Source organism: Spirulina sp. CS-785/01 (genome assembly GCF_028330525.1).
Taxonomy (GTDB): Bacteria; Cyanobacteriota; Cyanobacteriia; order Cyanobacteriales; family Spirulinaceae; genus JAQMSD01.
This window is the reverse complement of record NZ_JAQMSD010000207.1, coordinates 1-53,175: the sequence shown is the minus strand read 5'-3', so window position 1 is coordinate 53,175 and position 53,175 is coordinate 1. Positions and strand designations below refer to the sequence as shown.

Annotated in this window: 37 protein-coding genes, 2 pseudogenes and 1 CRISPR repeat array; of the genes and pseudogenes, 19 read left to right on the top strand and 20 right to left on the bottom strand. The window is 45.3% G+C overall.

Annotated elements, in window-relative coordinates; genetic code table 11:
* The 7 genes and pseudogenes from mads6 to PN462_RS13530 form a co-directional block, all read right to left on the bottom strand.
* Positions 1-1,970, bottom strand: a 1,970-nt coding sequence (mads6, locus tag PN462_RS13560; RefSeq protein ID WP_272128824.1) for a methylation-associated defense system protein kinase MAD6, incomplete at its 3' end; no start/stop codon positions are given.
* An 18-nt stretch (positions 1,971-1,988) separates the two neighbouring features.
* The gene (locus tag PN462_RS13555; RefSeq protein WP_272128823.1) at positions 1,989-6,875 is read right to left on the bottom strand and encodes a hypothetical protein; all 4,887 of its coding nucleotides are present in this window, start codon (positions 6,873-6,875) and stop codon (positions 1,989-1,991) included.
* Between the two features lie 64 nt (positions 6,876-6,939).
* Positions 6,940-8,106 (bottom strand): HNH endonuclease domain-containing protein, encoded by a 1,167-nt coding sequence (locus PN462_RS13550; RefSeq protein WP_272128821.1) that lies wholly within the window; start codon positions 8,104-8,106, stop codon positions 6,940-6,942.
* Between the two features lie 56 nt (positions 8,107-8,162).
* Positions 8,163-10,484, bottom strand: a complete 2,322-nt coding sequence (locus PN462_RS13545; protein WP_272128820.1) for a DNA sulfur modification protein DndB — start codon at positions 10,482-10,484, stop codon at positions 8,163-8,165.
* A gap of 43 nt (positions 10,485-10,527) precedes the next feature.
* A pseudogene (locus tag PN462_RS13540) lies at positions 10,528-11,332 on the bottom strand (phosphoadenosine phosphosulfate reductase family protein).
* A gap of 120 nt (positions 11,333-11,452) precedes the next feature.
* Entirely contained in the window at positions 11,453-13,162 is a 1,710-nt protein-coding gene (gene ureC / locus PN462_RS13535) for an urease subunit alpha (protein ID WP_272128817.1), read from the bottom strand.
* A 93-nt stretch (positions 13,163-13,255) separates the two neighbouring features.
* The gene (locus PN462_RS13530; RefSeq protein ID WP_272128815.1) at positions 13,256-14,950 is read right to left on the bottom strand and encodes a helicase HerA domain-containing protein; all 1,695 of its coding nucleotides are present in this window, start codon (positions 14,948-14,950) and stop codon (positions 13,256-13,258) included.
* A 15-nt stretch (positions 14,951-14,965) separates the two neighbouring features.
* Here PN462_RS13530 and PN462_RS13525 point away from each other — a divergent pair, with 15 nt between their 5' ends.
* Complete coding sequence (locus PN462_RS13525) at positions 14,966-15,298, top strand: hypothetical protein (protein WP_272128812.1); 333 nt, start codon at positions 14,966-14,968, stop codon at positions 15,296-15,298.
* A gap of 155 nt (positions 15,299-15,453) precedes the next feature.
* Positions 15,454-16,305, top strand: coding sequence for a sulfotransferase domain-containing protein (locus tag PN462_RS13520; protein WP_272128810.1), 852 nt, complete (start codon positions 15,454-15,456; stop codon positions 16,303-16,305).
* On the opposite strand, the gene PN462_RS13515 is transcribed toward PN462_RS13520, so the two are convergent.
* Positions 16,292-17,419, bottom strand: a complete 1,128-nt coding sequence (locus PN462_RS13515; protein ID WP_272128809.1) for a hypothetical protein — start codon at positions 17,417-17,419, stop codon at positions 16,292-16,294. The two genes, PN462_RS13520 and PN462_RS13515, sit on opposite strands and share 14 nt — an antisense overlap.
* 51 nt (positions 17,420-17,470) lie before the next feature.
* Positions 17,471-18,298: direct repeats of the CRISPR family, unit length 37 nt; unit sequence GTTTCAATCCCTCATAGGTATTTTACAGCGTTTAAAC.
* Between the two features lie 241 nt (positions 18,299-18,539).
* The gene (locus PN462_RS13510; protein ID WP_272128808.1) at positions 18,540-20,297 is read right to left on the bottom strand and encodes an ABC transporter ATP-binding protein; all 1,758 of its coding nucleotides are present in this window, start codon (positions 20,295-20,297) and stop codon (positions 18,540-18,542) included.
* Positions 20,298-20,539: 242 nt separating this feature from the next.
* Between PN462_RS13510 and leuC the strand changes: the two genes are divergently transcribed.
* From leuC to PN462_RS23565, 6 genes and pseudogenes are all read left to right on the top strand, one after another.
* Complete coding sequence (gene leuC / locus PN462_RS13505) at positions 20,540-21,946, top strand: 3-isopropylmalate dehydratase large subunit (protein WP_272128807.1); 1,407 nt, start codon at positions 20,540-20,542, stop codon at positions 21,944-21,946.
* Between the two features lie 94 nt (positions 21,947-22,040).
* Positions 22,041-22,385 (top strand): type II toxin-antitoxin system RelE/ParE family toxin, encoded by a 345-nt coding sequence (locus tag PN462_RS13500; protein WP_272128806.1) that lies wholly within the window; start codon positions 22,041-22,043, stop codon positions 22,383-22,385.
* Entirely contained in the window at positions 22,357-22,677 is a 321-nt protein-coding gene (locus PN462_RS13495) for a hypothetical protein (protein WP_272128805.1), read from the top strand. The genes PN462_RS13500 and PN462_RS13495 overlap by 29 nt, the downstream gene beginning before the upstream one ends.
* A gap of 77 nt (positions 22,678-22,754) precedes the next feature.
* Positions 22,755-23,114: a hypothetical protein gene (locus PN462_RS13490; RefSeq protein WP_272128804.1), complete on the top strand. Its 360-nt coding sequence runs from the start codon at positions 22,755-22,757 to the stop codon at positions 23,112-23,114.
* A gap of 608 nt (positions 23,115-23,722) precedes the next feature.
* The gene (locus tag PN462_RS13485) at positions 23,723-24,988 is read left to right on the top strand and encodes a hypothetical protein (RefSeq protein ID WP_272128803.1); all 1,266 of its coding nucleotides are present in this window, start codon (positions 23,723-23,725) and stop codon (positions 24,986-24,988) included.
* Between the two features lie 139 nt (positions 24,989-25,127).
* Positions 25,128-25,271, top strand: a pseudogene (locus tag PN462_RS23565) (DM13 domain-containing protein); the annotation flags it as partial.
* Positions 25,272-25,438: 167 nt separating this feature from the next.
* On the opposite strand, the gene PN462_RS13480 reads toward PN462_RS23565, so the two are convergent.
* From PN462_RS13480 to PN462_RS13470, 3 genes are all read right to left on the bottom strand, one after another.
* Positions 25,439-26,776: a TldD/PmbA family protein gene (locus PN462_RS13480; protein ID WP_272128802.1), complete on the bottom strand. Its 1,338-nt coding sequence runs from the start codon at positions 26,774-26,776 to the stop codon at positions 25,439-25,441.
* A 124-nt stretch (positions 26,777-26,900) separates the two neighbouring features.
* Positions 26,901-28,373 (bottom strand): TldD/PmbA family protein, encoded by a 1,473-nt coding sequence (locus PN462_RS13475; protein ID WP_272128801.1) that lies wholly within the window; start codon positions 28,371-28,373, stop codon positions 26,901-26,903.
* A gap of 398 nt (positions 28,374-28,771) precedes the next feature.
* Positions 28,772-29,722, bottom strand: coding sequence for a calcium/sodium antiporter (locus PN462_RS13470; RefSeq protein ID WP_272128800.1), 951 nt, complete (start codon positions 29,720-29,722; stop codon positions 28,772-28,774).
* Between the two features lie 151 nt (positions 29,723-29,873).
* On the opposite strand from PN462_RS13470, the gene PN462_RS13465 reads away from it, so the two are divergent.
* The gene (locus PN462_RS13465) at positions 29,874-30,023 is read left to right on the top strand and encodes a hypothetical protein (protein ID WP_272128799.1); all 150 of its coding nucleotides are present in this window, start codon (positions 29,874-29,876) and stop codon (positions 30,021-30,023) included.
* Here the strand turns inward: PN462_RS13465 and PN462_RS13460 are convergent.
* Positions 30,020-31,126, bottom strand: a complete 1,107-nt coding sequence (locus PN462_RS13460) for a histidine kinase dimerization/phospho-acceptor domain-containing protein (RefSeq protein ID WP_272128798.1) — start codon at positions 31,124-31,126, stop codon at positions 30,020-30,022. The two genes, PN462_RS13465 and PN462_RS13460, sit on opposite strands and share 4 nt — an antisense overlap.
* A 374-nt stretch (positions 31,127-31,500) precedes the next feature.
* Between PN462_RS13460 and PN462_RS13455 the strand changes: the two genes are divergently transcribed.
* Together PN462_RS13455 and PN462_RS13450 are read left to right on the top strand one after the other, a co-directional pair.
* Positions 31,501-32,697 carry a hybrid sensor histidine kinase/response regulator gene (locus PN462_RS13455; protein WP_272128797.1) on the top strand — a complete coding sequence of 399 codons (1,197 nt, stop codon included), beginning with the start codon at positions 31,501-31,503 and terminating at the stop codon, positions 32,695-32,697.
* Positions 32,664-34,397 carry a putative bifunctional diguanylate cyclase/phosphodiesterase gene (locus tag PN462_RS13450; protein ID WP_272128796.1) on the top strand — a complete coding sequence of 578 codons (1,734 nt, stop codon included), beginning with the start codon at positions 32,664-32,666 and terminating at the stop codon, positions 34,395-34,397. The genes PN462_RS13455 and PN462_RS13450 overlap by 34 nt, the downstream gene beginning before the upstream one ends.
* 359 nt (positions 34,398-34,756) lie before the next feature.
* Here PN462_RS13450 and PN462_RS13445 read toward each other — a convergent pair whose 3' ends face one another.
* Positions 34,757-35,023, bottom strand: a complete 267-nt coding sequence (locus tag PN462_RS13445) for a Txe/YoeB family addiction module toxin (protein WP_272128795.1) — start codon at positions 35,021-35,023, stop codon at positions 34,757-34,759.
* Positions 35,020-35,244, bottom strand: a complete 225-nt coding sequence (locus tag PN462_RS13440) for a hypothetical protein (RefSeq protein ID WP_272128794.1) — start codon at positions 35,242-35,244, stop codon at positions 35,020-35,022. The genes PN462_RS13445 and PN462_RS13440 overlap by 4 nt, the downstream gene beginning before the upstream one ends.
* A gap of 322 nt (positions 35,245-35,566) precedes the next feature.
* Here PN462_RS13440 and PN462_RS13435 point away from each other — a divergent pair, with 322 nt between their 5' ends.
* From PN462_RS13435 to PN462_RS13410, 6 genes are all read left to right on the top strand, one after another.
* A complete protein-coding gene (locus PN462_RS13435; RefSeq protein ID WP_272128793.1) occupies positions 35,567-35,770 on the top strand; it encodes a hypothetical protein in 204 nt (67 codons plus the stop codon).
* 39 nt (positions 35,771-35,809) lie between these two features.
* Positions 35,810-36,040 (top strand): DUF433 domain-containing protein, encoded by a 231-nt coding sequence (locus PN462_RS13430; protein ID WP_272128792.1) that lies wholly within the window; start codon positions 35,810-35,812, stop codon positions 36,038-36,040.
* Between the two features lie 16 nt (positions 36,041-36,056).
* On the top strand, positions 36,057-36,407 hold the full coding sequence (locus tag PN462_RS13425; protein WP_272128791.1) for a DUF5615 family PIN-like protein: 351 nt from the start codon (positions 36,057-36,059) through the stop codon (positions 36,405-36,407).
* Positions 36,408-36,826: 419 nt separating this feature from the next.
* Positions 36,827-39,880: a CHAT domain-containing protein gene (locus tag PN462_RS13420; protein WP_272128790.1), complete on the top strand. Its 3,054-nt coding sequence runs from the start codon at positions 36,827-36,829 to the stop codon at positions 39,878-39,880.
* A gap of 288 nt (positions 39,881-40,168) precedes the next feature.
* Positions 40,169-40,546 carry a hypothetical protein gene (locus PN462_RS13415; RefSeq protein ID WP_272128789.1) on the top strand — a complete coding sequence of 126 codons (378 nt, stop codon included), beginning with the start codon at positions 40,169-40,171 and terminating at the stop codon, positions 40,544-40,546.
* On the top strand, positions 40,546-41,982 hold the full coding sequence (locus PN462_RS13410; protein ID WP_272128788.1) for a hypothetical protein: 1,437 nt from the start codon (positions 40,546-40,548) through the stop codon (positions 41,980-41,982). The genes PN462_RS13415 and PN462_RS13410 overlap by 1 nt, the downstream gene beginning before the upstream one ends.
* Positions 41,983-42,368: 386 nt before the next feature.
* Here the strand turns inward: PN462_RS13410 and PN462_RS13405 are convergent, their stop codons facing one another.
* Positions 42,369-43,772 carry a tetratricopeptide repeat protein gene (locus PN462_RS13405; RefSeq protein WP_272128787.1) on the bottom strand — a complete coding sequence of 468 codons (1,404 nt, stop codon included), beginning with the start codon at positions 43,770-43,772 and terminating at the stop codon, positions 42,369-42,371.
* A gap of 39 nt (positions 43,773-43,811) precedes the next feature.
* Positions 43,812-44,936, bottom strand: a complete 1,125-nt coding sequence (queA, locus tag PN462_RS13400; RefSeq protein ID WP_272128786.1) for a tRNA preQ1(34) S-adenosylmethionine ribosyltransferase-isomerase QueA — start codon at positions 44,934-44,936, stop codon at positions 43,812-43,814.
* A 185-nt stretch (positions 44,937-45,121) separates the two neighbouring features.
* On the opposite strand from queA, the gene PN462_RS13395 reads away from it, so the two are divergent.
* Positions 45,122-45,511: a hypothetical protein gene (locus PN462_RS13395; protein ID WP_272128785.1), complete on the top strand. Its 390-nt coding sequence runs from the start codon at positions 45,122-45,124 to the stop codon at positions 45,509-45,511.
* A gap of 145 nt (positions 45,512-45,656) precedes the next feature.
* Here PN462_RS13395 and PN462_RS13390 read toward each other — a convergent pair whose 3' ends face one another.
* Entirely contained in the window at positions 45,657-47,138 is a 1,482-nt protein-coding gene (locus tag PN462_RS13390; protein ID WP_272128784.1) for a septal ring lytic transglycosylase RlpA family protein, read from the bottom strand.
* Between the two features lie 201 nt (positions 47,139-47,339).
* On the opposite strand from PN462_RS13390, the gene PN462_RS13385 reads away from it, so the two are divergent.
* A complete protein-coding gene (locus tag PN462_RS13385; RefSeq protein ID WP_272128783.1) occupies positions 47,340-48,224 on the top strand; it encodes a PhzF family phenazine biosynthesis protein in 885 nt (294 codons plus the stop codon).
* Between the two features lie 261 nt (positions 48,225-48,485).
* Here the strand turns inward: PN462_RS13385 and PN462_RS13380 are convergent, their stop codons facing one another.
* The gene (locus PN462_RS13380) at positions 48,486-51,905 is read right to left on the bottom strand and encodes a PAS domain S-box protein (RefSeq protein ID WP_272128782.1); all 3,420 of its coding nucleotides are present in this window, start codon (positions 51,903-51,905) and stop codon (positions 48,486-48,488) included.
* Positions 51,906-52,265: 360 nt separating this feature from the next.
* The gene (locus tag PN462_RS13375; protein ID WP_272128781.1) at positions 52,266-53,060 is read right to left on the bottom strand and encodes a glutathione S-transferase; all 795 of its coding nucleotides are present in this window, start codon (positions 53,058-53,060) and stop codon (positions 52,266-52,268) included.
* Positions 53,061-53,175 lie beyond the last annotated feature (115 nt).

Here is a 53,175-nt window from a genome sequence, read left to right as displayed (position 1 = left end):
CGGGTGGGGGTGGGGGTTAATTGATAGTCAGGGGGGAGATAACGTCTTGTTCCCGCAGAGACTCCTTCTTGACTTTCTTCAGAGATGGCAATGTTAAAGTCAATGAGACGGATGCCGTCTTTTGTCCAGAGGAGATTGGAGGGTTTGATATCTTGGTGATAGATGCTGTTTTGGTGGAGGTGATCGATCGCGCTTACCGTTTGTTGGGCAATTTTGAGGCTTTGTTCGATGGTAAATTTTTGCTTGGCCAGCAGGGTTGCGAGGTCTTCTCCTTCGATGTATTTAAAGGTGATAAAGGGTGTGCCGTCTTTTAATTCTCCAGCCCAAGAAACTGGGACGATGTAGGGATGGTGGGCAATTTGTTTGAGTGTCTGATATTCTTGTCGTAAGCGGTCATAGACGGAATACCGATCGCGCGTGACCAGTTTCAAGACTACGGTTTCTTTCCCCCACTCATCATCCACTTTATAGGCAACGGCGAAATTACCGGGTTTCCCTAGTCGATGTTGGATGGTGTAGCGACCATCAAGGCAGGTTTTGGGGGGAAGGTCGGTTAAATCATCGAGAGGGAGGTGGGGATTTACCTCTGGGGGGGGTTGGGGAGTACGGAGGGCGGACAGTTGTTGTAAGGCCGTCTCAGCATGGGTGAAACGGTGTTGGGGTTCAAACGCACAAAGGGTTTGCAACCATTCATCGAGGCCGGGAGGGAGGTCTGGGTTGAGGTGGGAGGGAGGTTGGGGAAATTGGGCGGCGCGATCGCAAATTTCCTCAGCATTGGCAAAAGCCTGTTTTCCGGTAAGAAGTTCATAGAAAATTAACCCGGCCGCAAAGAGATCGGAGGCAATACTGGCTTTTTGGGGATCACGATAACATTCGATGGCTTGATAGGCGGCATCTTCGTTGAGGTCTTCTATAATGTCATTGGCGATGGTGGTGGTGCGATCGCGGACTCGCGCATAATCAAACCCAGTAATTCGGATTTGCTGGTCTGCGTCGATGAGAAGGGTGTCTGGGGTGAGATGGCGATGGATGACCTGATTTTGGTGGATGTGGTCTAGGCCTGTTAAAATTTGCTCGATCCAGTCTAATTTTTGCGTGAGGGTGAGGTGATCTTGTTGAATGGACTGCCGGAGGGTATGACTGGCAATATCATCGGTGGCAATCACTACACAGTCTCCATCTTCGCCTTCTAAGAGATCACGAAGGGGTAAAATATGCTGATGGAGGGGCAGTTTGTACACTGTCTCAAACGCATTATGAATGAGTTTCTTTTCTTCTGCCCGGGCTGTGGCATCTTGGTAGATATCAATGGGATAGACCCGTAAACGGGTGGTGAGGTTTTTTAAGGAGAGGTGGTTAGCCCGATAATCAATATAGCGATCGCTTTCCCCTAGTTTCTCGCTGACTTGCCATTTCCCGTAACGGGGGAGGGGGTTTTTCGGCCTTGCTGTTCCCCGGATGACTTGTTCTACTGTCGAGAGATAAGGGCTAATATCTTGTAAACGATAATCGGGGATGAAGTCTGTACTTTGAAAATACTGGAGTCCTTGGCGATCGCAAGGAATAACCACCTCGTCATCTTTGCCACTAGGGTCAATTAATTCTACATCATCGGACATTAACAAAACCGCCGGTTGAATGTGGACTTTGCCTAACTGAGAGTTCGTGTAATTACTATTACGAATGAGGCTATTTAACACTCTACAATGTTGTCTGAGTTTGGCTACGGGGGAATAATAGGGTTGGCGATTTTCAGGATACCACTTCGAGCCAAATACCTCGATTGTCCCATGTATGCCTTTAATATCTACCACAAAGACGCATTGGGGGGCAATGATAACGAGATCGATTTCTGAGATAATCTGATTCCCTCGTAATTCGAGATTGTGAAAAATGGTGTAAGTATTGGGAAGATGACCGCGTAAATAGGCGATCGCATCTCGTTCTACCTCATTCACAGGCGGACCCATTCTAATAATTCTTGCCATTTACGCCTCCGGATTATGGTCTAAATAGTTTCCTAATTTTTTGTAAACTTTTTGACGCTGTAAGCGCGGAAGTTTTTTAAAGGAGGTAATAATTTGGTTTTCTAGGTGTTTTTCTTGTTCATCTTTACAGTATTTTTTGATATGGGTTAAAGAGTTTCGGTGCGTCTCAGACAGAAACTCTAAATATTGCGGTTTTTCTCGCTCCAACTGCTCTAAAATATCATGGGCTGACTCTAATTTATTACGCTCAGAAATGGCCGGGGGGGTGACTTCGCAAGCGACTCGTTTTCCTAAGTCTTTTACCCACTGTTTCGCCGCTTCTTGTTTTTTGAGATATAAGGCATTACGTTGATTTTCTACTGTTGTCACCAGAGTCTCATATTGGTATTGTAAAGCGGGGCTTAACTCCTGTTTTTCCTGCCAATGGTTTAATTGATTTAAGAGGTTTTGATAGTCTGAAATGGTCTGTTGGGGAAGGGCAGTAAATTGGAATAATTCCACCAATAAACCTAAGTCAGATTTAATCGTATTATAGCGATTTTCTGCGGTTGTGCTATTAGCATAAAAATGAAATTTCTGCAAGAAAAATTCATAATTTTTTCGGGCTTCTGTGAGGTGATTAGTTGAGGTGACAAATTCCTCAAATCGGGCTAATTCATCATAATATTTTTGGATTTTCTTTTGGAGTTGTGTCAAAACTTGCTGAATTTCTGCTTCAACAGGTTGGAGGAAATGAAGTTGAGTTTTTAAAGTATTAATCTCCTCTATCCCTACTTTACAGGCTGCAATAGTATGATAATGAGATGACTGAATTGAGCGAATTTGCTGCATTATTTGAGCATCTTTTTTTTCCTTTTGCCTCGTAACTTGTTGTTGTTCTAATTGCTGGTATTGGATGTCCAAATTTTGCAGAGCCTTGTGCAAAATATCTCGACTCTCGGCAAATTCTTCATAATTTTGGAGCAGTTCAATACTATTGGTCAGTTTTTGCTTAAACACTTCATAATCGTCTAAACGAGTTAAAGAACGTTGTCCTAACTGGGCAAATTTCTCCGCCATCACGGTGCGGCCTTGGGTTTTGAGTTTGTCCAGTTCGTCTAATTTAGGGGCATATTGTTGGGCAAGTGTTGGGGTTTCGGTAATGGATAACTGACTTTGCACTAATTCTTGATAGACTTGGAAAGATTCTTTCAGTCTGGCAAAGGGTAAATCTCGGATGCGTTGCAGTTTTTGTTGGATGCTGGCCAGTTCCCCTCGAATTGATTTTTCGGTATTATCTTGTTGTTCAACTTTGAGCAATTCTTGCTCAAGGTGGTGTTGGAGGGTTTTGATCCGTTGCTGACTGTCTGCTTCAGTGAAATAACGCTCTTTATGGGTAATTTCTTTAATTAAATCGAGGATTTGATTTTTGGAGGTGACAGAGGCCGCCTGTTCTTCCCAAGTGGCCAACATTTGACAGAGTTCTTCATAACGGCGGGTTAGGTCTTGTAGGATGTTCTCAATGTCGCTTTTGGCCGAGTCAGGCAGCGATCGCGCCCTAGCTTCTATGTCTGTCCGGGTTTGCGTGTAATCCCCTTGCGTGGCGTGTTCGTCTAGATTGCGGTAGAGTGACTGAATCTGGCCTTTGACTTGGCTGCGATCAGCCACTTGCAGCGCGTTGTTAAGCTGTTCGATGAGATGGGGAGGACAGGGAGAAAGTTGCCCCAGTTGCTTAATTTTCGCCTCCGTTTCTTGTTTATAGGTGGTGCAGTCGTTGGGAGTGGCGAGGGTTTCGGCTTTTTGTGCGTGGGTGCTGATACAGTCAGCAAGACGGGTTCGCAGGGTTTCTAAGGCTTTATCGTGGCGATCGCGCTGTTGGTGAGTAGGAGTCACCGTCAGGACATCCGACCGTAAATTCAGTGTCGGCGGGGGTTGTAACAGTTTGGTATAAAGAGGTAACAAGCTGTCTAAGGCCACCACCGGAGGTAATTTTTCTGTCTCGTCCACAGGCTTAAACCAAGACTGCACCGGTTTCATCTTCTCTTTCACCTGTTTTTCCGTCTCCTTCACCTCCTTGACATCCGTGGGATCGGGTTCATTGGAATTTAAAAAGGTCTGCGCTTTCCCTAAATACTCTTGGGCTTGATCATAATTTATGGGAGAGGAAGGCAATTCTGGGGGAGCGAGGCGTTGTTGGCGAATCAGTTTGGCTTGAGGATGTTTCACCCACTGATGAACAAAATCTCTGGGTTTTTGCCAAATGCTTTCTACACTCGCCCATTCTCTAAGAGATTGAGTGTACAGTGGCACTGACTTGTTTTTTTTGGGAATGCCAACCGGCCCATATAGCATAATTTCTTTGCGATGATAGGCCATCCAAGCAGTTAACAGTACGACAAACAGATATTCGCTACACCCAAAGGGAGGGGCTGAGAGAGTCTCCCAGAGTGCCTGCAAACGGATAGTCTTTTTAGACTCTCCCTGTAAGTCGGTTAACTCCGAGATTTTCTCCCAAGCAACCCGCACATTCTCATCCGTAGGGACTTGTAACAGATATTTTTGAGAGGTGGGCTTGAGTAAATCCCAACGACGGGTGAAAATTTGGTCAATAACAGTTTTATAGGACTTTTCAGAAAAAGGGGTTGAAAGATAGCCTTGCTTGAGAAACTCGATCGCCAGATAACGGACAATTTTCGTCCCCGTTGGGTGATTGGAGCGCATTTTGTCCTGAGACTCGATGGATAAAACCCCCGGATACCGTTTCTCTAGTAAGGCACTGACAACAGATTGGGGGTCGTTAGGGTTAGAAGCGTTGACCATGCTGTGATAGGTGCAATTGGCGAACAAATCCCCCAATTGTTTATCGAGTTGTTCTTCCCAACGTTGTTTGAGTTGGGTATAGGCAGCACCATAGAGGCGTTTTTCGGCGGAGTCCCGTTGGTTGAGGATGTCTAGTTTTAACAGTAAACTGGCTAAGTCTCCGGTTGCATCGGCGGGAATGGCAATGGCGATCTGGTCTTGAATGCTTGATGAGTTGAGGTGCTGGTCAAGGGTGCGCCGTAATTCCTGTAGGTCTTCTTGGTTTTCGGCTAAGGCATAGGCAACAATTCCCCGTTCTGGAGTTGACCCCGCTAGGTCTTTTTTCTTTAAGGTTTGTAAGAGGTTGCTAATGGTATAAACTTTGTTTTCAAATTGCCAATCGGCTTCAATTTGTTGATAGGTTCTTACAAAGTCTTTGGCGGCAATGACTTTATTTTGTAAGTATTTATGAATGTTTTGGTTACAATGGACAATAAAGTTTGGGAAGGGATCATAATTCGGATTTTTGCGATAGCGTTCTTTAACTTCTTCTTCAATTTCTTCTTGGATACGACCGGGATTAATACCTTCAAAAAATTGATAGATTCGGGTTTCAGGTCGGTAATAAATAACCTCTCTTTTTTGTTCTAAAATTCTTAGGGCTGCTTTGATTTTTGAAGATTTTAAACCCGTTAAAGTTTTGATAATATCTTCATGGGGTTCTCGGTCGGTCTTAGCAATTTTATCTCCGGTAGCGTAGTAGAGAAAGAGGGCTTTTAAAACCGGCACTTCATCCGGGTTTTCAGAATTAACTGCTAGGTTGTAGGCTTTGCGATAGGCTTCATAGACGGAGGCATTAGAGAAGTTATCCACGAAGCTATCAACGAGATCAATGGGATAAATATAGTTGAGTTTTCCCGCTTCTTCAATGGGATGTTGTTCGATGAATTTTTTGGTGTAACCCTTGATGAATTGAATGGCGGTTCGGTCTTGGGTAAATTCGAGATTACAGAGTAAATAAGCCGTTAAGGGATGGAGAGGAAAAACGCCTTTTCCTAGGTGGCGATAAAACTTCTCGAATTTCCACCCTTTTTGCTCTTTATAAAGTTTAACCCGCTTCTCGTAAGCGGTGCGGGCTTCTTCGCGGAGGGTGTTTTGCCATTTTTTATAAAAGTTCTGCCAAATCTGCGTTGTTTCGTCTTCCTCTTGGACTAGGAGGTTATCGACGACTAACTCTAGGCTAGAAATGGGGTTGTAGGTGCTATCTTGGGGGGCGAAACGACTGGCCACTTTTTTGTAATTTTCCGTGACATGGGCTGAAATGCCGACGGCTTTTAAAGGAGGGATTTGAGTTAAACTCAGGAGGGTGATTTTGCCCTTGTAGCGTTCGCAAATGTTGGTAATGTGTTGAGGGGCCTTGTGTCCGGCGGCCATTTGATCCGTTGCCCAAGAGGTAAGATAGTAGTTTAACTCGTCAAAAAGGATAAGAATGCCCTGAAATCGTTGGTTTTCCCCTTGACAGAGATTTTCGATTAGGTCTTTGAGAATGACATCAATCTCAATTTCGCTGGTAAAATCGGGGGTGACTTCCGTGAGGTGGCGGACGAGTTCTTTCACTCGCGGAATGACTTGTAGGTTACGATCGCGCAATAATTGAATCAAAGACCGCAAGTCCCCATCCGGGTTGCCAATACTCTCTAAATAGGAGTCTGCGGCCACTCGCTGCTGTTCCCCTAAATTTTCCAAATACCGCAGGGGTTCATAACACAGATGTTGGGCCAAGGTGTCCTCCACTCCCTCCGCTTCTAGGGCATTCAAGAGGACTTCTAGGAACTGTTTACGGAGATCACCCGCCTTATCCCCACTTAGACATAACACCAAATGAGGCCGCTGTTGATTGCGTTTATACGCCTTAAAGCGTTCCGCCACTGCCTTAGATGTCCCCGCAGCTACCTCAATTTGCTGGAGAATTCCCTGTACTTCTTGACTCTCTAAGGCGTTTTGAAAGAAATTGGCCACCACGACAGCAAAGTGAGATTTGCCCTTACCGTAATCTTGGATAATTAGGTGAATATTGGCATTATTCCGGCTTTCGTAACTGCATCGCACAGCGTCGAGAATGCCAACCGTAGAATGTTCCGGCTTTTGTTCGTCGTAGTTAAAAATAAACCCTTTAATATGTCCAATTAGTAGAAAAACCTTGTTTTTCTGCTAAATTTATTAAAGGTTGCATTGTAATTTGATAAGCATTTCTAAGTTTTTGATAATCAAGTAAGCCATCAAGATCAATGTTTAAGTCATTTAAATAAGAATCAACTTGATTTAAAAATTTGCGCCGACTAAATTCTTGATAATACGTTGTTAAGCCAATATATTGGAGATGTACAAATTTCTCAAAATATTGATCAGAAGGTAAATTATTAGATTTAGAGGAATTTATCTCTTTACGCACTGGGATTAAATTCCATAATTGATCGTGGGCTACAAATGACCACGGGATATAATGATCAAGAGAAATATTTTTTATATCTAATTCTTCTCCAGAATAAATACATAAAGTTTTTGATTGTTTCTGTAATACTGTTTTCCAGTATTGCGTTTGTTGCTGTAATGCACCTCGTCTTTGAGGTATAAAAATTTTATTAACTAAATTAGGAATATTAGGATTTTTATTTTGCATATAATTGAGCCATTCCCATGAAGCCCAACCTCTAACAATTGCATAATTATCTTTTAAGTATTTAGCCCAATCAGAATTAATTTGAAGGACATTACACTGATTATACTGAACTGAATTAAAACAATATAATGGCCTCCTGTCTTTAAAATATTTTCGTGCAATTAGAGGCATAGCAATATCAAGTTTATTACCTTTTCCTCTATCTACATTTTCGATCTTTAATTCTTGCTCTAGGAATGGACAAAGTAATCTATAAGGAACGTATCTAGTTAAAAACTTTACAATATCATCTAAAGATTGTTTCTCAATTGTATTCCTTAAAAGCTTTTTATCTGTATCGGTAAATTTTAAAACTGGCTCACTCAATTCTAAGTTTAATGAGTCTAACTTCTCAGTCAATTTATCCTGTGTCCCAAAAGAAAGTTTAAAATAATTGTGAGGATACCAAGCATTAGCAATCATTTCTACAACAATCTGTTGAAAGCTAATTGACAAATTGATATCAAAATCATTTCTTTTGAGAATATCAATAAGGAAAAAAAAGAAAAGATATTTGTAAGAATTTGTGGTATCTGCAAACAATCTAGAAAGTGCCGAAACATCGACAATTTCTGAACTAGGTAACGCTGAAAAATTAAATGAGCTTGAACTATTATTCATAAATTTTTCTTAGATCGATAGTTTTTACAAAAGTCTCATGAAACCCCAATTGTAATTTAGGCATCGTCCCAACTCTCTCCCGTACTATCCCCGAAGAGGCGATTAATGAGCTTATCTGGTTGGCTGAGAAACTCCCCTAAACTCGCTTGAATATTCTCCCGACATTGCTGTTGGACCGTTGCTCTTTTTTCCTCTTGTTTGGCGTTAACCGCTTCTGTAATTTCGGTATCCAGTTTTCCGGCCCCTTGTAACTTCGCCTGTAACACCTGCACCTCCTGTTTAAAATCAGCAGACTCTAACGCCTTCTGTTGGGCCGCTTCAATGTAATTTTTACGCAGAGTGAGCAGATGGCCAATTAAATTAGGCAGAACCTCCCGATATCGTTGGGCAATAGCAAGATCAGAGGCTTGCTCTAACTGCTCTTGTACAGTGCGATAAGTATGCTTACAATGCACCATCTCCAACACCGCATAGCGGAAAAAGACCCATTGCTTCTCATTCAACTCTGCAACACTCTGCATCAACAGTCCCCGCAACCCCAACGCCTTCCGGTTAAAAACATTAGCCCGCGACTCTTTCACCAGTCCCGTATAACTGCGATGTTCTTTAGCAGAACTAGACGAAAAATAAGCATTGAGCGCATCAATAAACAAATTGGCCACAAACTGCACCATCCCTAACCGTTGTTCATAGGGCGTTTCATCATAAACCATCAGTTCCACCACCGAATGCACCGCCATAAGATAACCCAGTTGGAAGGCTTGGGTCGAAACCGTATCATAGACGCTGTTGGCTTGGTGGAGGAGTTTAGACCAGTCTTCGTGATTGTCGGGATTCTCAAAAAATCGCTCTGGGTCAATATAAAATAAACGGGCCGCCCGACTTTTTTTCAGGTCTTCTCGGTGTCTGTGCCATGCGGACTCAATGCCTTTCGCATCCTTGAGTTGATTATTGGTATAATCACTAATCGCTGTTCCTTCCTCTTGGGCGGCTTTTTTCCGTTTTTTCAACCGTTCTAAATGAGACTCAAACACCGTCCGCACCCCACTCCCCTCAAATAAGAGGCTAAAACATTTTTGTTGGGTGGGGTTGGCCATCATGTCCGGGTCTTGTAAACGGGTGCGTAATGCCCGCATTTCCGCGTTGTGGACGGCAAAGGGGCGGAAACGGTCAAAGAGGGGAAAAAGAACTGCATCGGTCATCTGTGCCAAGAGATGCACCGCGTCTTGGATGTCTTGGGGAGAGTGGGTTTTTCCTGAGCGACGGGCTAAACTGGGCCAGTCCTCTAAGGCAGTTCCCCGCAGCAGTGTCACCGGACGTTTGGAGTTTTGAATGCGGCGGCCATCGGTGATATCTCCCCCTTTTTCTCGATTAAATTCAAAGGCATCTCGCACCCCAAAAACGGCAGCACAGTGCATTTTGTGGAGGGCGACGGCGGAGGTATATTCCAGTTGGCCGACAACGACTTCTTGTTTACTGGCATCATTATCCCCAAAAGCAAAGGAATAAATGCGAGCTAGGGAGGCTTTATCTTCCCCCCGGTCTTTCAGTTTGGAGAGGGTTTCCCGCATCATGCGGGCGGCCAAGTCTTCATCATCGAGTAAGAGTTCTCTGGACTGGCTGACCGATTTTGCACTCTTATTCACCACTAGGAAAATTTCCCGACAGACACTTTTTAAATCAATGCCTTGGTCTTGGACGGTTTGATTGGTTTCGTGTAAATCGGGGAAAAATACTACACAAATGGGCAGTTCGATATGTTTAATTTGGTCTTCTTGGAGTTTTAAATGTTGATAAAAGGTGGCGTAACGATTGCCTTTCCACGTTTGATTGATTTGTCTATGTAGGGCTAAAATTGCCATTGCTCGGTGTTGACCATCAACAATCATAAAGGCGGCTTGGTGACGGTTATATTTAATCACACCCAAGGGGCTAACTTCACCCTCAACAATAGCTTTTTCAAACTCGAATAAATTGCCAAAATTAAGTTTAGTTTTTCCTTCTTGTGTGGGGGTGGGATAATAGGGCTGAATGCCAGTTTTTTCGTGTTTTTTGGGAACTAGAACCGCTAAAATAGGCGGAAAAAAGCGGGCTGAGTCTCCCGATTCTCCTAACAAATAGGGGATTAAGTCATGGGCAACCCGTGAGTCGTCTAAGTCCCGTTGGAGGAGTTCATCAAAGGTGAGTTCTTCTACGTTAAAAACTTCTCGCCACGGAATCATTTGCGAAGCAAAAGTATTCTCCCAATTTCCGGCTGACCCCGGTTTCATTTTTGTTAAGAGAAATTGGGCGCGAATTTTATTCTCTTTACTGCCAATGGAAAATTCTCCATACGTTCCATAAATCGGGTCTTTTTGTACACCAAAACTAAATGACATGGTTTTTTTGGCAGGTAATGGGTAATTATTAATGATTAATTATTCAAAGGTGACAAATTAAACAAGGGAGGTCTTCGTCTTCTTCGTCTAAAACATCCGCTAGGGCTTCCGATAGGGGTTTGTTGGGTTGCTTGCTTTGTTCTCTGGCCATGGCTTTCTCATGGTTGGCGATAATTTCCTCTTTTCGGGCTAAATAATTCGGTTTAGGTTTCTCCCTGAGTCCAGGTGTAAGTCCGTCCGTCTGCGTGTTCTTGTTCGTAGGCCACCGCTTTGGCGAACAAGTCTGGGTGTTCTTCGGCCAGTTTCACCCATTCATACTTGCGTTGAAAAAAGCAAAAATAACAACCGGAACGACTCCGCCAGCGATAATAGTCGGGATAACCAATGCCGCTATCTTCGAGGAGTCGGACAATATCGGCTTTCACTAAACCCCGGTCTCGGAAGGGATAGACGGGTTTGATATTGGGTTTTGTCGAAATATAGCCATCGCGGTTTTCATCGGCCCGGATGGCGACGTAACTAATGGCTTCATCGTCTCCAACAAACGCCTCAAGGGGTTTAATTTTCATTTGTCGAGTACACCAGCGACTTTGAGGGGAGGGGAGATAACCGCCATATAAAGCCAGCCAGTGATCAAAACCTTGATTCGCGCTTAAATAGTGAATTTTAATCCCTAACCGCGCTTGGATGCGTTCCAAAAACTCGTAGGTTTCTGGGAGTTCTTTGTGTGTATCACAAAAAAAATACTCCATCTGAGGAATTTCTTGATGGAGAAGTACCGCCAAGGCGGCGGAGTCCTTTCCCCCGGAAATGCCTAAAATATGCCGCACGTTTGTCTGACAAGCCATGACTATCACTTGTGTGAGTCCTTTTCTATTCAATCGGAAGAAGTTACATCAACACAAGGACATAAATCACAAGGATGGCGTGATCTAGGGGACAATGACGATCTTGCCCCCTTGGAGAGATTAAAACAAGAAATAACGTTGGGCCATGGGTAAAACTGTGGCGGGTTCACAGGTTAAAAGTTCCCCATTGGCGCGAACTTCGTAGGTTTCGGGATCAACTTCAATTTCCGGCAGCAAGTCATTTAACATCATGTCCTGTTTCCGAAGATTGCGAGTATTGGAAACCGCGACGCTCATTTTCTGGAGGCCGAGTTTCATGGGGACTCCGGTATTCATAGCTGCTTTGGAGAGAAAGGTGATGGAGAGGGGGGCAACGGCCCCGCCAAAGGCCCCAAACATGGGCCGCATCTGGATGGGTTGGGGGGTGGGAATGCTGGCGTTAGCGTCCCCCATCTGGGCCCAGGCAATGGCCCCACCTTTGATGACGATTTCCGGTTTCACGCCAAAAAAGGCAGGTTTCCAGAGGCACAAGTCCGCCAACTTCCCTTCTTCTACGGACCCCACATGATCGGCCATACCGTGGGCGATCGCAGGATTAATAGTATATTTAGCAATATACCGTTTCGCCCGTAAATTATCATTGCGATCGGAGTCCTCCGGCAAGGGGCCAAACTGGGTTTTCATCTTGTGGGCCGTCTGCCAAGTCCGCAAGATCACTTCCCCTACCCGGCCCATGGCCTGGGAGTCTGAGGCAATCATACTAAACGCCCCCCGGTCATGTAAGATATCTTCGGCTGCAATGGTTTCCCGCCGAATGCGCGACTCGGCAAAGGCCACATCTTCGGGGATATTCTTATCTAAATGGTGGCACACCATCAGCATATCCAGATGTTCTTCGAGGGTGTTGGTGGTATAGGGCCGGGTGGGGTTGGTGGAGGAGGGCAAAACATTGGCCTGGCCACAAACCTTAATAATATCCGGCGCGTGACCTCCGCCGGCCCCTTCGGTGTGGTAGGTGTGAATGGTGCGGTCTTTAAAGGCGGCAATGGTATCCTCAACAAAGCCGGCCTCGTTGAGGGTATCTGTATGGATAGCCACCTGAATATCCGCTTCTTCTGCCACACTGAGACAGGTATCAATGGCCGCTGGAGTGGTCCCCCAGTCTTCATGGAGTTTTAACCCTATGGCCCCGGCCACCACTTGTTCGGCGAGTCCTTCCGGTTGACTGCTGTTTCCCTTGCCTAAAAAGCCGAAATTGAGGGGAAATGCCTCCACTGCTTGCAGCATCCGGGCAATATTCCAGGCCCCAGGGGTGCAGGTGGTGGCATTGGTCCCGGTGGTGGGGCCGGTCCCTCCCCCTAACATGGTGGTGACTCCCGAAGCAATGGCGGTTTCTATTTGTTGGGGGCAGATGAAGTGAATATGGGCATCTATTCCCCCGGCAGTGAGGATCATGCCTTCCCCGGCAATGGCTTCGGTGGCGGGGCCGATAATGATATCTACGTTGTTTTGTATGTAGGGATTGCCCGCTTTGCCAATTTGCTGAATTTTGCCGTCTTTGATGCCAATATCGGCTTTGACGATGCCCCACCAGTCGAGTATAAGGGCGTTGGTGATCACCACATCCACGGCCCCTTTTGCCCGGATAATGGGGGATTGTCCCATCCCATCCCGAATCACTTTACCGCCGCCAAATTTCACTTCATCTCCGTAGTTGGTGAAGTCCTGCTCGACTTCTATAATGAGATCAGTATCGGCTAATCGGATGCGATCGCCCGTTGTCGGCCCATAGGTCTCAGCATAGGCCCGTCGGTCCATTCGATAACTCATAACATCTCCTTACTGGTTTGGAGCAATTTTAAGGGGTAATGGGGGATGGGCATTGCTGACCAGTTAAGATAACCTGTCTTTTGTCAAAAAAACCTAAAACCCTAAATCCGCCTTCGCTGCTTCGGCGGCCAGTAATAACTGCTCATCAGACTGTTCTCGCCAGTCCACGGCCCCCACTTCGCTGTAAAATTGGGAATCATAGGCGCGAGTCTGTACCACAACAGGCATGGGGACCGCATGACCGAGGATTAAGGCTTGTTGCTTGGAGTCTAATTTCGCTAAAACCGACCGTAACCCCTGTCCCCCAGACACTCCCGTAAAAATGGCATCAATGTCTTTTTCATCATTGAGTAAACAGGTGATGCGGGTCCCCACCTGAGACATCACTTCATTATCAATGCCAGAAGGCCGTTGATCGACAATTAAGAGGGTGACAAAATATTTGCGCATTTCTCGCGCAATGGTGCCAAAAATTGTTTGATTGACAATGGCAGAATCTAGAAAACGGTGTGCTTCTTCAATGGTAATCACCAGTTGGGTGGGTCGGTCCGCCGGGTTTTTCGACCGGAGGAATTTATCGGCTTTCTGGACATAACTGCTGTGAATGCGTCGGGTGATCATGTTGGTGGCCAGCATATAGGAGAGTAAGCTGGAATGTGAGCCAAATTCAATGACCACGTGCTTTCCCGCATCGAGGGATTGGAGGACTTGATCAATGTAGTTGTGGGGACAGGCCGAGCGGATATATTTTAGGTCATCTAGGCGCATGAGTTTACGCTGTAAGGCCATGATTGACCCCATGTGACCTTGTTTGGTTTCACAGAATTCTTTGATTTCTTCATTGGTCATGTTGAGGAGTTGGGTGATCCATGACCGACCAAATTCTGCGGCGAGTATGTTGGCGTTATCAATGCTTGCGTCGGAGAGTCCTAGGTTATACCGGACTAAGCGGAGGTCTTCGATTTCGATTTGGTCGTAACTGAGAAAGAGTTCCTGTGCGTCTTTGATGCCGCGTCGTTTGGTGGCTTCGGGGTCTAGGGTGTAGATTTCCACTTGACCCGGAAAGAGTTGTCGCAGTCCTTTGACGGTGTTGACTCCTTGGCCTTCTTGGATGGCTTCCCAGCCATATTCCGAGTGCATATCGAACATGAGGTTAACGGCGGCTTTTTTGCGGATAATGCCGGAGAGGAGGAGACGGGTTAGGAAGGATTTTCCTGTGCCGGATTTGCCGAAAATGCCGTTACTGCGTTCGACGAAGCGGTCAAGGTTGAGGCAAACGGGAACATCCATGTCGAGGGGTTGGCCGACGTTGAAGTTTTTCCGTTGGGGGTCGTCTTCCGACCCAAAAACGATGCGAAAGTCCCGTTCGTTGGCATCATAGACTTGGCTGAAGTGACTGGGGATGGTTTTGACGGGGAGGAGTTGGTCTTCGCTGTTGCTGTTGGGTTCAAAGGACGCTAGGGAGGAGTTGCTTTGGGGGGTGGGTTGTTGGTCGGGGGTGAACATGAGCATGGGGGCTAGTTCGATTGTCCCGTAAGTGCCGCCTCCGGCCAAGACTTCCCGGAGAAAGTCGTCGTTGGGGTGGGGGGGGTTGGTGAGGATGCGGGGACTGGATGTGCCGAGGGTGACATCGGTGAGGAGACAGAAAAAGCGCGATCGCATCCCTTGGATAACCAGAAATTTCCCGACGCGCATATCTTCAACAGATACATCGGCATGAAGACGGACTTCAATTCCTTGACTGAGTGAACCTTGAATAACTGAACCGAGGGGGTGGTCTAAACTCATAAATGCTGCGTTTCTATGGCATCTGTTCTTAACAGTACATCAGTTTTTGGCAATTTGCTGCAAGATCAGGAACTGTTGGCACAAATTCGCTTTGTTAATGTCTATTCCACCTGCTTTGCCACCCGGACGCAACCTCCTAGGGATCATGGGTTACATAGTGTTAATTTGGTCTATGGGGTGAGTTTAACCGATGCGGAACGGAAACAAGTGGTTTTGACGGCTTCGGAATATGAGGATTGGGGTTGGTTTAGTTTGGAGGCATTATGGGATAAACTTGATTTGAGTTATTCTTTGGATGTTGCTTTATTGACCATGGCACAAGAGGCGTTTTCTGAGGCAAGATTTTAAATCATTTTAAATCAAGAATTGAATCAGGAATTGATGCTCAATGAGCAACCGCCAAGGTAAAGGTATGAAGATTTATCGCTGATCCTGTTTTGATCAGTATCGTTTAATCTGATGAAACCATCTACTAAAATCTCAGAAAAACAGGTCAATTAATTATGAAAACATCGCCACTGGGTCCGCTTATCAAGTTTCGTGCTGCCACGCTATATCGAGCTATGACAACTCTGTTCAGAGTAACTCCGGATTTTATCATTATTGGAGTGACTAAAGGGGGGACTACATCACTTTTAAAATATCTCGAAAAACATCCTCAAATTAAGGTATCTTGGCAAAAAGAAATACATTTTTTTGGGAGTTATAATTTTGACAAGGGTGTGAATTGGTATAAAAAATATTTTCCTCTTAGTTTATCACAAAGAAATCAATTTTTTCAAACGGGAGAAGCCAGTCCAGAATATTTTTGTAAATCCACTGTAGTTCCTGCTCAAATAAAAGAGGTTTTCCCTGATATTAAATTGATTTTACTCTTACGTAATCCCATTGATAGAGCTTATTCTCATTATCTTCATCGCTATAGAATTGGTGCAGAACGATCTGAGAATTTTGCTCAGTTAGTGTTAGAGGAAAAATCTCGACTGATTCATCAATTTCTCGATTGTAATTGGGGTGAAAATTTTGATGTTTCTTCTTTGCCGAGTCCGGGGTGTTTTCATTTGGGGACTGGACTATATTTCCTTCATTTGAGGAAATGGGTTCAATATTTTTCCCTTGATCAAATGCTGATTTTAAAGAGTGAAGATTTTTTTAGTTATCCCAACGATTCCCTGCATCGAGTGACGCAATTTCTGCAACTCCCAGATTTGCCTGATTCAAGTTGGAAAGTTTATAATGCAAGTCCAGAAAACCCAGAACTAGATTCTCAAGTAAGAGAGGACTTGAACGAATTTTTTGACCCTTATAATCAAAGGTTGTACGACTATCTGGGAACTGATTTCAATTGGCACTAACTTCTGCATATTGTAACAAGGCAGTCAAGGCGTGTTGTACATAATCAATCCGGACTTCACTCACCCGACGATTAAATTTTCTAGCTGTTGGGGTATCTCGTTTTAATTTTGCGATCGCCCGAGGAAATGCTCCTGCAAATGCTCCGGTTTTTACTTGACTCCGCAATAAAAATTCAATCCCCGCAGTGATAGAGGTTTCAAGACGCGAATGCCAGTCTCCTTCTTGGGGTAAAAAGGTTATAGCGGCCAATAATCCTTCTAAGCGAGTTGCGGTGGGGGTGACACGACCATTTTTAGTAAATCCTCCAGTATAATCAGGCCGTTGAGGACTCACCACCTGTGTCTGGAGAATAGCTTCACAAATCTGCATTGCGTGAGTCATCAGTAAGTTTTGGGCAGCGCGATCGAGGATATTAAGGGAAAATAGCTTTTGAGTAGCTAATAAGGCCCAGTGATCGATGGGGATATCGGTTGCTTGTTCACGACTCCGCGCCAAAAATTCCAGGGTTTTGTAGGCTGTATTCAACCACACTTCTGCGTTATCCCGTTCATAAAGCATCAATAACCCTAAAGCTGCTTCCCCTGGATAAAATAAGGATTGCCAATCCTCCATCCGTCCGCCTCGTGAGGGAATATATTTGGAGTAGAAACCCCCATCGGCCTTTTGCATGGACACCAAAAAGCGACCTAATCCTTGTAATTCAGCGAGGGGGGTAAAATTGGGGGTAATGGTTTCGAGACTCAAGAGGGCCACCAAACCTAACCCAGTCCCTCCGAGTTTCGCTTGTCGGGGTTTATTACTGCCATTAATTTTGGGATCAGACCAAACAGCTAAGAGAGACTCCTCTCCAGGTAATGGTGCGATGGACTGGTTGCGTAAATAGTTCCCGGCTCGTTCTAGGGCGGTTTTTAATGCAGCGTCGGGGTGTTTCTGGTATGCTGAGGCGAGTGCGTAAATTGCTCCAGCGTGTCGTAGGATGTTGTATTTTGCTTTAACTTTGATGGTGGTATCTAGATTAAGGCGATACTCAAATTGTCCATCTGCTTTGATTTGACGGCTGAGATAATCTGAGGCTTGCGCGATCGCACGTTGAACTGTTTCGAGTGCTATCATGCCAATATCCAGTAACTGGGAAGGGGGATGGTGTGGAGGGTTGGGGGGTGCGTTTCAATCCCTCATAGGTATTTTACAACGTTTAAACCATATTGCGGTGTTGCTAGGGGATGCTTACGATTAGTTTCAATCCCTCATAGGTATTTTACAGCGTTTAAACTTGATTTTCCAAAATAGCCCGGAGTAGCTTCTCTGGGTTTCAATCCCTCATAGGTATTTTACAGCGTTTAAACAGCTTTCCCCAATCTACTGCATTCACCCTAGGCAAGTTTCAATCCCTCATAGGTATTTTACAGCGTTTAAACCAGAGGGGATAAAAAGGCACGTTTTTCCATAAGCAGTTTCAATCCCTCATAGGTATTTTACAGCGTTTAAACCTCTGCCAATAACAGGACTAATTCCGCAACCTGCGTTTCAATCCCTCATAGGTATTTTACAGCGTTTAAACTAGCGATAGACCGAGTTGAGGTCGATTTATATTTAGTTTCAATCCCTCATAGGTATTTTACAGCGTTTAAACGCGATAGACCGAGTTGAGGTCGATTTATATTTAGTTTCAATCCCTCATAGGTATTTTACAGCGTTTAAACTAGTTAACTTCTCAGCCACTCTGGCAATACGGAATGTTTCAATCCCTCATAGGTATTTTACAGCGTTTAAACCATATTCCTGATAGCCACGCTTGTTTGCTTTGCCTGAGTTTCAATCCCTCATAGGTATTTTACAGCGTTTAAACAGCATCCTCAGCTTTGATCCTGCCCTTTCCTCCCAGTTTCAATCCCTCATAGGTATTTTACAGCGTTTAAACGGGTAAGCTCTAATCCCCATAGTAGCACCGCTCAGTTTCAATCCCTCATAGGTATTTTACAGCGTTTAAACTGCGGTCATCCGAACCCCAGACCCTATTAACTTTTCAAGGTACAACTGCGCCCCTCTTTTTTATGACGCTGAAAACAATATAACATCACCTTTCCAAAAAAACAAGGAAACGCTAAAACCCTCACCCAGAGCCAATCGCCCCACTCCCAAAAACGCAACTCCCCTCAAACCTTACCCTTCCCTAGCTTACAGCCAAATTTCACCAGCCCTGCAAAAAAACACCCTCACCGAGGCGCATTTTTTATTCTCCCTCATGCTGACTGGCAAACTGTTGGGCATAAAACCGCGCATAACGGCCATTTTCCGCCAATAACTCCTGATGCGTTCCCGACTCTACAATACGCCCTTGCTCCAAGACAAACAAGCGATTGGCTTTACGAACCGTAGCTAAACGGTGGGCGATGACAAAAACCGTGCGATCGCGCATAATTCGTTCTAGGGCCTCCTGCACCAACGCCTCCGATTCCGAATCCAAAGCAGAGGTCGCCTCATCTAAAATAAGAATACGGGGATTCAGTAACACCGCACGAGCAATAGCAATGCGTTGCCGTTGTCCCCCCGAAAGCGTCATCCCCCGTTCCCCCACATAGGTATGATAGCCTTGGGAAAACTGACTAATAAACTGATGGGCATTGGCTACCTTTGCCGCCGCCTCAATGGCGGTATAATCTAACTCAGGCTGGCCAAAGGCAATATTTTCCGCAATAGTCCCCGAAAATAAAGTAGTCTCTTGGGGGACAATGCCAATTTGCTGACGTAAACTCCTTAACGTCACCCCCTGAATATCCATGCCATCAATATAAATCTTGCCCCTCTCTGGATCATAAAACCGGGGGATTAAATTCACCAACGTTGTTTTCCCGGCCCCGGAATGGCCCACTAATGCGATCATTTCCCCAGGATGGACTAAAAACTCTAAATCCTGTAACACAGGTTCACCAGGAGTATAACTAAAACTCACCTGCTGAAACTCCACCTTACCCGTAATCGGAGGGAGAGAGACAGCATCAGGATGATCAACTACCGTAGGCTGTATCGAGAGTAATTCAAACACGCGATCGACCGACGCTTCCCCCTGCTTAAACTCATTATAATTATTCGAGGTAATATTAATCGGGTCGATCAACATCCCCACCGCCGCAATATAGCCAATAAACTGACTTGCCGTTAAATTCCCCTGACCAATTTGCCACGCCCCCAAAAAGAAAACTAAAGTAAAACTGAGGGCATATAAAAACCCCACCACAACCATCTGTAACACCTTAACCCGTTCCGCCGTATAACGAGCATGGCGATTATCCTCTGCCTCTACACTAAACCGTTTTAGCGTATAATCCTCCGCCGCAAACGCCTGTACCAAACGAATGCCCCCAAACACCTCAATGAGTAACGCAGACAGGTTAGAGATGCGGGTTTGACTGCGATGGGAAAACCGCAACAATTGTGCGCCAAATTTTTCAATTAAAAAGGCCATCAGGGGGGCCACCGTCAACGCAACCACCGTTAACTGCCAATTGCGATAAAACATCCAACCCAAGACTACAACAAGCTGTAACACACAGGGGACAAACTGATGAAATAATTGATTAATCACTTCACCAATGCGATCGATATCCTCCGTGAGACGATAGGATAAATCCCCCGTTTTCGTTGTTTCAAAATAATTCAAACTGAGACGTTGTAGATGGGAAAACACCCGCTTACGGAGATCAAGGGTAATTTGTAACGCCGCCTGCGCCATTAAGGTATCCTGACGATATAACGCCACACTCCGCACAAAAAACACAAAAATCGCCAACCCGGCAACCTCAGAACTTCCCCGAATACTCCCCTCCCCCACCGCAGCGGCCATTTGTTCGGCCAACAAAATGAGAATCGGCCAACTGGCCGTAAAGACAAGAGTATAAATTAACCCCAAAATCACCGTTTTCCCTTGGGAGAGGACATCAGGGATTAATTGTAAATAATTGGTCTGAGTTTTGAGCGTTTGAATATTCAAGGGTAATTGATTCAGAGGTTGAGTCAGTCGTCAGACTTCAAGAATAACTTAAAACCGTTTAAATTATTCTTATCTCCCGACACTTCCCCATCTCCGTGATTGTTCCTTTGTGTCCTTTGTGTCTTTGTGGTTCAATCGTTCACCATCAACTCCTCCATCTGCTCAACTAGCGGACAGGAACACCATTCCCCCCAAAAACGGTATAATTTTATGATCTAGCTAGAGATTCTTGTCGGTGTTATATGAGCAAAGGTACATTATTTGATAAAGTTTGGGACTTGCACGCTGTAGGGACATTACCCTCCGGTCAAACCCAGTTATTTATCGGTTTACATTTAATTCACGAAGTCACCAGTCCCCAAGCATTTGCCATGTTACGGGAACGGGGATTAAAAGTGTTATATCCCCAGCGTACTGTCGCCACAGTGGATCATATTGTTCCCACAGAAAACCAAGCGCGACCCTTTTCAGATATCCTTGCAGAAGAGATGATGCAGGAGTTGGAAAAGAATTGCAAGGAGAATGGCATTCGCTTCTATAATGTGGGGTCAGGGAATCAGGGCATTGTCCATGTGATTGCCCCAGAACAGGGGTTAACCCAACCGGGAATGACGGTGGCCTGTGGAGACTCTCACACTTCCACTCATGGGGCATTTGGGGCCATTGCGTTTGGTATTGGCACATCGCAAGTTCGGGATGTTCTCGCGTCTCAGACTTTGGCTTTATCCAAGTTAAAAGTCCGCCGTATTGAGGTGAATGGGGACTTAAACCCCGGTGTTTATGCCAAAGATGTCATCCTGCATATTATCCGCCAATTGGGCGTTAAAGGGGGCGTAGGCTACGCTTATGAGTACGCTGGGACGACCTTTGAGAAAATGTCCATGGAAGAACGGATGACGGTCTGTAATATGTCTATTGAAGGGGGGGCCCGATGCGGTTATGTGAACCCGGATCAAGTGACGTTTGACTACCTGAAAGGGCGAGATTTTGTCCCGAAAGGAGAAGAGTGGGAGAAGGCTGTGTCCTGGTGGCAAAGTATTGCTTCGGATGGGGATGCGGAATACGATGATGTGGTGAAGATTGATGCGGCGGATATTGCCCCGACGGTGACTTGGGGAATTACTCCTGGACAAGGGATTGGGGTGGATGAGTCGATCCCGGTTGCGGATAGTTTACCAGAGAGCGATCGCGCCCTCGCCCAAGAAGCCTACAAATATATGCAGCTTCAACCCGGAAATGCCATTGCGGGGACTAAAGTTGATGTCTGTTTTATTGGTAGTTGTACCAACGGACGCATCAGCGACTTACGAGAAGCGGCCAAAGTCGCCAAAGGCCATAAAGTCGCCAATGGGGTGAAAGCCTTTGTTGTACCGGGTTCAGAACGGGTGAAAGTCCAAGCAGAAGCCGAAGGACTGGATAAAATTTTCTTGGAAGCGGGCTTTGAATGGCGTGGGGCCGGGTGTTCCATGTGTTTAGCCATGAACCCCGACAAGTTGCAGGGGGATCAAATTAGTGCTTCTTCCTCCAATCGTAACTTTAAAGGTCGCCAAGGGTCTGCCAGTGGACGCACCTTGTTGATGAGTCCGGCCATGGTTGCGGCAGCGGCCTTAAACGGCCAAGTCAGCGATGTCCGACAAATTCTCCATTAACGGGAGTTTCTAGAAAGAGGTACAGTTTCTTGAAAGTTTGTAGTAAAAGACTGACAGAGGTGCTGTACCTCTTTTTGATTACATCGTTGTTATCATGGAAGCACAACCCAGAGAAATCCAATATTACGTCACAGCAGCAGGGCAGTCTCCCTACATTGAATGGATTGAATCTCTGCGCGATCGTAAAGCTCGTTCTAAAATAGATAAACGACTGAAACGAGTAGAATTAGGGAACTTAGGAGATCATAAATTTATTGGTGAAGGAGTGTTTGAATTAAGGATTAATTATGGGCCAGGATATCGAGTTTACTTTGGACAAATTAACAATATAATTATTCTCTTACTCTGTGGAGGTGACAAAAGTAGTCAAGCACAGGATATTCTAAAAGCAAAGCAATTTTGGAGAGAATATGTCAACCGTCAAACTACCAACAACTGAGAGCTATCGTGATTATTTTCTCACTGCATTACAAGAGCGCGATCGAGCCACTGGATACTTAGAAGAACTGTTAGATTTAGAAGGCGAAGAACCCCTCGATATTGAATTATTAAAAGCAGGACTCCAAGATATTCTAGACTCCCAACAGCGCAATAGTACACTTTCTGAAACAGCAAAACAGCAATTTGCAATACTAAAACAACTCTTATCTGAGTCAGGAGGAGCAGAAATTACTGCTTTATTACGCTTACTGGATGCGTTGGGGTTAAAGGTGAGTATTCAAGACCATTGAGCATTGAATGCACTTCTCCGGAATTTTACGGATAGGGGTGTAGAAAGAATTAGTTACAACATACATCGAGGTGAGTGATGAAACCTGCTGTTTTACTATCTCTAGGTTTATGTGTCGGGTTAGGGACTATCGGGTTAAGTAACGTTGCCCGTGCAGATATCTACGATGCGACGGTGATCTGTACAGTGCGAGGACTGCAACAAGGCCAACTGGCCTTGCGTCCTGAACCCAACGGCCAACCCTTTGCCGGATTGGATAATGGCAATGTTGTCCGCGCTTATAGTGGTTCAATTGGAGCAGATGGGAAGATTTGGGAATATGTCCGGGTGTTAGATGGCCCCAATAACCAAGTGACGGGACGAGAAGGGTATGTGAATGGGAATTATCTGTCTTGTCGGTGGTATGACCAGAACGGTAATTTAATTCGAGAAGATTAGTGAAGGTTTGTTGTAGGGTGAACCTTTTTTCCCTGACCAGTAAACCCAGATTAAGAAACTAGGATAATGATAAAATTGAGGGAGCGAGGTTATCTCGCTCCTTTACTTTGTTTGAGAGTGGATAATTCCCAAACATAATTCGTTTGCTTCTTGCTTTTTCAAATCACCCATGAAAGCCATTACAGCCACAGATAAAATTGATCAATCGGGTCAAAACTTCCTCAGTGGTGTAAGTGGAGCGATCGCAATTTTTTGATAGGGTGCGATCGCTAGAATATGTCTTCTGACGGGGTGACAAGGAAGCTACAATGCTTGTTGAATGGCGGTTTTAGCTTTTAACCCCCTTTGGTAAAATAGCCATTTATTGGGACTGAGTGCCATCAATTAAGTATGGACTAATATAGCTATGGTATAATTTAGGTAACATTTTTTTTTGGCGGTCTGGGTTTTTACTCACGGCCGATTTTTTTTATATCATACTTTCTCCCTCTTGCCCACTACGCCTGACTTTCGCTCCTGTTGTCACCCCGTCAGACTAAAAACCCATTACTCCAGATGCTAAAATATACTCCAGATGCTATGATAGATTGGGGATTTTTTGGATGTCTGTGATGTATTCAGCACAATTAAAGACTATCAAGCAACAAGTGGAGTTTACACTAAAATATTGGCAGCAACAGCAAGCCTCTATATTAGAACATCAAGTTGTTAATCAAAAAGTTGAACGTATTTACCAGAATCTTTACTCTATTAATGATAATGCTGCAAAGCAAATTGCAGATTGGTTAAAGCAGAAAATTGAGCAAGCTCCCAAAGATTCATTAGCTCAAGGCACTGTCTATTTTAAAAGAAACATTACAACTATTTTTGAGCAGTTATGGGATCAACTGAATCAGTTAATTTATATTCCTGATTTTTCTCCGTATTCCTACCAAAATACTGCCAATCAAGGTAATAGTTCGTATTTTAGTAAGAATAGCACCAATCACTACTCTAAAAATAATACTGATTACTACTACACGAATCATACTAACCGCCACTCTACAAATAATACAGTAAGCTCTGCCGGATTTGCTGCTAATAACTTTCATCCTCCTAAATCCAAACCGTTTTCTCAAATTGATCCAAAACTGCAAAATATAATTAAATCAAGAGGGGGAGGTTGTTCTGCATCAGAAGCAGCTAAACGCTATGAAAAAATTCCTGTAAATGTGCGACAACAAGGAGACCAAGCAGTGCGAGAATATTTAGATGCTCGCCATTGGAGTCATCGTATATCAAAAGCGAATGGCGGTAATAATTCACCTATTAATGGAGATTGGGAATTAGCTGGAACAAATTGGAGTCGCGGCTCTAAAAATATGAACTTGAAAGAAATTTTAGATGTTAGCGTAGTCCAGAAAGTTCAGCAAAATTTTAAATATTATCGCCCGGTTATTATTCAAAACTCATTAAAAGCAGGAGGGATGGCTTTTTTATGTGAAGCTGGATTTAGTGGGTTAGAGAATTTTGTTGCAGTTCAGAGAGGCGAAAAAACTCTTGAACAAGGAGTTCAAGATACTGTAACCCAATCTATCGGAGCAGGAGTTATTGCATCGGTAATTATGGGAGGAATGTCTGTAATAGCAATTACTCCTGTTGTCAGCCCCTTGGCTATTGGGGCAGCTACTATAGCTGCTCCTCCTTTAACGATTGTTGCAACTGCTAGTTATGCAAAACGGTTACTGAATCTTTTCTCAAACACTCCCAATTTAGACGGCATGGAAAAACTCCAGTTGTTAATGGAGTCTTATGGACTCGATGAAACAGAAATGGCTTTCCGAGATTTAGAAGCGGATCATGAATTAGAGCAATTAAAACTGCAAATGTTATAAGAAGGACTCTAAATTGTAGAAGGAAGAGAGAGTCTTCAGTACATGATATGCCAAACTGTTAGTAATAATATCCAAAAATTAGTCTCTATGCTAGTTCCAGCATCTTAGTTATGCAAAGCACTAAAATGGAAAACTAGCGAATTATGTCACTTTAGCTCCCTTACAAGGGTTTGAAGGCTCACAGCGTTACGCGCTACCTGCTGATTTAGATTTAAGCAATTATCAATCGGTGGCTATTTGGTGTCGTCAGTTTAATGTCACGTTTGGATACGCTGCTTTGTGACTTCCTCCCTCGTTGAAAACGAGAGCTTCCCGCTCACGATGTTAAAGGAGGGGTGTAGGACACATCCCTTCGCTGTTTTAAAGCGTTTTTTTGAGCCAACCAGAGAGTAGAGTGGGAAATGCCCACCCTACAAGGGTTACAGAAGTTAACCTCAAGATTTCAGCAGACTACTCTCCCGTCACTGATAAATTATCCACCCAGATGCGGGGACAAACTCCACCTGGCGTTAATTCCAGTTCCTTTTCTACGAAAATGATTGACTTGAGTAAATCGCGGAAATCTCCTGCAATCGTGGCAGAATCAACGCTGATGCGTTCCCCCTTGTTTACTAACCAACCATCAAAAGGTAACGAAAAAGACCCCTGTAAGGCACTCACTCCCGCATGGAGTGCGCTGAGATCGTCGATAAAGACCACATTCTCGGCATCCTCTAGGGTATAGTCTTCTTGGGCAGGTTGGGCGGCGGAAACGTGGTAAAAATGGGGGCTGACGGTGACTTTCGCGCCGATGTTCGCGTGTCCCGTGGGTTTCATGTTTAGGCGTTTGGCTGTTCCGGTACTGTGGAGAAAGCCGCTTAATACTCCTTCGGTAATTAATGGGGTACGTTGGGTGGGTGTTCCTTCTCCGTCGAAGGTTTCTGCACCGACGTTTTCGGGGTGTAGGGCATCATCATACACCGATAAGAGGGGAGAGGCGATTTGTGTCCCTAACGAGTCTGGGGTGGATAGACTCTGTTTGTCTAAGATACTTTGGGCATTAAACAGGTTAGAAAATGCCCCCAAGAGGCTTAAAAATGCCTCTCCGGAAAAGACCACTCGATATTTCCCAGAGGGAATTTTCTGATAATTTAAATGGCTGATGGTTTTCTCAGTTGCTTCTTTGACGCACCCATTCACATCGAGGGTTTTCAGACCGTGACTCATGCGGAAACTACCTGCACTGCGGGGTTTTTTGCCCTCCTGCTCGGTTTTGGTATATAGGTATAGGGCGGCATAGGTGCGAGCTTCTTCTCGTAATGCTCCCTCACTGTTGAGGTAGAAACGGTCAATATCTTGTTGGGAGAGGCCATTATAGGGGACACTGGCGATCGCGCGATGCGCCTCTAAAATTTCCTTCTCAGCCCCCACCAAACGCTCAATTAAATCCGGCACTCCCACCGGATCAAATCGCTCAAAACTCACCTCTGGCAAAGGTTTCGTCGCCTCTGGACTAAAATCTGGCGCGTATTCAGTCACCCCAAAGGTACTGGCCTCCTTGGCCGTGGACAACGCCAACTCAATCCCCTTGGGATCAACATCCGTCGTCGTTGTCACCCCCACCTTCTGGTCATCATTCCACACCCGCACAATCACCGTGGAGCGATTGGCCGCCTTAACCTGTTTCGGGTCGCCCCGGTCAACCTGTACGCTAGTGGAATCCGCCGAAGACCCGTAAATATCATACTTGCGAATCCCTAACTTTTGGGCAATCTCTGAAGTGTAATTGGCTAATTCTTTAACTTGCATCGTTTTACAGTAAACAGTAAACAGTGAACAGTGAACAGTAGGGACAGTGAACAGTAGAAACAGTAAACAGTAAACTTCAACACTGATTAATTACTGATTACTGATGACTGTTCACTGCAACAGACTAGCGTCCGCCAACAGTAATGGAATCAACCTTGATGTGGGGTTGTCCCACGGTGACATAAATACTGCCACTAATTGACCCACAGAAACCAGGAGCGAGGCTTAAATCCTGAGAACACATGGAGAGTTTATTCATAATCTCTTTGGCTTCCCCAATTAGGATAGCCCCTTTTAAGGGTTTCGTGACTTTCCCATTCTCAATTAAATAGGCTTCATCCACCCCAAAATTAAACTCTCCCGTCGGGCCAACACTCCCGCCACCCATTTTCTTACAATAAATGCCCTTCTCAATGGAATTGAAAATATCTTCCACACTGCAATCCCCTGGCGCAATGTAGGTATTCCGCATCCGAGACGCGGCAGCGTAGGCGTAACTTTGGCGACGACCGCTTCCGGTGCGGGGGTGTCCGGTCCGCATGGACCCCGCGCGATCGGAAATAAAGTTTTTCAGGACTCCATTTTCAATTAACAGGGTGCGTTGGGTGGGCATTCCCTCATCATCCATATCAATGGTCCCAAAGGCATCCTCAGACCGTCCCTCGTCCCAAGCGGTGAGGTTTTCGTGGGCAATTTTCTCGCCTTTTTTGTCAATAAAGGGGGTGGTTTGCCGTTCAATTTGGGTGGTTTCGAGGAGGTGGCCGCAGGCTTCGTGGAAAATCACGCCGCCAAAGTGGTTGGCCATGACGATGGGATAAGTGCCGGACTCTACATAGTCGGCATAGAGCATATTCCCGGCAGCTTCAGAGACATTATTGGTGGCGTGGTCGTAGTTCCAATTCCGCAGGAAGTCGGGATCACTGGTGTTTCCGTCGCGTAACCCGTTGGAGGTGCGGTGTTCTCCGTCGGCACAGAGGAGGTTACAACCCACGGACTGGGTGAGGCGAATATCTCTGGCAAATGTGCCATCGCTGGCGGCCACTAAGACTTCTTGCCAGTCGCGGAAATATACGGCCCGACGGGATTGGATGTGTGATCCTTTTTTCTGGAGTTGGTCACTGGTAGCAAGGAGAATGTCGCCCATTTCTTGAATTGAGCTACATTCGTCTAACCAAGCATCTTTGCCTTTAGCGATGGCGTAATCCCGCAATAATTCTAGATAAATTTCGGGGACATAGGCATTGGGGGAGGGGAGAGAGAGTCCCATAATGGAGAGGGCTTTCTCTAAGGCGGCTTTTAAGCCATTGAAGGAGAGGTCGTTGGTGCTAACGTAGCAGTCCGCTTTCCCTAAGAAAACCCGTACACCGGCCCCGGTGGAGAGTTTTGGGGAGATGCTGGTGATCAGGTCTTCTTCGGCTAGACAGCTTATATAATTGACTCGTTCGAGGAAAAATTCCACAAAATCTGCTCCGGCGGCCCGGCCCAGACCGAGTAATGTAGAGAGGGGGGCTTCCCATGTCATGTCAAAGCGTTCGGTGGTCGCGCTGTAGTCCAGTGTGGGTAATTCTTTCGTTAGGAGAAGGGTGCTAGCTGCCATAATGTTTGTTTTGCTGTTTTTTTAAATTTGCCCTGATTCTCAGTGTAACAAAAGGTTTGGGAATGGAGTAAGCAGTAAGCAGTAACCAGTCAGCAGTAACCAGTGTCTGAAGTTGGGAGAGTGGGGAGATTGGGAAGTTTATCGTGTATAGTTGATAGTTAGGGAGTTACACAAAGTACCAAGAACCAACAACGAATAACCAACAACAAATAACCCTACAGCGTTTTCAAATGAAACATAAAACCCGATCAGGGGTTGCACTGAAAACCAAAAAGTCCTGTGTGCCTAATTTTCTGTTCCCTGCTCCCTATTCCCTGTTCCCAATGCCTTACAAGTCAGTTTACAACTCTAATGAAAATGCTAGATCAGCAATTTAACAGTTTTCCAGCAAATTTTAATTAAAAGGATTCAAATATTTTGCCAATAAACCAGGCGTAGAAAATCAAAAATAACCCGCCCTCCCAACGGGTCATTTTTTTATCTTGAGTGGCAAAAAATAGTAATAATGTTCCGCCTAACATGACAAATAATTCTCGTTCTGTAATGGCTTCTGAAATCATAAATCCTCCAAAGAAACGAGGAATTCCCATTACCATGAAGGAGTTAAAAATATTTGATCCTAAAACATTTCCGATCGCAATTTCAGGGCGACCTTTACGAGCGGCAGAAATGGTTACGGCTAATTCGGGTAACGATGTGCCAATGGCTACAAAACTGATCGCAATTAATTCTTGGGCAACGCCGAGCATTTCGGAGAGTCGAATGACGGAGAAAATTGTAAATCTTGCCCCTAGAAAAATACCTACTCCTGCAATCAATAAAATGATAAATTCTCGGCTCAAAAGTTTCGAGGATTTTTCGCTGACTTCTGTATCTACGGTTAATTCTTCTCGACTATTTCTGGCGGTATAGATGATATAAAGAATGTAAGCAGCAATTAATAATAAGGCTTCATATACACGATAATGGCCATCTTGGACAATTAAGCTGAGGAGAAAGGCCGAGCCGACAAATAAGGGTAAATCAACGCTTACTAAGTCATAACTAATGGTCAAAGTTTTTTTACAAATCACTGAGGCAATGCCTACAATTAGGAAGATATTGGCGATGTTTGACCCCACCACTGTGCCTAAAATAATTTCTGACGAGCCTTCCCAGATGGCAAATAAAGAAGAAATTAATTCGGGTAGTGATGTACCAATAGAAACGATTGTCACCCCAATGATAAAAGGACTAAATCCTAGGATAATTCCAATTTTTTCGGCGGCTTCGGTAAAAAAGTCCGAAGATTTGATTAAAACTGCCAAACTAATCACAAAGATGGCAAAAACGGTAACAATTTCCCACATTTTTGAGTTTGTCCCACTCTGAAAGAAGACTGACTCAGGGCAGAGTCAATGAGTTTGATCCTATCAGGCATTTTCCCGAATTTGGGGAAATGTGCATAAAAGTTCGTACTTTTGCTAGAGGAGTGAGTAGAGTGACAAGAATTGAGCAACCATGAGTATTAAATTTGAGCTAGAGGATGAGCTAGAAATCTCTGTCCAGAAAAAGAAGCCTGATCCTAAGCCAACTCCCGATCCTCTACCGAAGGTGGTTTTACTGGGGTTGTTGACTATGGGAATTGTGATTCTCTTGGGCCGGGGTTAACGGGGGGTGATGGCACTGTGGGTGAGTTGGAGAATTTGGTCAAATTGGAAGTTGTTGGCCAGTTGGGTGAGGTGTTGCCCGATCGCGCTATACTCCTCTGGAATCTGCCCCACTAACTGTACAATCTGCTCATCACTCCCTTGGGCCGCAGCATAATGCAATTGTTTCATCCAAGCCAGGGACATCCCTATCTCATCGAGAGACTCAACGGACCCCACGCTGACGTTTTGAGCAGAGGAGGACAGGGGATTTCCGGTTTGTCCCAACTCCCCGTCTAGGGTGGGCGACGGAGGAGTCCAGAAGAAAGACTGAAAAGGCAACTCTTGAGTAAACCGAGAGATCTGTTCCCGATCGCCCCGTGATTGTCGTAAGATGCCGTTAATCAAGCTCAATAACTGTTCCCCATGTTGATGAATGGTGTGTAAGGAGTCTTGCGTCTGAGGGGATAAACTCCGATCGCGGTTGAGGAGTTGCGTAAACCCTAACATGGCATTGAGGGGGGTGCGCAATTCGTGACTCATCTGGGCAAAAAACGCATCTTTGGCTTGTTTCGCTTGGGTTTCCGACTGTCGCAACTGCTGTTCTACCTGTTTATAGGTGGTAATCTCGTTAAAGGTACAAACCACTTGGGTGACTTCTCCGGCTGCATTTAATAAGGGGTCGGCATTCACCTGCAACCACCGTTGTTGCCTTCCCGTTTGCAGATGAATCACCCGATTGCGGACGGGTTGCCGTTGCGCGATCGCCACTTGAAACGGCAACTCCTCCCCAGACAACACCGTCCCATCTTCTTGTAACCATTGGAGATGAATCCCCCAGTCTCCCCTCTGTTGAGGATGCTCCGGCAACGCCAAAAGCTCACAGGCCGCCGGATTACTCACCAAAATCATCCCTTGAGCATCCAGCAATAACGTCCCCACTTGCATCCCTTGAATCAGAGTTTGAAAATACAATTCCTGTTCACTCCTTGGACCGTCTTCTTCCGTCTGTTTCCCCCAAGGCAACCGCCAATTCAAGGGAGTCCCATTGGACAGAGGATAACTGACCACAACAGCTAGACCAAGACAGATAACAACTAAACCGAGAGGATCAAGACTAACCATGATGTTAAATTTGCTTACTTAAACTAACTTAAAAAAAGAACTAAATAACTAAACCTTGAAAATGGCTCAACTGGCTCAAAGAGACAAACCCCCAGAGCCAAAGCAACTAAGATCAGTGTAAGCAGTGATCCTAAAAATCCTGTGCCAAATAGGCGAATTTTTAGTGAATCTTTATAAACCGGGCCACAAACCGCTAAATAACATATCCTCCCCCAGAGAGAATCCCAAAATTCACTGAATTTCTCCCCTCCCAAAGTCAAGATAATGTAAATATTCATCTTTTCTGCTTGGCATAACTCAGTGGGAGTGGCTAAATTAAACTAGGATAGAGAAGGGGATTAAACCTTGCCATTTACACACTCTCTTGGGTCTGTATGGATACCGTAAAACCGCCATTGGTTTTGATTGTGGACGATAACCCTACAAATCTGAAAGTTCTCTCCCAAACCCTGATGAGAGAAGGGTTTGACCTTGCCATTGCCACCGATGGAGAAGAAGCCCTCGAACAAATCCAAGAAGAACTCCCCGACTTAATCTTACTCGATGTGATGATGCAGGGATTAGACGGGTTTAGCACCTGTTCTCGCCTCAAAGCCAACCCCGACACTCAGCATATTCCCGTTATTTTCATGACAGCCCTATCGGAAACCGTCGATAAAGTTAAAGGACTCTCCCTCGGTGCAGTGGACTACATCACCAAACCCTTTGAAGAAGCCGACGTTTTAGCGCGAGTGCGGGTCCATCTGCGTCTGCAACAGGCCCAACAGCAAATTATTGCCCAAGAAAAACTGGCCTCCCTCGGCACACTCACTGCCGGAGTGGCCCACGAATTGCGCAACCCCCTCAATTTTGTCACCAATTATGCCGAAACCGCCCTCCTCAGTTTAGAACAATTGACCCAAGAGCCTCAGAACTTGGCCTCCACCGCACCCGAACATCTACAAAAAACCCTCAACACCATTCAAGCAGACATAGAAGCCATTCAACAACATGGACAACGGGCCGAAAAAATTATCCAAAGCATGATGCAACTGGCCCGTAGTGATGGCCAAGAGACGTTTCAACCCACTGATATTAATGGGTTACTCGAACAAAGTGTACAACTGGCCTATCATAGCTTTCGGGCTAATGAGACGGGCTTTACCTTAACCCTTCAGCGAGACTATCAGGAGGTGGGGTGTATTGACGCAATTTCAGGTGATCTTAACCGAGCCTTTATCAACATCATTCATAATGCTTGTTATGCTCTCCAACAAAAACAACAATCCCTGGCAAGCCCAGATTTTCAACCCACCCTTACCCTAAGTACCCAAAAAGAGGACAATACCGTCATCATTCGTATTCGTGATAATGGGTTCGGTATTGCAGAAAAAACCGCCGAACAAATTTATAATCCGTTTTTTACTACCAAACCCCCAGGAGCAGGGACAGGACTGGGCTTATCCCTCGCTTATGATATTGTGGTTTTACAACATGGAGGAAGCCTTACCCTAAACTCAGTTGTTGGAGATTTTACTGAATTCACCCTTGTTCTACCATGCCATCCCAACCCGCATCCATCCTCGTTGTAGATGACGAAATTGAATTACAGCGACTCATTGAACGACGTTTACAAGTCCCTTTAGAGAAAGGTGAGTTCCAGTTTCTCTTTGCCACCAATGGGGTAGAGGCCATGGAACAATTAGCCCAACATCCAGAAGTGTCGGTGGTGTTGACGGATTTGAATATGCCGGGGATGGATGGGTTTGCCTTGTTGGAACAGATTCCTAAAATTGATCCTTTTTTAAAAGCGGTGGTGGTGTCGGCCTATGGGGATATTGAGAATATTCGCACGGCTATGAATCGAGGGGCTTTTGATTTTCTCACGAAACCGATTAATTTTCGGGATTTAATGCTCACGATTCGGAAAACGGTGTCTTTGGTGTGTCAGGCGAGACAACAACAAGCTCAGTTAGAAAATGCGGTGGCGAGTTTACATTATTTAGCCCATCATGACCCGTTGACGGGTTTACCTAATCAAAATGCCATTTTGGAGCGGATTCGTGCTGCTATTGAGGCGAGAGAGTCCTTTGCGGTGTTATTTTTGGACTTGAATCGGTTTCAGGTGATTAAGTATGGGTTTGGGGATGTGACGGCTGAGGAGTTTCTCATTCAGGGGGTGAAACGACTGGGGGAATGTTTGGCAGGGGAGGATATGTTGGCGCGGGTGTGGAAGGATGAATTCGCGCTGTTTTTGCCGGGGATGGAAACTGCGGAGGTGGCCAAGGAGCGGGCGGAACAGTTTCATGATGCGTTAGAGTTTTCGTTGGGCGATCGCCCCATTGCCTCTTTTCATTCCCATATTGGTATTGCTCTTTCGAGTTTAGACTATTCCCAAGCGGAAGATTTCCTCCGGGCCGCCGATACGGCCATGCACTACGCGAGGATGCAAACTAGCAAGCATAACACGATGCTGTTTAACCCGGAAATGCAGGTGGCGGTGTTTAATCGGTTACAACTGGAATCGGAGTTAGAAACGGCGTTGAAAGAGCAGGAGTTTCGTTTATATTATCAGCCGATTTTTAATTTAGAGACGCTCAAGTTGGCGGGGTTTGAAGCCTTGTTACGGTGGCAACATCCCCAAAAAGGGATTATTTCTCCCAGTCATTTTGTTTCGGTGGCGGAGGAGACGGGGTTGATTCTTCCGTTGGGGGAATGGATTTTACAGGAGGCTTGCGATCGCTTGCACCATTGGCATCAACAATATCCGGAATCATTCCCGTTTTTTATGAGTATTAATTTATCGGGAATTCAGTTATTAAATGTGGAGTTACCGGACTATATAGAGCGTTTATTAAGCCATTATAAGTTAAAGGGATCACAGATTAAGTTAGAAATTACGGAAAGTGTTTTAATGGACAATACTGAGGTGGTGATGCGTCTATTAGAGCGATTCCGAGAACAAAATATCCGGCTTTCTATTGATGATTTTGGGACGGGGTATTCTTCGTTGTCTTATTTACAGTCTTTACCGCTTGATACTTTAAAGATTGACCAATCTTTTGTTAAAAATATGGATGGGTCTCAAAAGAGTTTGGATATTGTTAAGACGATTATTACTTTAGCCCATAGTTTAGGATTAGATGTGATTGGGGAAGGCATTGAGACGCAGCGACAATTTCAAATTTTGCAAACGCTGGGTTGTGAATTGGGCCAAGGGTTTTATTTTTCTCCTCCTCTTGATCCTAAAACTATGTTTTCTCAATTTCCTACTGTAGGTTGTTCTGATTAATTGAGTCTAGAGCTTTGGGTTCAAACCCTAAGAGCTAAAACCCGTTGAAACGGGTTATTTTGCTGAGAAACTCGGTTTCTTTCAACACCTTAGATAAAACAGCAAAATCTATCACAGAAACCGGGTTTCTTTCCTGACAGTAGGAATGCGTCCAACTCCCTAAAGCCTTGGGTTCAAACCCAAGGCTAAGAGCTAAAACCCGTTGAAACGGGTTATTTTGCTGAGAAACTCGGTTTCTTTCAACACCTTAGATAAAACAGCAAAATCTATCACAGAAACCGGGTTTCTTTCCTTACACTAGGGATAAGCAGACAGGAGAAACCGGGTTTCTTTCTTAACTTATGGTAAAAAACTCCATATTATTTACTATAATGATATTTACAAGCCACTATAATAATTTCTCCCTCCGTCACTTGATAAACTAAACGATGCTCATTATTAATTCGTCTTGACCAATACCCACTAAGTTCATACTTCAAAGGTTCAGGTTTCCCTAATCTCTCAAAAGGAGAACGCTCTATATCTTTAATTAACTGAAGAATTTTACGATAAATTTTTTTATCCTGTTTAACCCATTCATTAAAATCTTCAAAAGCAGAGGCTTCAAAAATAATTTGGCGACTCATTCCCACTCATCTAGATTGATTTCTACTAAGTTTTCTCGATTTTCTATATTGTGAATTGCTTGTAATAATCTTTGCTTATTTTCTGGGGATTGTAACAAATAATCTGTCTCATCTTCCTCTGAAATTATGATTTTAATAGATTTATCACCAAATTTTGCTTTCAGCATTTCTAGAAAATCACCATCTAACTCACTTGCTTTTAAATGATAAATTTGGGTCATAGTTTTAAAGTTAAAAGATTCCTTTTCTCTATTGTAGGAGAACTGTGGGTTAAAATCCAAGGCTGAGAGCGAAACCCTCCTAAAGCCTTGGGTTCAAACCCAAGGCTAAGAGCAAAAGACCGTTAAAACGGGTTAGTTGCTTGAGTGTTTTTCCCCTTACGTTGGGATTGAGAAACCCGGTTTCTTTCAGAGGTTTGAGTGAAAGAACATAACTAACCACAGAAACCGGGTTTCTTCGCTATATCTAAATTAGCTGAGTTGGGCAGGACTCGCGCTATTTGTTAAGAGGGTTAAGGCTTGGGGGACTTCCACGGAGGTTTCCTTGCGTTACAATGAACCAGAGTCTCTCTGTCCTCTCTGCATTTCTCTGGCGATGAACTGGTTTAAATGGTTTCGTAAACCCCAACCCCAAGACCCCCCCCAACCTGTGGATATGGATGACTTTGTAGCTGAGTTGTTAAGGCTGGTGAAACGGGGAATGACGCGAGATGATATTCTACAGGTGTTAGAGTCGCGCCATGTATAATATAAAACGATTTTTTACGAAACCAGAGGCAAGAAAATCATGCAAAACTCTTTAAATCGTATTACCTTTAATCGTAATATTTTAGGCGGAAAACCCATTATTCGTAACTTACGCATTTCTGTCGCTATGATTCTAGAATTACTCGCAAAGGGAGCAACACAAAAGGAGATTTTAGAAGATTATCCAGAATTAGAAACTGAAGACATTGAAGCGGCAATCACCTATGCTTATTTTTTGGTCAATAATGAAGAAGTCATAGAGCGAAAATAAATATTGAAATGATTGCATGAAGTTTTTAATTGATGTCAACGCCAGTCGCACATTAGGATTGTGGTTAGTTAATGCGGGATATGATGTTGCTTATGTGAGTGATATTAATCCAGAAATGACTGATGAAGCTATCTTGGTCTGGGCAGTGATAGAAAAGCGCATTATTCTGACTACAGATAATGATTTTGAACAAATGATTTGGCAAAATAATCAAAAGCATTATGGTGTAATTCGTTTAGAAAATTTACCTAGACAAGAAAGACAAGAGTTACTTGCAGAAGTATTGGCAAATTATAGTCAAGATTTACAAAACGGGGCGATTATTATTGCACTCACCAATAAAATAAGAATTCGTCGTTTTCCGTAAATTATTACCTAGAGTCTTGGGTTCAAACCCAAGGCTAAAAGCAAAAACCCGTTTTAACGGGTTAGTTGATTGAGTGTTTTTCCCCTTACGTTGGGGTTGAGAAACCCGGTTTCTTTCAGGAGTTTAGGTAAAAAAACATAACCTATCGCAGAAACCGGGTTTCTTCGCTTACACAGGGATTGAGAAACCCAATTTCTTTCACTTACACAGAGGTTGAGAAACCCGGTTTCTTTCAGGAGTTTAGGTAAAAAAACATAACCTATCGCAGAAACCGGGTTTCTTCGCTATAGCTAAATTAGCTGAGTTGGGCAGGACTCGCGCTGTTTGTTAAGAGGGTTAACGCTTGGTGTACTTCCACGGGGGTTTCCTCGCGTTACAATGAACCAGAGTCTCTCTGTCCTCTCTGCATTTCTCTGGCGATGAACTGGTTTAAATGGTTTCGTAAACCCCAACCCCAAGAACAACCCCCCCAACCTGTGGATATGGATACCTTTGTGCCTCGGTTGCTAAAGCTGGTGAAGCAGGGGATGACGCGAGATGCTATTCTGCGGGTGTTAGCGTCGCGCCAGGTGACGGAGGGGGAGTTGGCGGCATGGTTGCGGCAACGGGATACGGTGGATGAGGAGGGGTTGCGGCAGTTGGGTGAGAGGGTTGGGGGGGAGTTGGAGGAGGGGGTGCAAGAGATACTTAGTGAGTCGTCGGGGAGTTATGAAGAAATAAGCGATAATTCTTCAATCACTGAAGGGTCTGAAGTCAAAAAGTTGTACGAGTTATTAGACACCATTAATTCTAATAATTCTCAGTCACAAAAACCGCCTTCTAACGTGAGGAGTGGGTTGCAGCAGTTGGGTGAGAGGTTTGAGGGGGAGTTGGGGGAGGTGGTGCAAGAGATATTAGCGAACCGGGATCAATCCTCTGTTAATGGTGAACAGGACGGGGTTCAATCTTCACAATCTGGGAATGACAGTGAGGCAAAATCTTGGTTTAATCGAGGAAATCAGCAATTTAGGGCTGGTGATTTTTCAGGTGCAGTCGCCTCTTATGACCAAGCCTTGACTCTTAATCCCCAAGACCATCTGGCATGGCACAACCGAGGGGCTGCGCTAGATGATTTAGGAAGAAAAGAAGAAGCGATCGCCTCTTATGACCAAGCCTTGACTCTTAATCCCCAATTCCATCTGGCATGGTACGGACGAGGGAATGCTGCTGCCAGTTCTCCCCACTTTAACCCCCAATCCCAACAAAACTTTTTATTTTATTTCCCCTCCCCTGTTCACTTCTCCACCTCCACCCTTGCAACCCCCAAAACCAACCGCCTCTTATCCTCCCTCGGACAATACCAACCCCTCCTCCTTGAACCCTTCAACCCCCCCCAACCCCATCAAAACTTCTCGACTCAATTCCACACCTCCCTGCAACAAAGCCAAGAGACACTCCGCCAAACCTTCGCCAACTCCCCAAAAATTCTCGAAACTCTCACCCTCCCCTCCTTAGAAGACCTACAACAAAGCCTCAGCATATCTTCCACCGAACTCCTCAAGGCCATCCAAACCCCTCGCCCCCTCAACCCAGACCAACTCACCCCAACTCCCGAACAACTACAAAACCTCAAAACCATCACTCAACAACCCCCCTCCCAACCAATCATTACTACTCTCTACCAAACCGCCCAAAACCACTTCAACCTTACCCACCCCGAACTCAACCAACGGGGGTTCTGGGGAAAAATAAACAGCCTACAATTCCCCCTCACCCATAACCTCATCCGTCCCGACACCCACCCCGAAGCATGGGGCTTTCTACACCATCAACTCGGCAAAGCCTACTTAAAACAAAGTTTCACCCCCTCTCAACACCCCTCAGACCGAGACTTAAACTTATCCAAACGAGACTGTTGGCGCAAAGCCAAAACCCACTACAAACAAGCCCTGCAAACCCTCACCTTCGAGCAATCCCCCAAACAACACCTGCAAGTCCTAAAAGACCTAATCCAAGTCTGCCAACTCCTCCAAGACCCCGAAACCGACTTCTTCCTCCAAGAAGCCACCACCCGCACAGACCGCATCCTCCGAGACCCCAACCTGCAATCCCTCATCCCCCATATCCTCCCCATTCAACAATACACCGTCGATCGCGCCGTCCAACAAAACCAACCCACCCAAGCCCTCCACCTCGCCGAAACCGCCAAAAACACCTGTCTCCGTTGGCTCTGGGGCTATGGCGAAACCCCCACCCTCAAAGACACCCACTTTCAACAACTCCTCACCCCCAACACCGCCCTCCTCTACTGGCACTATAGCCCCAACGCCCTCACCACCTTTCTCCTCCTCCCCAACCAACCCACCCCTCTCCTCATTCCCTCCCCCACCTCCAGTCTTGACCAACTCCTCGACCTGGAAAAATGGATCGAAAACTGGCACACCACCTACAACACCCACAGCAAAAAAACCCAAACCGAAAAACCCAACTCCCCTTGGCGCAACCAACTGGCCAACCAACTCCAACACCTGCACACCCTCCTCAACATCCCCGCCATTGAACAACACCTGCAAACCCACAATATCCAAACCCTCCTCCTCATCCCCCACCGGGACCTGCACCGCTTCCCCCTGCACAGTTTCTTCAACCTGCCAGCCACCTACCTCCCCAGTGCCTACCTAGCCTTCTTCGACACCCCCTTTCCCCGTCCCCTCACCACCCTCAACCTCGTCGAAAACCCCCAAAGTACCCCCACCGTCAACAATGAGAAAAAAGACCTCGCCTCCCTCCCCTACGCAGAAATCGAAGCCGCCCTCCTCCGGCACAAATTCCCCACCCCCACCAGCTTACAAAAACACCAAGCCACCCACCCCCAAACCCTCTCCCTCCTCACCACCCGGGCCCAAGTCTTCCACTTCTGCGGCCACGCCGCCTACAACGCCCAAACCCCCCTCAACTCCTGCCTATTCCTGCAAGGAGAAGACACCCTCACCCTAGAAGACATCCTCCAACAAGACCTCAACGCCTACGCCCTGGTCAGCCTAGCGGCCTGCGAAACCGCCATCACAGGCAACCACAGCATCACCGATGAATATGTGGGCTTAGTCAGTGCCTTTTTACAAACGGGAGTCACCTACGTTTTAAGCACTCTCTGGCAAGTGGAGTCTTTCGTCACCTCCCTATTTATGGTGCAGTTTTACGACACCTTACAACAGGGAACACCCCCCATCCCTGCCCTCTACCAAACCCAACAATGGTTGAAAACGGCCCAAAAACGCGACCTCCTCTCTTGGTTAGCGCGAAATATTGAGCAATTAGAGGATGATAATGAACAGGCGATGCTAGAAGACCAACAAAATAGATTAGTCAACGCCCCAGAGGGAACACCCCTTTATGCTGATCCCTATTATTGGGCAGGTTTCATCCTTGCAGGGTATGACAACTCTCCCACAACCGAAACCCAGAATACGCCTTGGGTTGAAACCCAAGGCTAATAGCTAAAACCCGTTAAAAACGGGTTGAGAAACCAACGAGACAATTAACAATTTAGCTGTTATACGACATCCGGTATCGAAAGACCCTAAAAAATCAGGAAACGCTCTCTGGGTGGGCAATGCCCACCCTACAATGATTAATACTTCACAAGGATAGTGAATATTTGGGGTGCGGATTTCGTATTATACGGTCAGGGGTGAAATAAGCTCACTTGCGAGTTTACTAGGAATGAATCAACAATATCTGAAGGCTTATAATCAAATTAGTCAGACTACCCAGCTTGTCCCATGCGAGATATCGAACTCTTAACCCTGAAAGCCTTTTTAGCTGCCCTAGACAGTCAACCCCCTCTCTCAGAGGAAGAAAAACAAACAATTCAAGACATTTTTGCAGATTTAGAGAATCGAGTGGGAGAATTACATAAGTTTGCCCACAACTCCCCCAACTTGCAAACCCCCTATAAAACCTGTCGCCAATGGTTAAGTCAAAAGGCCGCTGAGAGAGGAGTGGGAACTTTTGCCTTGCCCGACTCAACCCCAGAAGTCAGACCTCTAGAAAGGGAGAATTTGGTTAGACCGTTAACAGAATTAGACACCATGCAAGAAACCGAAGTCAAAGAAAAAACGCAATCTTGGTTCAAATGGTTACGTGGTAAGAAAGATTAATGAATTCTAATATAAAACTACTTTATCCGACTCTTGATATTTATCTTTATGATTTAGGAGAAGGGTTAGGGGAAAAACCAGAGAAAGTTCAAGAAAACCGTAAGCAGTTTTGGCAGCGCATTTATCAGCGAGAATTAAATCAAGAAGAACTCGAAAACTATGCCAAATTAGAACAAGAACAATCAAATTATATTGAACTTTTAGGGAAACAACGCATCGAAAAGTTTAAATATCCCCTAGATGGTTATTATTATCCAGTTAAATTAGGGGATACTTATGGTTTACAATTAGACTGTTCTGGGAAAAAAAACTGGCTACATAACCCTCAAAATGTAGGAGTTTTTACAGAAATCAAGGAAATTCTGTTAGAACATCGAGGAGAAGCAGGTCAACTTGGTGAAAGTTGGCTAATGTGGGGACAATTAACGAAACGAATTCCTGAACAAGAGTTAGAACAAATTGCTAGAGATTGTCTGAAACAAATTAACATTGAACCGTACCCCAATTGGAACTCTCCAACCGAAAATAAAGACAACAAAGGGCTTTTCAAAAAGACTAACTTTAAAAATCAAGGAACATTTAAAGATGCGACTCTCTTTGAACTCTGGCAACCTCCTCCCTCTAACCAACATATTTTAGTTATTTTATTTCCAGAGTTTCAAAAATATGAATATGTTGTTGCTACAATTGAGCCACTTTATAAACAATTAATACAATTATTTTATTATCGCAATAAAATTATCTGGATATATCAAAAAACACGGGAAATTAAAGAAAAGTTAAAAGATGATGCAACGGAAATTCAAGAGATTGTTGATCATTTACCACAACAAATCAAAGATTCTCCTCTGAATTTACAGAAATTACAAGAAAATCTAACAGAAGCCTTGAAAAAATACTCATTGTATGGTGCTAATTTAAGATATTTGCAAGAACACCGTTATGCGATTGAAGTCAATGCGGAAAATTATAAAATTCGTTTAGCGCGAATGAAAGAACTCGATCCCAATTGTGATTTAGAGTTTTTACGAGACTTTCAAGATTATACGTTTGAGAAATATCTCCCTCAAGTGATCAATGATTACAATAGTTTGAGTGCAGGATTACAATTACTCGATCATGCTAGTAAAACTCTAGAGGGGATTATACAACTTGAACAGGCGAAGCGCGATCGCAACCTCAACAAAACCATTTTTGCTGTCAGTGCTGGAATTGGCACGGCCTCGGCATCTGCTTCTTCTATGGCTAACTTTGCAGAAAGAATCATTACTCAAGGACACCCCCCCCAAAAACCCGCTTCAGTTTCCCATCTTTGGGCGAGTTATAGTTTGGCTTTTTTCTTGAGTTTAGGTGTAGGATTAGTGTTTACTTTGGGAACAGGGGCAATTTTACAACTGCCTTGGAAACAGTGGTTGGCTCGACTGAGAGGGCAATAAAGCCTTGGGTTGAAACCTCGGTCAAAGTGGCTGTGAAGAAAGATTGTTTACGCTTTTATTTACAATTTAGAAAATGGTTTATTATTGCTGGTTATGAGTACCCCCATCACCCTCCATCTTCCGGATAATCTCTATCAAGAAGTAAAGCCTTGGGTTTCAACCCAAGGCTAAGAGCGAAAACCCGTTAAAACGGGTTATTCTACTGAGAAACTTGGTTTCTTGTTTAACTTTGGATGAGATTATCACACTTTAATCAGGGCTAAAGCCCTGACTACGAACTTGCCCTGACTACGAACTAGATTAGCTACGGGTTTTAACCTTTGGTGGACTTACTTTGATTTGGGCTAAAACTTTGATTACGAATGGGAGGGTCGATGAGAAAATTGCTAACCAAAGTCTGGGGTTTCTAGGAAAAAGGGTTCATTGTCTTCGGTGGGGGTGGGTTCGGTGGGGGTGGGGTCTTCGGGGGAGAAGGGTTCAATTTCGTTGTTTGGGGGGTCTAGGGGGTCATTGGGAGTAGTGTTTTCGGGGTCGTTGGGTTCAATGGTTTCTGTTTCGTTGGGGGAGTCTTCGGGTTGCGGAATGCTGGGGATTACGGTGTCTTGTAAATAGATTGATACTTCTTCGACCATTTCCCCGTTGCCTTGGTTTCGGTAGAGTTCGATCGCTTGTTCTAAAGTTGCGATCGCATCGTCATACTGCTGAGTTTTGTAATAGCACACCCCCATATTGTAAAACGCATCCGCCAATACCGGATTCAACCGTAACGCCTCTTGATAACTGGCAATAGCCTCCTCACAGCGATTCTGATCTTGATAGGCGATCCCCAAATTATAAAAATTGCTCGGTTTTTCCGGAACTAACAGCACCGCCTGTTCTAACGCCTGAATAGCCCCCCCAGTGTCTCCCGTCTCAATGCGAGCGGCCCCCATCTGTTCGTAGGCTTCCGCATTGTTGGGATCAAGTTCCGTGGCCCGGGCAAAACGTCCGGCGGCGGCCCTGGGATTCTCTAATTGGGCATAAACTAAGCCTAAATGATACTGAGCTTGGGCATTTTCTGGGTCGAGGGTGGTGGCCCGTCCTAGGGCATCTCTGGCGGGTTCTAACTCTCCCTGACGGGCATAGAGCAAACCTAGCTGATAATATGCCTCGGCAAAATCGGGATCAGCCGCTACCGCATCTTGAAAAAGTGCGATCGCTTCCTGAGAAGCCCCCTGACGAGACACAATCAACCCCAAATTATAAGCTGCTTGGGCATTCTCTGGCCGTAACAGCAAGGTCTCCCGATATGCCTCACTGGCTTGGTCATAATTCCCCAACGCATCCAGAGCTAGGGCCAAATTATAATACCCTGATGCAAATTTAGGAGACAGAACCGTCGTTCGTTGAAAATGGGGAACAGCCTCCGCCAACTGTCCTTGGCGAAAATAAGCTACCCCCAGATTGTATTGCGCCACCGCCAGCGACGGTTCTAACCCCGTCGCACGGGAGTATTGGTCGATTGCCTCCTCAACCTCCCCCTGCTGCATCAAACTATTCCCCAGCATATAGTAGCTCATGGCCATAAGCGGGTCGTAGCGCAAGGCTTGGCGGAAGGCAATCTCCGCCTCCGCAAACAATTGTTGCTGGTACTGCATCACCCCTTTTTGAAAGAGGGTGGCAGCATCCAAATCGTTGGTGTACAGTCCATCGAGGACTTGTTTCGGGTGGGCAATGACCGGGGGAGCAAAAGTGAGTAATGCAACCCCGATACTGGTCAAAACGCCGAGTCCTCTTCTGCGGTATGACATGATCACTAATCGTGTTTAGCCTGGTTGGTGTGCTTTTTCCTAGGGTCTCGCCTCTGCCTCAGTGGCCGATTCGGTTTGCACGGCATCGGGCAAAATCAGCATAGCATCTCCAAAGGAATAAAAGCGGTATTGTTCCGCGATCGCTTCTTGGTACAAGGCCAACAAACGCTCTCGGCCCACCAAAGCACTAATCATAATCAGTAAACTCGATCCCGGCAAATGGAAATTGGTGATCATACCATCGACCACCTGCCATTCATACCCCGGATAAATAAACAAATTGGTTGATCCCGTAAAGGGTTGAGTTAACTGACCATTTTGTTGTTGGGCCGCTCCCTCTAGGGCGCGAGCCACCGTTGTTCCAACAGCAATCACCCGTCCCCCCGCAGCTTTCGTTTCTTGAATTTGCTGCACGGTTTTCGAGTTAATGCTGAACCATTCGTCGTGCATTGTGTGCTGACTAATATCTTCCGACTCCACTGGCCGAAATGTTCCCACCCCCACATGAAGGGTGAGTTGGCTTTGGGTAATACCTTGAGCGGTCAAGGTCGCCAACAAGTCTTCGGTGAAATGGAGACCCGCCGTTGGTGCGGCGGCTGAACCGTCCACTTCGGCGTAAACGGTCTGATATTGGTCTGGACTGGCTTCAGAGTCGGTCACATAGGGGGGAAAGGGAATTTCCCCCACCTGAGCCACCAATTCCATCAGGGACTCGCCAGAGGGGACTTGAAATTCAAGATAACGGCCCCCCGTCTGCTCATCCCGAGCAATGACCTTGGCCCAAAGGCCAACGTCGGCTTCACTTTCTGGCACATTGGGTGGGGTGAACAGAACTTGCGTGCCGATTTTAAACCGTTTCCCCGGTTTGACCAGACACAGCCAGCAATTTTCTGACTGTTCCCGCAACATCAAAATTTCTACGGGTGCCCCGGTGGACTTCCGTCCGTAGAGGCGGGCCGGTAAAACACGGCTATTGTTTAAAACGAGCAAATCCCCTGGCCTGAGCCAGTTGGGGAGATCATAGAAATGATGATGGGAATGAGTCGTAGGAGACTCGACCACCAACAAACGAGAATGATCTCTGGGAACTACCGGAGTTTGTGCAATCAACTCCTTGGGTAGTTCATACTGATAGCTGGATAAAAGTCGATCCGTCGAGGTCATTAATCCGCGAGGGTCTATTGTCAATAGCAATTTTAGGCCAGTGGGTACAATTCTTTACGACAAATTGGGTAATTTCCCCCATTTTCTTTGGGTGAGATGGGGGGGATCGCCCCTTAGCAAGCGGTGTTCCCATGGGAGACACTATAAGTAAGACAAACTTAATGTGCTAACTGCCTGAATCAATTATGTATTACCTCTACTTCCTCGCCAATGCCAGTTTAACTCTCCGCGTGACCGAATACCTCCGCTCGGCTTCTCATCTCGCTGTAGAATTTATTACCGTTGTTCACCAGATTGACGGTTGGGTGATCAGAATTAAAGTCAGTGACTCCATAACCCCCCAAGCTCACGGTAATTTTGTCGCCTATCTCAATGAGCTTGGAATCCCCTACGAACCGGATATTCGCGTCCAAATGGCGTTATGGAGTCTGGAAACGGGACAATCCCCCATTAATGTGATGCGTCGCTACCAAGTTGCAGTGGTGTCCCATGGTATTCCCGATAGTGCCGATATTGAGGCATTCCGTCAACAATTCACTAAAGGATTAGGGTATTGTCCGGAAACTCTAGCATAGAGGGAGGCTAATGATTCAGCATAAAGATTTAATGATCCTACCAAATGAATACAAAGCTCTGGGGAAATTGCAACGGCAATTTCCCCATTTTTAAGGTTGCCCATTTTTAAGGTTGTTAGTTGTTTAAAACCTGAATGATCCACTCTCAAGGAGCTTCCATCACTACAGCGCGATAGGGGACAACCCCCGACGATTTACTGTCTAAACACCGGGCCACCCCACGGGAGAGATCGAGGGTTCTAGGATGGACATAGGGACCGCGATCGTTAATTCTGACAATAATTGACTCCTTACTTTCTAAATTCGTTACCTTGAGATAGGTATTAAAGGGGAGATAGGGATGGGCCGCTGTGAAGGCTTCTTGATTGTAGGTTTCGCCATTGGCCGTTAAACGACCATGAAAATAAGGCCCGTACCAAGACGCATAACCGCGAAACTCTTGGTTGGTTTCTACAACACCATACATTTTTTGCTGCGCTTTCACTAATTCCAAGGGAGGCCCCTCTAACGCGGTGCGTAAATTATTGACCCAGTTGATCACCAAGAGTTCTTTATTGGTGTCTTCATCGCGCAAGATCACATCATTGACTCGAAATAATAAGCGATCGCCATGAAAAATGGCAGGTTCTCCCCCCATTAACCCCGGTTGGAGATGATCCGGTTGAAAATCAGGCTGATTTAGCGTGGTTTGGAGACGTTTAGCCATCAAGTCGAGAACTGCGCGATTTTTCAGTTCTAGAATAGTTTTACCGTTGACTAACAATTTAAAGGCTACAACAGAGAACTCCTCCCCGGAGGAAGGAGTTGTCCAATGGGCATATTCCACTGACGGATTCCACACTTCCCAATGGGTGAGGGGTTGATAGTCATATTGGAGAGAATGTAACCGGGTTTCGGGGTGAGGTGGGTTAACCGCTTTGATCTCAATTTGGGGACGACTGGGAGGTTTTTGGGTTAATCCTGCCGCTTGGAGAAGACTGCTTAAAATCTTCACTAATCGCTGTTTTAACCCCACTGGGGTGTAAGTTTGGGGAGACAAAGTGGGATCACTCACAGGCGATCGCGCGGTTTCTCCCGCTCCTCTGGAACGGTATTCTCTCTCCTGAGAGACTGTGGCCAAGTTGGGGTCAGAAAACCCTTCCGCCGGACGAGAGACAAATCCTGTGGAGTAGTCTCCGGAAAAACTCGCCAATTCTGCCGCTTCTTGAGCAATTCTCCCCCCTTGTCCCCTTTCTGAAGGGGTGGGACAAAATTGGTGGGGGGGACGATCTTCCCACACTAGGGTTTTCCCTTGTAAATGGGGGTTGGGGTGAAACAGAGGACTGGGGGTTTCCTCTTGCTGTGGGAGGGATTGCTCGTCATGTCCCTGGTTTTCCTCTCTTAATGGGTCATGGGAAGTTGCTTTGGGGAAGGTTTCCCCATGATACTGGGGATGATATCCCAAAGAACTTCCCACGAGGATTCCGGATGCCCACGCAGCATCCCATGAGAGGGAGTCCCCGCTATCTTCTCGGAACATACGGGGTTGGGCGATGGCGGAACGCTCTGCTAATTTGAGTAAACTAGGACTCACTACTAGAGCGAAACCGAGACAGGATGTGAACCAGGCACGTTTGAAAATGAACATGAGCCATTTTCTTAGAATTGACGTTAATGAAACTTAAAATGCTGTTTCAGTATACATAATTATTTTGGGATCGCGGGCAATTCTTGAAAATTTCTTCCCAACTCCCTTGACAAATAACCCTAAACCTTAAACAAGTTGGGGGTTTTGGGGATCACCCAATTGGGTGATTTTGGGGATCACACAGATTCAGAGAGGATTATTATGTCTTTACCCTTTTTTATTGTTGATGTTTTTGCCGTTGAATCATTGACCGGAAATCCGTTAGCGGTGGTTCTGGATGAAGGAAAATTAGATGAGTCAAAAATGCTCGCGATCGCACGAGAAATGAACTATTCAGAAACCACCTTCATTCGGTCAACTGATCCCCAAAACGGGGGCTATCCAGTCCGCATTTTTACCCCAACCAAAGAGCTTCCCTTTGCCGGCCATCCCACCCTAGGCACAGCTTATATTTTATTACAAAACCTCCTCAATCAACCCCTAGAAAATCTCAAGCTAAACTTACCCGTAGGACAAATTCCCGTTCGCGTAAACCGCGATGAACAGGGTAATCTCTTGCTTTGGATGCAGCAAAACTCACCCAATTTTTACGACAATTTCAACCCCCATGAAATTGCCGAAATTTTAGGGATTTCTCCAGGCCAAATTGATTATCGTTTCCCCATTCAAGCCGTTTCCACCGGAATTCCTTTTATTATTGTACCCCTAAAAAATCTCCAAGCCGTTAAAGATAGTAAAATTCAACGGGAGCAATATTTTGATTGGATTCAAGATAAACGAGCGCAAGAAATTCTAGTTTTTTCCCCTGAAACCTACAACCCCCAACATCAGTTAAATGTTCGTGTTTTTGCCGAAGCCATTGGCATTCCTGAAGACCCTGCCACCGGAAGCGCGAATGGTTGTTTAGCGGCCTATTTATCCCAACACAATTATTTTGGGACTCCGGATTTTGACATTCAAGTTGAACAAGGCTATGAAATCAATCGGCCTTCTTTACTATATTTAAAGACCGATATTGCAGCAACAAAAATTCAAGTTTTTGTCGGCGGAAAAGTGCTATTAGTCGCCCAAGGTGAATTAGTATAATGCCTTAGCTTCAAACAGTTACCTCACTCGTTGAAGGTTTTTAACATACCCTGACGGTGTAATCCCTGAATCGACAAAATTTTCTTGTTACTTAACCCGTTTTAACGGGTTTCAACTATTAGCCTTGGGTTAAAACCCAAGGCTTAAAAAGCTCGTAGGACGCACTTTAGTTCGTCCAGAATTTTGGCGTAGAAAAAAGTCATACATTGTTTCTACAATTCCGTTTAAAAAATGCCCTAATTGATCACTAATCATTAATTATTAATCTTCCCGTGATATCAACAACAACCCTTGCACTCGACGGGCCAATTCATTCAGTTTAACGGGTTTAGTGAGATAGTCATTCGCCCCAGCCACCAAACAACGCTCTTGATCTTCTGGCATCGCTAACCCCGTTAATGCCATAATGGGAATTTGCGCCAATTGGGGATTCTGACGAATAATCCTTATCGCTTCTAACCCATCCATCTCCGGCATTTGAATATCCATGAGGATAGCATCTGGGAGAGATGACTCCGCTTGAGTAATCGCCTCTTTTCCATTACTTGCTACAATTAGACGATAGCCTTTAGCCTCTAAATAACTAACAAAGGTACTACAATTCGCTTCATTATCATCAGCAATTAAAATTAAAGGAGGCTTGTCTTCTTGAGGAGAACTTCCGGGCATTTCTACCGCAGAAGACAAGACAAAAGAACGACTAGCCGGAGAAATAGGGGGAGACGGCAAAGTGATAGTAAAACAACTCCCTACCCCCACTTCACTACTCACGTTAACCTCTCCCCCATGCAGATCAATAATTCGTTTCACTAAAGACAATCCTAACCCCGTGCCTTCATATTTTCGATTTAAGGCACTATCAATTTGGACAAAGGGTTGAAAGAGTTTCGGTAAATGTTCCGATGCAATGCCAATCCCGGTATCCCTGACCACAATTTCCACATAATCCTGTAACGGCGTTTCTACGGTGATCTTCGTCCCTAGAGGCTTCTCTAAAGCCGGGACATACCGGGCATCAAGATTAATTGTCCCCCCCTCTGGGGTAAATTTCACCGCATTATTAAGTAAATTAATTAAAACTTGGCGAATGCGCTTGGCATCCACCAGTAACTCCGGGAGATAAGGCGGCACATTCACCTCTAGTTTGAGGCGTTTTTTGTGGGCTTGCCGTTTCACAAAGGTTAAACTGGTTTGACACAGAGAAACCACCGAGGTGGGGTGACAGTCAATGGTCATTTCTCCCGATTCAATTTTGGCCAAGTCTAAAATTTCGTTGATTAATTCCAATAAATGGGTCCCACTCCGTTCAATGGTGTTTAAAGCGTTCAGTTGTCGCTCATTCAACGACCCAAAAATTTGCTCCTGTAGGGTTTCTGTCATCCCCAGGATGGCATTGAGAGGGGTACGCAGTTCATGGCTCATATTCGCCAAAAATTCGTCTTTGAGACGGGTGGCCCGGAGGAGTTCTTCATTAGTTTTTTGTAGTTGCAGTTCTGCTTGTTTGCGCTTAGTAATATCTAACCCAACCCCTAAAATTTGCGCTGGACTGCCATCAGGGTTACGGTTTAACACCACTTCACGGGAATAGGCCAGGAGTAAAGAGCCATCTTTACGTATCATGGTGTAATCTAGCTCAAAAATTTTTCCCTCTCGATCTGCCTTAATTTGCTGATCATGAGCTTGCAAATACTCGAAGTAGTCGGGATGATAAATAGTGGCGAGTAAATCTTCCCCTAGGGCTTCAAGTTCTTCTAGGGAATAGCTGAGGGATTCTTCATAGGCTTGGTTGCCAAAAATGATCTTGCCAAGATTAATGTCATAGACAAAAATCCCCATGGGGGCAAGGTCCATAATAGCCCGGCGAAAGGCTTCGCTGCGTTGGCGTTCGGTGATGTCTCGTAAAATGCTCCAAGTGGCAACGGGTTTGTTGTTGGCAAAGCGACAGTTAACCCCTCCTTCAACGATAATGGCTTGGCCAGTTTTGCTGATGAGGGTAATTTCGACTTTTTCAACGGTGGATAATGTCCCCGCTTGCATCTGGGTAATAATGTTTTGACAGTAGGGTTGGCAGTCGGGGTGGAGAATATCAAAGAGGTTGAGGGTTTCGACTTCTTCGGGGGTATAACCGAGAACCTCTCGCCAAGCGCGGTTGACGTATTCAAAGCGTCCGGTTTCTAGGGAGACACTTTGGATTAAGTCGTGGGCATTATCAAAGAAGTCTTGGAGTTCGGTTTCTCGTTTGCGGAGTTTGGCGGTTCGTTGCGTAACTTGGGTTTCGAGTTTTTGGTTGAGTTGTTGGAGTTTTTGGTTGATTTCTTCGAGTTGGATAATGGCCTGTTGTCGTTCGAGTTCGGCTTTTTTGCGATCGCTGATATCTCGAATCCCTCCCACCATGCGCACGGGGTTGCCCTGTTCATCCCAAATCGCTTGGCCTTGGGTGTGTATCCAAATATAATGTCCGTCTTGGTGTTGGACTCGGATTTCTGCATTGTAGGGCTGATTCCCTTGTAGGTGTTGTTCCATGACTTTTTGCAGGTGAGCCGCGTCTTCGGGGTGAACGAAGGTTAAGGCTTCTTGTAAACTCAGCCTATTGGGGTTGTGAGAGGGGTAGCCTAAAATTTCCCAGTAGCGGTCGGAGACAATGGTTTCATTGGTGACAATATTCCATTCCCAAACTCCTTCTCTAATGGTGTCTAAGATGAAGCTGTAACGCTGGTTGAGAGTCTGAAGGTCTGCTTCGATCTGTTTTCGTTTGCTGATATCAATAATTGTGCCAATATAGCCAATGATCTTCCCTTCTAAGTCTCGTTCGGTGGTGGCTTGGCCATAGACCCAAACCACTGTACCATCAGGCCGAATAAAGCGGCATTCGATTTGAAAGAGGTGGTTTTCGCGGAGGGCTTCTTGCCACTGGGCAATGACGTGCGGTTGATCTTCGGGGTGTAAGCCTTGTTGCCATTTTTTGCCCATGCAGTCTTTTAGGGGATAGCCAAGGATGGCACAATACCGTTCATTGGCATAAATACAGTCTCCGTGGGCATTGGCGTGAAAAATGCCGACTGGGGCCGCTGCGGCCAGACTGGCGTAGCGTTGTTCACTTTGACGGAGACGGATTTTGGTTTGCTGGAGTGCGATCGCTTCTTTTACGGATAATTGGGCGATCTCGTTCTCTTTTTCGTCTGTCTGTTGGGGATAGGTGCGGGTCAGGTGACAAGTTAGGGCCACTTGCCGTAAACTTTCGTAGGTGATCAGACCAACGAGGTGATCTTGTTCGTTTAAGATGGGCAAATGGCGGATTTGGTGATCCTGAAAGCGTTGGAGGACTGCAAAGATATCGGTTAAGGCAAGTTCATTGAGGGTAATCACCGGATGACTCATGACTGAGGCCATGGTTAGTTCTTGGAGGGGGTGTTGTTGGAGACTGAGACGGATAATATCCCCTTCTGTAAAAATACCAACGACTTGCTCCTGTTTCAGAACCAAGACACAACTAGAGCGAGCTTGTTGGTGAAAGTCATCGAGTTGACTGCCTTCGCTATCGGTGATGATGCGACAGGATTGGACTTGATTCATTCGTGCGATCGCATCACTCACTAGGGTATCGGGTGAGACAATTAAGGGATTACGGGTAATCAGAGATTGAATTTCTAAAGGGGTAAGCGGAGTCGCACGGGGAAACATAAGTTGGCAAAATTAAGATATCTTTAATTATTACTTACATTTCTTTATATTGTCAGTTGTGGAATATGCGGAAAACTCAGAGACCAAGAAAAAGTAAGTCTCTTTTCTCTATCCGACTCTAGAAACCGTTCATAAAACATCCCTACCGAGGCCGACAGCTTTTTCAAGATATTGGTTCATGTCTCTTCATGTTTCCGATACTCCTGATGCTCCCCCATCAGAGAATAGAGAAAAAACAATAGAGAATAGAGAAAAATTTACAGACTACTCACTACTTACATCTCCCCCATCTCCCCCATCTCCCATCTCCCCTACCTCCCTAGGGGCAATCGCTCACAATTGCCCCTATTTTAAAGGGAATTATTCGATTTCGATATTAGTCGGAGAAGACTCAGACGAAGGAGTAGAAGGAGTAATAGGAGTCCGGAAAGAGCGATACAAGCGATCGCGCCACTCGAAAAACGTCTCATAGGCCGGATTATCCGCAATCCCCGGAATACCTTTCCCCTGTAAATCATCGGGAATATCTAAATAATTCCCATCGGGGAATTTCAACACCATACTCAACCCAGCAACCGCAAAATCCGCCAGAGTCGGAGTATCTCCAATCAAATAAGGTTGGTCTTCTAACAACAAACAAAGGGCTTCTAAATCCTGTTTAATGCCCATTTCTGCATCTTTAACAGCCTCACCCCCTAGACCAACACCAGACCCTAACACATCTAACACATCTCCTGGCACAGCCTCAACCAAATTTTTCAGAAAATCCGGCACATCGGGAGGAAGAATCGACTTGCGGAAGGTTTGATTTTTATTCACTGCTCCCACTAACGCTTTGCGGCCTTTCAACCCAACGGACTCATCCGCCCATTCTTCCATCAGCAAACAAAGTCCTTTCTCTTTGGCAGATGCTGGAATAATCGGTTGATCGGGATAGTTGCGTTCCAAATACATGGCAATCTCGGTAGAGTCGCCAATATAGGTTTCTCCATCTTTAAGGACAGGGACTTGTCTGCGGCCCGCTTTCTGGAACAGTTCCACTTGTCCAACACCAGGCGTTACTTCGATTTTGCGATACTCTAGCCCCTTATAGTCCAGAATTAAGCGAATTTTCTCCGAATAATGGGAGATTTCAAACTGATATAGCTCCAGCATAAAAATATCCTGTGCGTGAAAGGGTACGGTTACAGGGTACAAGAATCTGCTCAGAAAACCCACCTTGGGGGAGTTGATAGTTGATAGGGGGGAGATGGGGGAGATGGGGGAGATG

Excerpts from the sequence above, each read along its gene's own strand:
- PN462_RS13550 (WP_272128821.1), bottom strand. The coding sequence starts at position 8,106 with ATGAATAATAGTTCAAGCTCATTTAATTTTTCAGCGTTACCTAGTTCA.
- PN462_RS13545 (WP_272128820.1), bottom strand. The coding sequence starts at position 10,484 with ATGTCATTTAGTTTTGGTGTACAAAAAGACCCGATTTATGGAACGTAT.
- ureC (WP_272128817.1), bottom strand. The coding sequence starts at position 13,162 with ATGAGTTATCGAATGGACCGACGGGCCTATGCTGAGACCTATGGGCCG.
- PN462_RS13530 (WP_272128815.1), bottom strand. The coding sequence starts at position 14,950 with ATGAGTTTAGACCACCCCCTCGGTTCAGTTATTCAAGGTTCACTCAGT.
- PN462_RS13525 (WP_272128812.1), top strand. The coding sequence starts at position 14,966 with ATGGCATCTGTTCTTAACAGTACATCAGTTTTTGGCAATTTGCTGCAA.
- PN462_RS13520 (WP_272128810.1), top strand. The coding sequence starts at position 15,454 with ATGAAAACATCGCCACTGGGTCCGCTTATCAAGTTTCGTGCTGCCACG.
- PN462_RS13515 (WP_272128809.1), bottom strand. The coding sequence starts at position 17,419 with ATGATAGCACTCGAAACAGTTCAACGTGCGATCGCGCAAGCCTCAGAT.
- leuC (WP_272128807.1), top strand. The coding sequence starts at position 20,540 with ATGAGCAAAGGTACATTATTTGATAAAGTTTGGGACTTGCACGCTGTA.
- PN462_RS13500 (WP_272128806.1), top strand. The coding sequence starts at position 22,041 with ATGGAAGCACAACCCAGAGAAATCCAATATTACGTCACAGCAGCAGGG.
- PN462_RS13495 (WP_272128805.1), top strand. The coding sequence starts at position 22,357 with ATGTCAACCGTCAAACTACCAACAACTGAGAGCTATCGTGATTATTTT.
- PN462_RS13490 (WP_272128804.1), top strand. The coding sequence starts at position 22,755 with ATGAAACCTGCTGTTTTACTATCTCTAGGTTTATGTGTCGGGTTAGGG.
- PN462_RS13480 (WP_272128802.1), bottom strand. The coding sequence starts at position 26,776 with ATGCAAGTTAAAGAATTAGCCAATTACACTTCAGAGATTGCCCAAAAG.
- PN462_RS13475 (WP_272128801.1), bottom strand. The coding sequence starts at position 28,373 with ATGGCAGCTAGCACCCTTCTCCTAACGAAAGAATTACCCACACTGGAC.
- PN462_RS13470 (WP_272128800.1), bottom strand. The coding sequence starts at position 29,722 with ATGTGGGAAATTGTTACCGTTTTTGCCATCTTTGTGATTAGTTTGGCA.
- PN462_RS13465 (WP_272128799.1), top strand. The coding sequence starts at position 29,874 with ATGAGTATTAAATTTGAGCTAGAGGATGAGCTAGAAATCTCTGTCCAG.
- PN462_RS13460 (WP_272128798.1), bottom strand. The coding sequence starts at position 31,126 with ATGGTTAGTCTTGATCCTCTCGGTTTAGTTGTTATCTGTCTTGGTCTA.
- PN462_RS13455 (WP_272128797.1), top strand. The coding sequence starts at position 31,501 with ATGGATACCGTAAAACCGCCATTGGTTTTGATTGTGGACGATAACCCT.
- PN462_RS13450 (WP_272128796.1), top strand. The coding sequence starts at position 32,664 with ATGCCATCCCAACCCGCATCCATCCTCGTTGTAGATGACGAAATTGAA.
- PN462_RS13445 (WP_272128795.1), bottom strand. The coding sequence starts at position 35,023 with ATGAGTCGCCAAATTATTTTTGAAGCCTCTGCTTTTGAAGATTTTAAT.
- PN462_RS13440 (WP_272128794.1), bottom strand. The coding sequence starts at position 35,244 with ATGACCCAAATTTATCATTTAAAAGCAAGTGAGTTAGATGGTGATTTT.
- PN462_RS13430 (WP_272128792.1), top strand. The coding sequence starts at position 35,810 with ATGCAAAACTCTTTAAATCGTATTACCTTTAATCGTAATATTTTAGGC.
- PN462_RS13425 (WP_272128791.1), top strand. The coding sequence starts at position 36,057 with ATGAAGTTTTTAATTGATGTCAACGCCAGTCGCACATTAGGATTGTGG.
- PN462_RS13420 (WP_272128790.1), top strand. The coding sequence starts at position 36,827 with ATGAACTGGTTTAAATGGTTTCGTAAACCCCAACCCCAAGAACAACCC.
- PN462_RS13415 (WP_272128789.1), top strand. The coding sequence starts at position 40,169 with ATGCGAGATATCGAACTCTTAACCCTGAAAGCCTTTTTAGCTGCCCTA.
- PN462_RS13410 (WP_272128788.1), top strand. The coding sequence starts at position 40,546 with ATGAATTCTAATATAAAACTACTTTATCCGACTCTTGATATTTATCTT.
- PN462_RS13405 (WP_272128787.1), bottom strand. The coding sequence starts at position 43,772 with ATGTCATACCGCAGAAGAGGACTCGGCGTTTTGACCAGTATCGGGGTT.
- queA (WP_272128786.1), bottom strand. The coding sequence starts at position 44,936 with ATGACCTCGACGGATCGACTTTTATCCAGCTATCAGTATGAACTACCC.
- PN462_RS13395 (WP_272128785.1), top strand. The coding sequence starts at position 45,122 with ATGTATTACCTCTACTTCCTCGCCAATGCCAGTTTAACTCTCCGCGTG.
- PN462_RS13390 (WP_272128784.1), bottom strand. The coding sequence starts at position 47,138 with ATGTTCATTTTCAAACGTGCCTGGTTCACATCCTGTCTCGGTTTCGCT.
- PN462_RS13385 (WP_272128783.1), top strand. The coding sequence starts at position 47,340 with ATGTCTTTACCCTTTTTTATTGTTGATGTTTTTGCCGTTGAATCATTG.
- PN462_RS13380 (WP_272128782.1), bottom strand. The coding sequence starts at position 51,905 with ATGTTTCCCCGTGCGACTCCGCTTACCCCTTTAGAAATTCAATCTCTG.
- PN462_RS13375 (WP_272128781.1), bottom strand. The coding sequence starts at position 53,060 with ATGCTGGAGCTATATCAGTTTGAAATCTCCCATTATTCGGAGAAAATT.